Origin of the sequence: Enterobacter sp. CGMCC 5087, assembly GCF_003144775.1 — a bacterium.
GTDB lineage: Bacteria > Pseudomonadota > Gammaproteobacteria > Enterobacterales > Enterobacteriaceae > Enterobacter > Enterobacter cloacae_M.
Genome location: NZ_QFXN01000014.1, coordinates 1 through 57,069, shown reverse-complemented (window position 1 = coordinate 57,069; position 57,069 = coordinate 1). Strand labels below are relative to the sequence as shown.

General features: G+C 54.7%; 55 protein-coding genes and 1 other annotated feature (1 of these 56 only partly in view). Of the genes, 25 read left to right on the top strand and 30 right to left on the bottom strand.

The annotated features are described in order from the left end of the window. The 12 genes from DEO48_RS00430 to pspA form a co-directional block, all read right to left on the bottom strand. Positions 1-1,936, bottom strand: the 5' portion of a protein-coding gene (locus DEO48_RS00430) for a glycoside hydrolase family 65 protein (RefSeq protein ID WP_109843975.1). 344 nt of this gene lie to the left of the window's left edge; 1,936 of the gene's 2,280 nt are visible here — the first part of the coding sequence; it begins with the start codon at positions 1,934-1,936; the stop codon falls past the left edge of the window. Then, entirely contained in the window at positions 1,930-2,988 is a 1,059-nt protein-coding gene (locus tag DEO48_RS00425) for a Gfo/Idh/MocA family protein (RefSeq protein WP_109844031.1), read from the bottom strand. The genes DEO48_RS00430 and DEO48_RS00425 overlap by 7 nt, the downstream gene beginning before the upstream one ends. A gap of 11 nt (positions 2,989-2,999) precedes the next feature. After that, positions 3,000-3,788, bottom strand: a complete 789-nt coding sequence (locus tag DEO48_RS00420; protein ID WP_109843974.1) for a sugar phosphate isomerase/epimerase — start codon at positions 3,786-3,788, stop codon at positions 3,000-3,002. 17 nt (positions 3,789-3,805) lie between these two features. Further along, complete coding sequence (locus tag DEO48_RS00415) at positions 3,806-4,858, bottom strand: zinc-binding alcohol dehydrogenase (protein WP_109843973.1); 1,053 nt, start codon at positions 4,856-4,858, stop codon at positions 3,806-3,808. A 28-nt stretch (positions 4,859-4,886) separates the two neighbouring features. Beyond that, complete coding sequence (locus DEO48_RS00410; RefSeq protein WP_023335920.1) at positions 4,887-5,729, bottom strand: carbohydrate ABC transporter permease; 843 nt, start codon at positions 5,727-5,729, stop codon at positions 4,887-4,889. Continuing rightward, on the bottom strand, positions 5,716-6,597 hold the full coding sequence (locus DEO48_RS00405) for a carbohydrate ABC transporter permease (RefSeq protein WP_023312040.1): 882 nt from the start codon (positions 6,595-6,597) through the stop codon (positions 5,716-5,718). The genes DEO48_RS00410 and DEO48_RS00405 overlap by 14 nt, the downstream gene beginning before the upstream one ends. 22 nt (positions 6,598-6,619) lie before the next feature. Further along, complete coding sequence (locus tag DEO48_RS00400) at positions 6,620-7,912, bottom strand: ABC transporter substrate-binding protein (RefSeq protein WP_109843972.1); 1,293 nt, start codon at positions 7,910-7,912, stop codon at positions 6,620-6,622. Positions 7,913-7,926: 14 nt separating this feature from the next. Further along, a complete protein-coding gene (locus tag DEO48_RS00395) occupies positions 7,927-9,624 on the bottom strand; it encodes an alpha-amylase family glycosyl hydrolase (RefSeq protein WP_109843971.1) in 1,698 nt (565 codons plus the stop codon). A 197-nt stretch (positions 9,625-9,821) separates the two neighbouring features. Beyond that, positions 9,822-10,046, bottom strand: a complete 225-nt coding sequence (gene pspD, locus DEO48_RS00390; RefSeq protein WP_023312043.1) for a phage shock protein PspD — start codon at positions 10,044-10,046, stop codon at positions 9,822-9,824. 12 nt (positions 10,047-10,058) lie between these two features. Next, positions 10,059-10,418: an envelope stress response membrane protein PspC gene (gene pspC, locus DEO48_RS00385; protein ID WP_023312044.1), complete on the bottom strand. Its 360-nt coding sequence runs from the start codon at positions 10,416-10,418 to the stop codon at positions 10,059-10,061. Then, the gene (gene pspB, locus DEO48_RS00380; protein WP_023312045.1) at positions 10,418-10,642 is read right to left on the bottom strand and encodes an envelope stress response membrane protein PspB; all 225 of its coding nucleotides are present in this window, start codon (positions 10,640-10,642) and stop codon (positions 10,418-10,420) included. The genes pspC and pspB overlap by 1 nt, the downstream gene beginning before the upstream one ends. 49 nt (positions 10,643-10,691) lie before the next feature. After that, entirely contained in the window at positions 10,692-11,360 is a 669-nt protein-coding gene (pspA, locus tag DEO48_RS00375) for a phage shock protein PspA (protein ID WP_029740507.1), read from the bottom strand. A gap of 166 nt (positions 11,361-11,526) precedes the next feature. Between pspA and pspF the strand changes: the two genes are divergently transcribed. From pspF to DEO48_RS00340, 7 genes are all read left to right on the top strand, one after another. Further along, positions 11,527-12,504, top strand: a complete 978-nt coding sequence (gene pspF, locus DEO48_RS00370; RefSeq protein WP_109843970.1) for a phage shock protein operon transcriptional activator — start codon at positions 11,527-11,529, stop codon at positions 12,502-12,504. A gap of 88 nt (positions 12,505-12,592) precedes the next feature. After that, a complete protein-coding gene (sapA, locus tag DEO48_RS00365; RefSeq protein WP_109843969.1) occupies positions 12,593-14,233 on the top strand; it encodes an ABC transporter substrate-binding protein SapA in 1,641 nt (546 codons plus the stop codon). Continuing rightward, on the top strand, positions 14,230-15,195 hold the full coding sequence (sapB, locus tag DEO48_RS00360; protein WP_023312049.1) for a putrescine export ABC transporter permease SapB: 966 nt from the start codon (positions 14,230-14,232) through the stop codon (positions 15,193-15,195). Before sapA ends, sapB begins: the two co-directional genes overlap by 4 nt. After that, positions 15,182-16,072 (top strand): putrescine export ABC transporter permease SapC, encoded by an 891-nt coding sequence (sapC, locus tag DEO48_RS00355; RefSeq protein ID WP_032656751.1) that lies wholly within the window; start codon positions 15,182-15,184, stop codon positions 16,070-16,072. Before sapB ends, sapC begins: the two co-directional genes overlap by 14 nt. After that, positions 16,072-17,064, top strand: coding sequence for a putrescine export ABC transporter ATP-binding protein SapD (gene sapD / locus DEO48_RS00350; RefSeq protein ID WP_008501228.1), 993 nt, complete (start codon positions 16,072-16,074; stop codon positions 17,062-17,064). The genes sapC and sapD overlap by 1 nt, the downstream gene beginning before the upstream one ends. A gap of 1 nt (position 17,065) precedes the next feature. Continuing rightward, on the top strand, positions 17,066-17,872 hold the full coding sequence (sapF, locus tag DEO48_RS00345) for a putrescine export ABC transporter ATP-binding protein SapF (RefSeq protein WP_008501227.1): 807 nt from the start codon (positions 17,066-17,068) through the stop codon (positions 17,870-17,872). Positions 17,873-18,033: 161 nt separating this feature from the next. Then, positions 18,034-18,975 (top strand): ATP-grasp fold amidoligase family protein, encoded by a 942-nt coding sequence (locus tag DEO48_RS00340; RefSeq protein WP_109843968.1) that lies wholly within the window; start codon positions 18,034-18,036, stop codon positions 18,973-18,975. Here the strand turns inward: DEO48_RS00340 and DEO48_RS00335 are convergent. Beyond that, complete coding sequence (locus DEO48_RS00335) at positions 18,956-20,020, bottom strand: ATP-binding protein (RefSeq protein ID WP_109843967.1); 1,065 nt, start codon at positions 20,018-20,020, stop codon at positions 18,956-18,958. The two genes, DEO48_RS00340 and DEO48_RS00335, sit on opposite strands and share 20 nt — an antisense overlap. Further along, the gene (locus DEO48_RS00330; RefSeq protein ID WP_023312054.1) at positions 20,017-20,721 is read right to left on the bottom strand and encodes a response regulator; all 705 of its coding nucleotides are present in this window, start codon (positions 20,719-20,721) and stop codon (positions 20,017-20,019) included. The genes DEO48_RS00335 and DEO48_RS00330 overlap by 4 nt, the downstream gene beginning before the upstream one ends. Positions 20,722-20,992: 271 nt before the next feature. Between DEO48_RS00330 and DEO48_RS00325 the strand changes: the two genes are divergently transcribed. The 7 genes from DEO48_RS00325 to pdeR all read left to right on the top strand — a co-directional run bounded on the left by DEO48_RS00325 (position 20,993) and on the right by pdeR (position 32,050). Next, positions 20,993-21,379 (top strand): transporter, encoded by a 387-nt coding sequence (locus tag DEO48_RS00325; protein ID WP_181366948.1) that lies wholly within the window; start codon positions 20,993-20,995, stop codon positions 21,377-21,379. A 123-nt stretch (positions 21,380-21,502) separates the two neighbouring features. Beyond that, entirely contained in the window at positions 21,503-22,414 is a 912-nt protein-coding gene (locus DEO48_RS00320) for an ABC transporter six-transmembrane domain-containing protein (protein WP_181366947.1), read from the top strand. 4 nt (positions 22,415-22,418) lie between these two features. After that, entirely contained in the window at positions 22,419-25,514 is a 3,096-nt protein-coding gene (locus DEO48_RS00315; protein WP_109843966.1) for a multidrug efflux RND transporter permease subunit, read from the top strand. 270 nt (positions 25,515-25,784) lie between these two features. Beyond that, a complete protein-coding gene (gene fabI, locus DEO48_RS00310; protein WP_109843965.1) occupies positions 25,785-26,573 on the top strand; it encodes an enoyl-ACP reductase FabI in 789 nt (262 codons plus the stop codon). Between the two features lie 152 nt (positions 26,574-26,725). Then, positions 26,726-27,712, top strand: coding sequence for a CMD domain-containing protein (locus tag DEO48_RS00305; protein ID WP_109843964.1), 987 nt, complete (start codon positions 26,726-26,728; stop codon positions 27,710-27,712). 88 nt (positions 27,713-27,800) lie between these two features. After that, entirely contained in the window at positions 27,801-29,735 is a 1,935-nt protein-coding gene (locus tag DEO48_RS00300) for an exoribonuclease II (protein WP_109843963.1), read from the top strand. A 323-nt stretch (positions 29,736-30,058) separates the two neighbouring features. After that, complete coding sequence (pdeR, locus tag DEO48_RS00295) at positions 30,059-32,050, top strand: cyclic di-GMP phosphodiesterase (protein WP_029740520.1); 1,992 nt, start codon at positions 30,059-30,061, stop codon at positions 32,048-32,050. On the opposite strand, the gene DEO48_RS00290 is transcribed toward pdeR, so the two are convergent. Next, on the bottom strand, positions 32,047-32,916 hold the full coding sequence (locus DEO48_RS00290) for a crotonase/enoyl-CoA hydratase family protein (protein WP_058841294.1): 870 nt from the start codon (positions 32,914-32,916) through the stop codon (positions 32,047-32,049). The two genes, pdeR and DEO48_RS00290, sit on opposite strands and share 4 nt — an antisense overlap. 193 nt (positions 32,917-33,109) lie before the next feature. Between DEO48_RS00290 and DEO48_RS00285 the strand changes: the two genes are divergently transcribed. The 3 genes from DEO48_RS00285 (at position 33,110) to osmB (ending at position 34,570) form a co-directional block, all read left to right on the top strand. Further along, positions 33,110-33,292, top strand: coding sequence for a hypothetical protein (locus DEO48_RS00285; protein ID WP_029740522.1), 183 nt, complete (start codon positions 33,110-33,112; stop codon positions 33,290-33,292). A 43-nt stretch (positions 33,293-33,335) separates the two neighbouring features. Beyond that, positions 33,336-34,088: a DNA-binding transcriptional regulator YciT gene (locus DEO48_RS00280; protein WP_023312063.1), complete on the top strand. Its 753-nt coding sequence runs from the start codon at positions 33,336-33,338 to the stop codon at positions 34,086-34,088. Positions 34,089-34,351: 263 nt separating this feature from the next. After that, a complete protein-coding gene (gene osmB / locus DEO48_RS00275) occupies positions 34,352-34,570 on the top strand; it encodes an osmotically-inducible lipoprotein OsmB (protein ID WP_008501216.1) in 219 nt (72 codons plus the stop codon). A gap of 105 nt (positions 34,571-34,675) precedes the next feature. Here osmB and yciH read toward each other — a convergent pair whose 3' ends face one another. From yciH to pgpB, 5 genes are all read right to left on the bottom strand, one after another. Next, positions 34,676-35,002, bottom strand: a complete 327-nt coding sequence (gene yciH, locus DEO48_RS00270; protein ID WP_023312064.1) for a stress response translation initiation inhibitor YciH — start codon at positions 35,000-35,002, stop codon at positions 34,676-34,678. Next, the gene (gene pyrF / locus DEO48_RS00265) at positions 35,002-35,739 is read right to left on the bottom strand and encodes an orotidine-5'-phosphate decarboxylase (protein ID WP_023312065.1); all 738 of its coding nucleotides are present in this window, start codon (positions 35,737-35,739) and stop codon (positions 35,002-35,004) included. The genes yciH and pyrF overlap by 1 nt, the downstream gene beginning before the upstream one ends. Before the next feature lie 185 nt (positions 35,740-35,924). Continuing rightward, complete coding sequence (gene lapB, locus DEO48_RS00260; protein ID WP_023312066.1) at positions 35,925-37,094, bottom strand: lipopolysaccharide assembly protein LapB; 1,170 nt, start codon at positions 37,092-37,094, stop codon at positions 35,925-35,927. Between the two features lie 6 nt (positions 37,095-37,100). Next, positions 37,101-37,409 (bottom strand): LapA family protein, encoded by a 309-nt coding sequence (locus DEO48_RS00255; protein ID WP_023312067.1) that lies wholly within the window; start codon positions 37,407-37,409, stop codon positions 37,101-37,103. Between the two features lie 148 nt (positions 37,410-37,557). Continuing rightward, positions 37,558-38,325: a phosphatidylglycerophosphatase B gene (gene pgpB / locus DEO48_RS00245; RefSeq protein WP_109844028.1), complete on the bottom strand. Its 768-nt coding sequence runs from the start codon at positions 38,323-38,325 to the stop codon at positions 37,558-37,560. Positions 38,326-38,522: 197 nt separating this feature from the next. Between pgpB and ribA the strand changes: the two genes are divergently transcribed. After that, positions 38,523-39,113, top strand: coding sequence for a GTP cyclohydrolase II (gene ribA, locus DEO48_RS00240; RefSeq protein ID WP_008501210.1), 591 nt, complete (start codon positions 38,523-38,525; stop codon positions 39,111-39,113). 37 nt (positions 39,114-39,150) lie between these two features. Here ribA and acnA read toward each other — a convergent pair whose 3' ends face one another. The 6 genes from acnA to topA form a co-directional block, all read right to left on the bottom strand. Continuing rightward, positions 39,151-41,826 (bottom strand): aconitate hydratase AcnA, encoded by a 2,676-nt coding sequence (gene acnA / locus DEO48_RS00235; protein ID WP_048979148.1) that lies wholly within the window; start codon positions 41,824-41,826, stop codon positions 39,151-39,153. A gap of 161 nt (positions 41,827-41,987) precedes the next feature. Then, positions 41,988-42,086, bottom strand: coding sequence for a small membrane protein YmiC (gene ymiC / locus DEO48_RS27035; RefSeq protein WP_032623144.1), 99 nt, complete (start codon positions 42,084-42,086; stop codon positions 41,988-41,990). Positions 42,087-42,224: 138 nt separating this feature from the next. Then, positions 42,225-42,395: a hypothetical protein gene (locus DEO48_RS26680; RefSeq protein ID WP_032656727.1), complete on the bottom strand. Its 171-nt coding sequence runs from the start codon at positions 42,393-42,395 to the stop codon at positions 42,225-42,227. Between the two features lie 2 nt (positions 42,396-42,397). Beyond that, positions 42,398-42,538 (bottom strand): YmiA family putative membrane protein, encoded by a 141-nt coding sequence (locus tag DEO48_RS00230; protein ID WP_213327741.1) that lies wholly within the window; start codon positions 42,536-42,538, stop codon positions 42,398-42,400. A 338-nt stretch (positions 42,539-42,876) separates the two neighbouring features. Further along, positions 42,877-43,851 carry an HTH-type transcriptional regulator CysB gene (gene cysB, locus DEO48_RS00225; protein WP_109843961.1) on the bottom strand — a complete coding sequence of 325 codons (975 nt, stop codon included), beginning with the start codon at positions 43,849-43,851 and terminating at the stop codon, positions 42,877-42,879. Between the two features lie 187 nt (positions 43,852-44,038). Continuing rightward, positions 44,039-46,636, bottom strand: a complete 2,598-nt coding sequence (topA, locus tag DEO48_RS00220) for a type I DNA topoisomerase (RefSeq protein WP_109843960.1) — start codon at positions 46,634-46,636, stop codon at positions 44,039-44,041. Between the two features lie 399 nt (positions 46,637-47,035). Between topA and DEO48_RS00215 the strand changes: the two genes are divergently transcribed. Then, positions 47,036-47,287, top strand: coding sequence for a YciN family protein (locus DEO48_RS00215; RefSeq protein WP_023312072.1), 252 nt, complete (start codon positions 47,036-47,038; stop codon positions 47,285-47,287). 34 nt (positions 47,288-47,321) lie between these two features. Here DEO48_RS00215 and sohB read toward each other — a convergent pair whose 3' ends face one another. After that, a complete protein-coding gene (gene sohB, locus DEO48_RS00210) occupies positions 47,322-48,368 on the bottom strand; it encodes a protease SohB (protein ID WP_109843959.1) in 1,047 nt (348 codons plus the stop codon). 251 nt (positions 48,369-48,619) lie between these two features. Between sohB and DEO48_RS00205 the strand changes: the two genes are divergently transcribed. Together DEO48_RS00205 and cobO are read left to right on the top strand one after the other, a co-directional pair. Next, positions 48,620-49,381 carry a YciK family oxidoreductase gene (locus DEO48_RS00205; RefSeq protein WP_109843958.1) on the top strand — a complete coding sequence of 254 codons (762 nt, stop codon included), beginning with the start codon at positions 48,620-48,622 and terminating at the stop codon, positions 49,379-49,381. After that, positions 49,378-49,968 (top strand): cob(I)yrinic acid a,c-diamide adenosyltransferase, encoded by a 591-nt coding sequence (gene cobO, locus DEO48_RS00200; protein WP_023312075.1) that lies wholly within the window; start codon positions 49,378-49,380, stop codon positions 49,966-49,968. Before DEO48_RS00205 ends, cobO begins: the two co-directional genes overlap by 4 nt. A 35-nt stretch (positions 49,969-50,003) precedes the next feature. Here cobO and rluB read toward each other — a convergent pair whose 3' ends face one another. From rluB to rnm, 3 genes are all read right to left on the bottom strand, one after another. Continuing rightward, a complete protein-coding gene (gene rluB / locus DEO48_RS00195; RefSeq protein ID WP_023312076.1) occupies positions 50,004-50,879 on the bottom strand; it encodes a 23S rRNA pseudouridine(2605) synthase RluB in 876 nt (291 codons plus the stop codon). A 96-nt stretch (positions 50,880-50,975) separates the two neighbouring features. Beyond that, entirely contained in the window at positions 50,976-51,596 is a 621-nt protein-coding gene (locus DEO48_RS00190) for an L-threonylcarbamoyladenylate synthase (RefSeq protein WP_003856793.1), read from the bottom strand. Beyond that, positions 51,593-52,474, bottom strand: coding sequence for an RNase AM (gene rnm / locus DEO48_RS00185; protein ID WP_109843957.1), 882 nt, complete (start codon positions 52,472-52,474; stop codon positions 51,593-51,595). The genes DEO48_RS00190 and rnm overlap by 4 nt, the downstream gene beginning before the upstream one ends. A 139-nt stretch (positions 52,475-52,613) precedes the next feature. Between rnm and trpL the strand changes: the two genes are divergently transcribed. The 4 genes from trpL to trpCF form a co-directional block, all read left to right on the top strand. Next, positions 52,614-52,658 (top strand): trp operon leader peptide, encoded by a 45-nt coding sequence (trpL, locus tag DEO48_RS00180; protein WP_071524153.1) that lies wholly within the window; start codon positions 52,614-52,616, stop codon positions 52,656-52,658. After that, positions 52,635-52,728 (top strand) — a sequence feature (Trp leader region). It overlaps the preceding gene by 24 nt. Positions 52,729-52,751: 23 nt before the next feature. Further along, positions 52,752-54,314: an anthranilate synthase component 1 gene (locus DEO48_RS00175; protein ID WP_109843956.1), complete on the top strand. Its 1,563-nt coding sequence runs from the start codon at positions 52,752-52,754 to the stop codon at positions 54,312-54,314. Then, on the top strand, positions 54,314-55,909 hold the full coding sequence (gene trpD, locus DEO48_RS00170) for a bifunctional anthranilate synthase glutamate amidotransferase component TrpG/anthranilate phosphoribosyltransferase TrpD (RefSeq protein WP_023312079.1): 1,596 nt from the start codon (positions 54,314-54,316) through the stop codon (positions 55,907-55,909). The genes DEO48_RS00175 and trpD overlap by 1 nt, the downstream gene beginning before the upstream one ends. A 3-nt stretch (positions 55,910-55,912) precedes the next feature. Then, a partial coding sequence (trpCF, locus tag DEO48_RS00165; protein WP_109843955.1) for a bifunctional indole-3-glycerol-phosphate synthase TrpC/phosphoribosylanthranilate isomerase TrpF occupies positions 55,913-57,069 on the top strand: 1,157 nt, incomplete at its 3' end.

Sequence of the window (57,069 nt, the reverse complement as noted above, 5' to 3'; positions counted from 1 at the left end):
CGTCCCCAAGATCAATGGCGACGCCATCGCGCCAGAAGGCGTAGGCACCCTCGACGTCACCACAGCGGGCAGTCACAATGCCGTGAATGGCCTTGCTCAGCGAAGAATCATGGATCGTGCGGGGCTCGTAGAACGCCAGATTGGCGGCGCACTGCTGCGGGGTAAACCGCTCCGGCAACAGGTAGGTAAGCATCACCACATCGGCCTGCTTAAGGATCTGCATCTCGTTGACTTCCGCGCGTGAATAATCGAGCAGAATGGTCTGCTTACCCGCTTTGGCTTTGTAGCGGCTCAGATCGATGGCAGGTTTTGCCATAAAGGTATCATCCTGCGGGATCACACCGTCTGAATTGGCCTCCGGCAGCCATAAGCGCGTCAGGAACCGTGTCGCTTTCTGCGTAAAACCTTCATCCTCGCGCCCAAACATCGTCATAAACTGACGAGCGCAGGCGACGTTGTGCCAGGCCAGATAGTTGGTATAAGCGTTGTTGTTCACATGCTCGGTGTATTCGTCAGGTCCGATAACGTCATGGATTTCGAGACGACCATTAATTTCCGTCGCGCGGCCCATCCAGAACGCAGCGGTTTCCATCAAGAGCGTCAGACCTTCATTCCGCATAAAGGTCTCATCGTGCGTCGCCTGCCAGTAAGCGACGACGGCCCAGGCGATGTCCGCCACGATGTGATGTTCCGCCAGCGCGGAGGCCACCTTCTGACGTGTGCCGGTTCGGATGTTGATAGCCGCGAACTCCGGCGTCTCTTCCAGCCCGCTGCCGGCGCTTTCCCATGGGAACAACGCGCCGGGCCAGCCGTTGCGACGGGCTTTTTCCCGCGCACCGGCCAGGTTGAGCCAACGATAGCGCAGCAGGCTACGGGCGGTCTGGGGACGCGTGAAGAGATGGAAAGGCAGCAGGAAAATTTCGGTATCCCAGAAGACGTGGCCTTTATACCCCTCGCCCGTCAGCCCTTTGGCGGCGATACTGCTTCGCTCATCATGGGCTGGCGTCATGGCCGTCAAATGCCAGACAGCGTAATCCAGCGCCATCTGATCCTGATGTTCCGTAGAGTCCACCTCCACCCGAGCGTCGCGCCAGACCTCTTGCCAGGCACACGCCGAACTCTCAAGCAAGGCGTCGTAGCCTCTTGCCGCACAGACTTTGAGATCGGCCAGCGCGTTGCGGGCGAAAGACGCCTGCGACAGTGCCTTATCACTGCGATGTGCCACCCAGACGATTTTTTCAAGCGTGACAGTGTCACCCTTCGCAATCGTCAGCGAATGATGAGCGCTGAGACGACGATTTTTGGCGGTGAAACAGCTGTCGCTCTTCGCTGAGAGTTGACAATACGCTGAAACAACAATCTCAGACGCGCGGTCCTGCGTTTCATACACGCCCTGCATGTATTCCTGATCGAACACTCTGACCGACACTTCATCCAGATGCTGTCTGCCGCTGTTCGTTTGCGTTGCGTCAATGCCGGTTTGCAGCACGGCGTGCGCGACGGCATCGAGCGGCGTGATGGAAAGCTGCATAGCCACTAAGGGCAACTGGTCCAGCGACACAAAACGACGGCTCTCCAGACGATAGCGTTTCCCGTCAGGCAAGCGCCAGACGACGCTGCGACGAAGTTCGCCATTGGCAAACGCCAGCTCGCGCTGCCACTCGAGGACTTCGCCTGACAGGAGCGTGAAATTGACGCCATCCAGCTCAACATCAATACCGATGATATCCGGCAGATTGACCAGCTCAGTGGTCTCGTTGCGACCAGCACGATGATAGAGACCCGCAAGATACATGCCTCTGGTTTGCTGGGTGTAATCTTCTTCGTGCGCAGCGCGGATACCCATGTAGCCATTACCGCAGGCCATGATGGAGGCGTATTTATTCAGGCTGTGTGGACAAAAGCCCGGGTCGGTTAATACAGACACGTTTAGCATAACGTCACGCTTTCCCCTGTTTCTGCAGATTCATACAGCGCGGCGACGAGCTGCTGTATAACCAGCCCCTGCTCCGCATCAGCGATCATGACGGGTTCTCCCTGCACATGCCGCACGAAGGCATCCATACTGCGCAGGTGGCGTTGGTCGTCAGCCTCTTCGCGCTGGGTAAGAGTTTGTAAAACACCAGCTTCGTCGTTGTAGATGTGCGCCGGGAACAGCGTGGCACCCGCCTTTTCACCACAGAATGCGACGTTCATGATCGATTGCTCGCGGATATTAAGCGCAAACGACGTGTCCAGACGCAGAATGCCGCCGTTGCAAAATTCAATCGTGCCAAACAGAGCATCTTCCACGGTAAACTGCGTGGGATCCCACGCGCCAAACTGACCGCTGCTTTTACGGTTGCCCAGCCTCTGATAGCTATGCGCGGTCACCCGTTTTACCGCCGGGAACCCCAGAACATACATTGCTGCATCAAGCATATGGATGCCGATATCAATCAGCGGACCACCGCCCTGTAGCGATTTATTGGTAAAAACGCCCCACCCTGGCACACCGCAGCGACGCAGCGCCTGCGCTATCGTGAAGTAAATTTCTCCGAGCGTTCCGTTCATTACCGCATCGCGCAGCAGCTGAGTATCCAGGGCAAAACGATGGTGAAAATCATACGCCAGCACTTTTCCCGCCTTGCGCGCAGCCAGGCGCATCCGATCGGCCTCCTGCGGCGTCATAGCAGGCGGTTTTTCACACATCACATGGCAGCCTGCTTCCAGCGCAGCCATGACGTGCTCGAAATGAAACCGGTTAGGCGAACAGACGCTCACCGCATCCGGCTTAACCGCCTCGAGCATGTCTCGCGCATCCTGCCATACCGAGGAAATACCATGACGTTCCGCAAACGCCCGAGCCTGTTCAGGGTGGCTGTCCATAACAGCCACCATCTGAACATCACTGCGCGTGGCGTAATACGAGGCGTGCACTTTATCCGCGACCTGCCCGGCGCCAATGATGGCGACGCGCAGAGGCGAAGGTGTAGAAGCACTCATCACGCTCGTCATCCTTAGCATTTACGCAGATAAGTGAGCGAATCCCGGTATGCCTGAGCCGGATCATCGGCGCGAACACGGCACTCATATACCACGTAACCCTGGTAGTTATCCGCACGCAGCTGATCGAACAGGCTGGCAAAATCGAGGCTGCCGCTGCCCGGCTGGTAGCGGTGATTATCGGCGATGTGCACATGGCCAAGCAGATCGCGGTTCCGATGCAGCGCATCCGTCAGCGAGTCTTCTTCGATGTTCATATGATAGAAATCGCCGATGATCTGCACGTGCTTCAGACCGTTCTCTTCGATATAGCGACGCGCGTCAGCCAGGGTGTTGATCATGTGATCCTGATAGCGGTTCAGCGGCTCCAGGTAGACGGTTGTTCCGATGCGCGCCGCCACCTCATCCAGCCAGCGCAGGGAGGCGCTTACGGCTTTGCGGTCACCGTCCAGGCTGCGTGGAGAGGTCATTGGCGGTAGACGGAAGGTAAACATCCCCCAGGCAGCAGGCACGATAATGCCCTTTCCGCCAACTTCCGCCAGCGCTTCCAGAATGCGTTCGATCTGCTGTAACCCGTTCAGACGGCGCTCTTCGATGAAGTCGCCGATCCAGCCATCGTATCCACCGCAGGCCGTCGTCACTGGCAGACCAGTGGCTTTGATGGCCGCTTTCACCTCGGCGAGGTTTTCCACCAGCAGCTTGCCGTCAATTTCGTAGCCATCAAACCCCATCGCTTTGATGTACTCGAATTTCTCCATGATATTGACCGGGAAAAAAGCCTGGTTCTGTGTTGCGATTTTCATGATTTGCTCTCCTTAGCTTAAAAAGTGACGCCCATTTTGATGCTCAGTTCCGGATGCTGGTCCACATATTTCATGTAGCTTTCAGCGCTGGTGGCGAAGGTCACGACCGGGTCGATCAGATCTTCACAATTGAGATAACCGTTCATCAGCAGTTCCCAGCAGGTCTCTTCGATACGCTTACGGCTCCAGCGCGGGTAGTCCGGGTTGGGTTCGCTGCAGGCGCGGGAGAAGACAATCTTCGCGTTATTGAAATGCGCTTCGCGGCCGAGGTTAAAGCCCTCCGCGAACGGTTTTGCGAAAGCTACATAGGAGATGGTGCCGCCGTAGGCAAGTCCGCGCAGCGCGGACTGCAGCGCATCTGCAAAGCCGCTGGTTTCGATGATCGCGTCCGCGCCCTGCTTCCCGGTCAGCTTTTTGATTTCCAGGCCGACATCGGTGCCGATTGGGTTCAGGCAGTGGTCCGCGCCGTGACGACGGGCGATCTCGCAGCGGTGTACGATTGGATCAACGCCGATAACCACTGACGCACCGGCTTTTTTAGCCAGCTGAATCGCAATCTGCCCGATTGCTCCCAAACCGACCACGACCACAAAGTCGCCCACGCGGACGTTGGCATCACGCACGCCGCTCATGGCGAACTGCGCCGGATCGTAGCAGACGGCGTTCTTCCACGACGCACCCTGCGGCATTTTGCGCAGCTTGTAGTTGTTCACCGCGTTAACGATCACCGTTTCCTGCAGCGGGCCGTAGCAGCAGACGCTGTCGCCGATCTGATATTCAGTGACGTCATCACCGCATTCGATAATCTCGCCAACAATCATATTGCCCAGCTGGAACTTACCGAATTCGATCCCGCGGGCCGCCCCTTCTTCACGCGGCGTGAACATCTGCCACTCCGCGTTGAACTCTTCATCAATAAACGGGCTGGCGGCGCGGAAATCCACGACTTCAGTGCCGTGCTTCGGCGCGCCAAAGCGTGCACGAATTTTCACTTCATGTGCTCCCACAGCACGATCTTCATATTCCACCAGCGCCGCCACGCGTGGCGCTGTCGCTACTAATTTTTTCATGACTGACTCCTTGTTAAAATTGGCCGCCTCAGCCCTTCACGCCACCGGCGGTCAAACCACTTTTAATAAAACGTTCAGACAGGGCGTACATGATGACCACCGGAAGCGCCGTCACCAGCGATGCCGCCATCATGCGACCCCAGATATAATCTGGCGTGCTAAAGAGCGTGTTCAGCCCGACCGGCAAGGTGAAATTGCTGGCGCTGGACAGGAAAATGGACGCAAACAGATAGTCGTTCCACGCCACCATGAAGCAGTAGACAAACACCGATACGAGCCCGGAAATCGCCAGCGGCACGGTGATGCGGAAGATGATTTGCAGGCGGTTAAGGCCGTCCATCATCGCGGCTTCTTCGATTTCGTCCGGGATGGTGTCGAAATAGCTGCGCAGCATGAACACCGCTGTCGGTAACGTTTGGGTCACCATGGTGATAATCAGCGCCAGCTCGGTGTCGTAGATCCCAAGGGCAGTGATGATTTTGAACAGCGGCACCACCAGCAATATTCCGGAGAACATGTAGACGGTGTAAAAACTCGCGTTGATCGTCGTGCGGCCCTTAAAACGCAGTTTGGACAAGGCGTAAGCCCCCAGCGTGCCGAGAAACACGGCAATCACCGAGGAGGTCAGCGACACCACCATGCTGTTTTTGAAATAGTCCACGAACGGGAAAATCAGCGGATTAAAGATGTCGACGTAATGCTGCAGCGTCCACGCCTGAGGCAAAATGGTCGGGTTAAGCGATATCGCCTCTTTCGCGCTCTTGAATGACGTCATCAGCATCACGAAGAACGGGAACAGCGTGATGACCAGGAATACCGCCAGACCGAGATAAAAACCAATACGGCTCAGTACGCGTTTATTTGTTGCCATTGAGGTTTACCCTTTTTCTGGTCAGCAGAATCACCGCGAAGATGATCACAAACAGCACGACGGAGATCGCCGCAGCCTTACCCAAATCGTTGAAAGCGAATGCCGTTTTGTAGAGGTAGACGCCCAAAATATCGACCTTAGTCGTCAACAGATAGACATCCGCAAACATGTAGAACATCCAGATAGTGCGGAGCGTCACTACCGTTGCCAGCACCGGCATAATCGCGGGCAGCGTAACGATTCGAAAACGCTGCCAGGCATTCGCGCCGTCCATTTCCGCCGCTTCATACAGCGACTTATCAATGGTCTGCAAAATCGCGAGGAACGAAATGAACGCGTACGGGAAGTAGCGCCAGATGGCGAACAACACCACCAGCACAAAGCTGCTGCCAGGATTGTCGAACCACAGGGGGGCCTGGTCATACAGATGCAGCAGGTCAACGCCCAGATAGTTCACAATGCCGTAGCCGTTGTTGAACATGTATTTCCATGCAAACACCAGCGAAATGGACGGGGTGACGTAGGACAAAATCACCAGTGAACGTGCCGTTTTCCGCAGACGGAATTCACGGTTAAAGAAGATCGCAACCGCCAGACCCAACCCCGTGCTGCCGATCACCACCAGCGCGGTGTACCAGAACGTCATCCACAGCGAGTGCCAGAATGCTGCATCACTGAGAATGCGAATGTAATTATCCAGCCCGACAAACACAGCGCTAATGCGCGGGTTAAGCGGCAGACGTAAGAAACTGATTTCAATATTGGAAATCATTGGCCAGGCCACCAGGCCCCCCAGCAAAATCAGGCTGGGGGCCAACAGCAGCATGGCGAAAGGCATATCTGAACGACCAGAAAACAACGTCTTCATAATTTCCTTCCGCAGAGCGCTCCTATCGTTGTGAAATCAGATCGGTCAGACGCTTCTGGCTGTTACTAAGCGTGTTGCTGAGATCTTTTTTCCCCACCGTGACGTTATGCACCATGGAACTGATGATGCCGGACCCGGTAACATCGCCCATGCGTGTGAAGTTTTTGTCCCCCACCGCGCCAAACACCTGCACATTCGGGAACTGCGCAATCAGTTCGTAAGGCAGTTGTCCAAACGCTTTAATCACATCGTTGTTTTTCCAGGTATCGGTGCCCACCACCAGCTTGTTCACCGGCAGTGCCGCGCCGGGCGACATCATGACCCAGTCGGTTGCGTTTTGAGCCTGCTCCATCCAGGTCACAAATTTCTCAGCCGCCTGAGTCTCATCTTCAGTTTGACCGGTGGTAATCGTCAGCGACGTGACCATGCCGTAAACAGCAGAAGAGGTTTCTGTTGGGACGACGAAGCCCAGATTGGCAGGTTTTCCGTCCTGGAATACCGCCGGAAGGATGTAGGTGGAGTACACCGCCATCGGCGCAGAACCGTTCATGAAGGCATCTTTGATCTCCATGACGTCGTTTGAACCCGGCATGGTGGTCGCGGCCAGATCTTTATAAAACGCCAGGGCTTTTGCCATTTCAGGGGTATCGATGTCGACATTCCCTTTGGCATCAAAAACGTTCGCGCCGCCGGAAAGCGCAAACTGGGAGAATGCCTGCTCTGTCATCACGCTTTCGGCGGTGGGCAGCGCAATGCCGTAATGTTTTTTGGCCGGGTCGTTGAGCCTCTGGCTGGCTTTCAGCAGCTGTTCCCAGTTATGCGGCTCCTGGATACCCGCCGCAGCAAGCGCATCTTTGTGATACCAGACGCCGGATAGCCAGGCGCTGACAGGCACCCCCGTCCAGGCAGAACCGTCTTCCGTACGAACAACACGCAAAATGCCGTCATAGAAGGTGTCCTCGCCTACCGCTTTAATGGCTTCGCCGATAGCTTTGCGATCCAGGAGCTGTTCCTTGTCCATGACTTTCGCGTAGTCATGGCTGACTTCAATCACCTCTGGCAGCGCGCCCGTTCTGGCGAGCGTAATGACCTTGGTGTTGTTGGCATCCTCTTCGACCGGCACCTGTTTCACCGTGATGCCGGGGTTCTCTTTCTCGAACTTTTCGATCAGCTTAGTGATAACCGCCTGACGCTCCTGCTCGACTGACGAGTGCATAAACTCAATAGTGACAGCAGACTTTTTGTCGTCCTTGCAGCCTGATAACAAGGCGCACGAAACCAGTGCTGAAATCAGCACAATTCTTGGCATTTTCATTTTTAAGGTCCTTTTTAGTTTTCTTTAATCCACAACACCTGCCATGGAAGTAGGGTCAGCTTTTTGTCTGTAATATCGTTTCCGGTGATCAAGTCCTTTCCGGATTGAATATCGGATTCCACCGTTTGAATGCCGTCACTGAAATTAAACAGCGCCGTTACTTTCTCACCACAACCCGCCACGCGAACGATTTTTAAAACATGTTCACCTGACGCGCTAAAATAAGCCTCACTGTCAGGGTGGAATGCTTTCTCCGCCCGACGCAGCGCGATTAACTGGCTTAACGAGCAATAGACCTGAGAGCGCAGGCTATTTTTATCTTCAAGCTCGCCATCAATTTGTCCTGCGATATATTTCTCACGATTAATCGCACGGTTATATCCCAGGCGCTCAACACCTGCATAATCATTACGGGAACCGAGAATGCTCTGGATATAAACCGCAGGCACGCCGGGGAAGCTTAAAAGGACGGCATGCGCCAGAATAAAACGGGCAATCCGTTGGCTGTCAGGACTGTTACGCGTACTTAATGCATCCAGATAGGTCACATTAATTTCATAAGGACTGCGTGTTCCATCCGGGTTATTTTTCCAGTTAACCAACGCCCCTTCAGCCTGAAGTTTTTCCACAAGCGAGAGGATTTCCGACTCGGGTAAAATTCCGCGTAACGGATTCAGACCAATCCCGTCATGCGAGGCCAGGAAGTTAAACCAGGTGGTTTTGGTGGAAGGCAACGTCAGCGACGCCGCCCACTGGCTCAGCGTCCGGACGTTCTGACAATGCACCGCATGCAGCACCAGCGGGGGCAAAGAGAACTGATAAACCATCTGCGCTTCATTTTCACCGTTACCAAAGTAAGCAACGTTATCTTTATGCGGAACGTTCGTCTCGGTGATAATCACCGTTCCCGGGGCGACAGCCTCGGTAATGGCGCGGAAAAGCTGGATGAGCTGATGGGTTTGCTCAAGGTGGATGCAGTTTGTTCCGGGTAGTTTCCACATGAAGCCTACAGCATCCAGACGAATATATCGCGCCCCTTCAATAAGATAATGCAGCAGCACGTCGACCATCGCAATCAGCACATGCGGAGAGGCGAAATTGAGATCAACCTGGTCCTCGCTGAAGGTGGTCCACAGGTGTCGCACGCTGCCGTCATGCAGCGTGAAAGGCGTAAGAAGCGGTAAAGCACGCGGACGCGTCACCGCGGATAAATCTGTTTCAGGATCGACAGAAATAAAGAAATCGCTATACCCAGGAATTTGCTTCAGGTAATTAGCGAACCATTTACTTTTGGCCGATATATGGTTGCATACGAAATCGAACATTAAACTGGCTGACTGTTTTAATTCGGCAACGTCTCGCCACGTTCCGGTTTCCGGTGCAACCTCATGATAATCAATAACAGAAAACCCGTCGTCCGAAGACCATGGATAAAAAGGCAAGAGATGGACATGAGAAAAAGAATGAGAAAGCCACCTTTTATAAAAACGTGTAAAAACAGGCAGCGCCTTCTCCCCTTTCGCTGAAAACTGATCGGCATAGGTGATCAGGACAACGTCTTTTTCATCCCAACCCGTTTTACGTTTTTCCGTAATAACAGAAGCGGCCTTTTCAATATTTTCCAGCAGCACATTAAGATGGGCTTCAGAAAACGTTTCCCCGTAAACAAAATTAATGATCTCTTTAATTTTTGTATCCATTTCATTTTCCATGGTAGCGGTCCCACGGAGTGGCAATCTACTCCCATGAAAAATATCTGTCAACGGACCAGGGAGGAGAAAAAGGTGATTGCAAAGCAGCTCAGCGCAATATTGTGAGCTGCCGCAAAGAAAGAACGGGGAAAAGAGGAAACGCGGTTAACCGTCGCCAGTCCCTCCCCTGTCAGGGTAAGGGCTAACGCCTGTGGGAATTATTGGGATAAGTAGCGGCGAGAAAGCCGTTTTGCCACCTTTTGCAACAGCGGTTCGAGCGCCACGGCCAGCACCATTCTTACCGGCTTGCGGGCAACGGATTTTATTGCCCAGCCCGCGACACCTGCCGGGCCGAACCGTAACGCGGTCAGCAGGACCAGTTTACCTGCGATTTTCAGGCCGGGTTTTACCTTCTGACCGGCCTGTTGCCAGTGTTGTTTCATCTCATCTCTCTCTTAAAGCTGACGAAAGCGACTTCTCAGCGTAAAGGTATCCGACGTGACATAGCGTTCCATTTCCCGTAGCCGCTTCTCACCGGCGGCGAGTTGCTCATCAACGGCATTGAGAAGATCGCTGCTGGTCGGGGCTCCCTCCGCAGCCAGCTCTCCTTCCGGCATCGGGTCAAGAACAAACGACAGGACGATGTATGCCACCAGGGTAATAAACGCCAGGCCGAAGAAGATCGATAGCACCGCGACCACGCGGACAAGTTTAACCGGGACATCAAGATAGTGAGCCAGCCCGGCGCAAACGCCGCGCACCATGCCCTGCTGTGGAATTCGCCACAGCTTTTTGTTCAGATTCAGTCCAGACATTAACGGTCCCTCCAGTTTGGATGCTCAGCATCCAGGATGGCTTCCAGCGCCTGAATGCGTTCGCGCATTTTGTTCGCTTCGTCGGAGAGCTGCACCAGACGCTGTTGTTCACTCTGGGAGAGTTCGCCCCGAGAAGAACGGTTGCTGTAGTGCAGCCATAGCCAAATTGGCAAAACGAACAGCACGAAAATTGTCAGGGGAATGGCCAGAAAAAGCGCGCTCATGTGTACTCCTTGTCTTATGATGCGGCACGCTCAGGTGCCGCAGGAATTATTATTGGTTGTCTTGCTTCATTTTGGCTTTCAGTGCAGCCAGCTGCTCGCTGATTTCATCATCAGCCTTCAGATCGGCGAACTGTTGATCCAGCGACTTCTGCTTGCCGATGCCGTGGCTTTCGGCTTCCGCTTCCATGTGGTCGATACGACGTTCAAACGATTCAAAACGCGCCATCGCTTCATCGAGCTTACCGCTGTCCAGCTGACGACGCACGTCGCGGGAGGAGCTTGCCGCCTGGTGACGCAGGGTCAGCGCCTGCTGACGCGCGCGGGTTTCGCTCAGTTTGTTTTCAAGCTCACCAATCTCTTTCTTCATACGGGTGAGCGTGTCGTCCACCAGCGTCACTTCATGCTCGAGCGTCGCGACCATATCGGCCAGCTTCTGTTTTTCGATCAGCGCCGCACGGGCCAGATCTTCTTTATCTTTGCGCAGCGCAAGTTCCGCTTTTTCCTGCCATTCGTTCAGCTGAGCGGTAGCTTGTTCAATGCGACGCGTAAGCTGTTTTTTCTCCGCCAGCGCGCGGGCGGAGGTAGAACGCACTTCAACCAGCGTGTCTTCCATCTCCTGAATCATCAGGCGTACCAGCTTCTGCGGATCTTCTGCTTTCTCAAGCAGCGAGTTGATGTTGGCGTTCACGATGTCGGCAAAACGAGAAAAAATACCCATAATCAAATCCTCATAGTTCTGTTATCGGGCTATGCCCTGCTGTGCAGATAATACAAACATCATGCCAACTTTTTATCTTATTGATTTTACTAACACTGATTGATTTTTATGCAGCAACGGACTATTCTTCACTGGTGAATATCGCTAAGGAGTGGTTAATTTCATCATGCCCGGATACAAAGACAATTTACTCGGCGAAGCAAACAGCTTTCTCGAAGTGCTGGAACAGGTCTCTCGCCTGGCGCCGCTCAACAAACCGGTGCTGATCGTCGGTGAACGTGGAACGGGGAAAGAGCTGATAGCCAACCGTCTGCACTATTTATCCGGGCGCTGGGATGGTCCCTTTATTTCCCTTAACTGCGCGGCGCTGAATGAAAACCTGCTCGACACCGAGCTCTTCGGCCATGAAGCAGGGGCGTTTACCGGTGCCCAGAAACGCCATCCCGGACGCTTTGAGCGCGCCGACGGCGGTACGCTTTTTCTGGATGAGCTGGCCACCGCGCCCATGCTGGTGCAGGAAAAACTGCTGCGCGTGATTGAGTACGGCGAGCTGGAGCGCGTCGGCGGCAGCCAGCCGCTGCAGGTTAACGTACGCCTGGTGTGCGCCACGAACGCCAACCTGCCGGAGATGGTGGCGGAGGAGAAATTCCGTGCCGACCTGCTTGACCGCCTGGCCTTTGACGTCGTTCAACTTCCTCCGCTGCGCGAGCGCAGAAGCGACATCATGCTGCTGGCAGACCAGTTTGCGATTCAGATGTGCCGCGAGCTCGGACTGCCGCTGTTCCCCGGCTTCAGCGATTATGCACAAGAAACACTGCTGGCTTACCACTGGCCGGGAAATATCCGCGAACTGAAAAACGTCGTGGAGCGCTCCGTCTATCGTCACGGCAGCAGCGAGACGGAGCTGGACAATATTATTATCGATCCTTTTCAGCGCAGCGCGCCGCCGCTATCCGCACCAACGTCTTCAGACGATGTCCCTACTCTCCCCCTTGATTTACGCCAGTTCCAGAACGACCAGGAGAAACAGCTGCTGGAGCAAAGCCTGAAGACGGCGAAATATAACCAGAAACGGGCGGCTGAACTGCTGGGTCTGACCTACCATCAGTTAAGGGCATTGCTCAAAAAGCATCAAATGCGCTGACAATATCAGCACTTACCTGCAGACATTTTTACGAAGCATGCGTAAGTGCGATACACTTTGCAGATCAAACCTAAAAACCTTAAAAATTATGCGTCTGGTTTTATCGTCCTTTTTTGCACTCGGTCTGTTTAGCAGCCTGGCCTTTGCCGCGCCCGGGCTAACGCCGCAGCCTGACATTCGTGACAGCGGCTTCGTCTATTGCGTAAGCGGCCAGGTGGACACCTTCAACCCGCAAAAAGCGGGCAGCGGCCTGATCGTGGATACCCTGGCCGCGCAGCTTTACGACCGTCTGCTTGATGTTGATCCTTACACCTACCGTCTTGTGCCTGAGCTTGCGGAAAGCTGGGAAGTGCTGGACAACGGCGCAACCTACCGTTTTCATCTGCGCGATGACGTCGCATTTCAGCGCACACCGTGGTTTACCCCCACGCGCAAGCTGAACGCGGATGACGTGGTCTTTACCTTCCAGCGCATTTTTAACCGTAACCATCCGTGGCACAACGTTAACGGCGGTAACTTCCCCTATTTTGACAGCCTGCAGTTTGCCGACACCGTCAAAAGCGTGCGTAAGCTGGATAACCGGACGGTCGAATTTACGCTGACGCGCCCGGATGCCTCCTTCCTCTGGCACCTGGCGACCCACTATGCGTCGGTCATGTCCGCTGAATATGCGGCGAACCTGACGAAAAAAGATCGTCAGGAGTTGCTCGATCGTCAGCCAGTCGGCACCGGTCCGTTCCAGCTGGCCGAATACCGCGCCGGGCAGTATATTCGCCTGCAGCGCCATGAGCATTTCTGGCGCGGCACCCCGCTGATGCCGCAGGTGGTGGTCGATCTCGGTTCAGGCGGGACAGGACGTCTGTCAAAACTGCTCACCGGGGAGTGCGACGTACTCGCCTGGCCCGCGGCCAGCCAGCTCACCATTTTGCGTGACGATCCGCGCCTGCGCCTGACGTTACGTCCCGGCATGAATATCGCTTATCTGGCCTTTAACACCGATAAGCCGCCGTTGAATAACCCTGCCGTACGTCACGCTCTGGCGCTGGCGATTAACAACCAGCGTTTAATGCAGTCGATCTACTACGGCACGGCAGAAACCGCCGCCTCAATTTTACCGCGCGCCTCGTGGGCCTATGATGGTGAAGCTAAAATTACGGAATACAATCCGGCCAAAGCACGTGAACAGCTGAAGGCGCTGGGGGCGGAAAACCTCACGCTGCAGCTTTGGGTGCCCACCAGCTCCCAGGCGTGGAACCCGAGTCCGCTCAAGACCGCCGAACTGCTGCAGGCAGATATGGCGCAGGTGGGCGTCAAAGTGATCATCGTACCGGTTGAGGGCCGTTTCCAGGAGGCGCGCCTGATGGACATGAATCATGATTTAACCCTGACCGGCTGGGCGACCGACAGTAACGATCCGGACAGTTTCTTCCGGCCGCTGCTGAGCTGTGCGGCGATAAACTCGCAGACCAACTACGCCCACTGGTGTAACCGGGAGTTTGACGCCGTGCTGCAAAAAGCGCTGGCTTCCCAGCAGCTGGCCTCACGCATCGACGCCTATGATGAAGCGCAGAAGCTCCTTGCCCAGGAGCTGCCGGTGCTGCCGCTGGCCTCTTCCCTGCGCCTTCAGGCCTATCGTTATGATATTAAAGGTCTGGTGCTGAGTCCGTTCGGCAACGCCTCGTTTGCCGGCGTGTCGCGTGAAAAAGAACAAGAGGTGAAAAAACCATGATTATTTTTACCTTACGTCGGCTCCTTTTGCTGCTGGTGACGCTCTTTTTCCTGAACTTTGTCGGCTTCAGCCTGAGCTATTTCACGCCCCACGCCCCGCTCCAGGGGTCGTCGCTGTGGGATGCCTGGCTGTTCTGGTTTAACGGGCTGCTGCACTGGGATTTCGGCGTGTCCAGCATTAACGGGCAGCTGATTTCCCAGCAGCTGAAAGAGGTTTTCCCGGCCACGATGGAGCTGTGCATTCTGGCTTTCGGCTTTGCCCTGATGGTCGGCATCCCTGTGGGTATGCTGGCCGGGATCTATCGCAACAAATGGCAGGATAAGTTTATCAGCGCCCTCGCCCTGTTCGGCTTCTCCATCCCGGTATTCTGGCTGGCGCTGCTGCTGACGCTGTTCTTCTCGTTGACGATGGGTTGGCTGCCGGTTTCGGGTCGTTTTGACCTACTCTATACGGTTAAAACGGTGACGGGGTTTGCCATCATTGACGCGTGGCTGTCCGATTCGGTGTGGCGCCATGAGATGATCGTCAGCGCCGTGCGCCATATGGTATTGCCGGTGCTGACGCTGGCGGTTGCGCCAACAACCGAAGTGATCCGCCTGATGCGCCTGAGCACTATCGAGGTGTTTGACCAGAACTACGTAAAAGCCGCCGCCACGCGCGGGTTGTCCCGCCTGACCATACTGCGCCGCAACGTCCTGCACAACGCGCTGCCGCCGGTAATTCCGCGTCTGGGATTACAGTTTTCCACCATGCTGACGCTGGCCATGATCACCGAGATGGTCTTTAGCTGGCCGGGCCTGGGGCGATGGCTGATTAACGCTATCCGCCAGCAGGACTACGCCGCTATTTCTGCCGGCGTGATGGTGATTGGTTCGCTGGTGATTATTGTTAACGTGTTGTCCGATATTCTGGGTGCCATGGCTAACCCATTGAAGCATAAGGAATGGTATGCCTTACGATAGCGTATACAGTGAAAAGCGCACGCCCGGCGTGCTGCGTACCGTGTGGCGTAAGTTCTATGGTGACACCACGGCGATGATCGGCCTTTACGGCTGTGCCGGCCTGGTGTTGCTTTGCGTCTTTGGCTCGTGGTTTGCGCCGTACGGCATCGACCAGCAGTTCCTTGGCTATCAGCTGCTGCCACCGTCCTGGTCGCGCTACGGCGAAGTCTCTTTCTTCCTGGGAACGGACGACCTGGGACGTGACGTGTTGAGCCGCCTGCTGAGCGGTGCAGCCCCGACGGTGGGCGGCGCATTTGTGGTGACGCTCGCGGCTACGATCTGTGGGCTGGCGCTCGGTATTTTTGCGGGTTCCACCCATGGCCTGCGTTCGGCGGTCCTTAACCACATTCTGGATACGCTGCTGTCGATTCCGTCCCTGCTGCTGGCGATCATTGTTGTTGCCTTTGCCGGTCCGCATCTGTCGCACGCCATGTTCGCCGTCTGGCTGGCTATCCTGCCCCGCATCGTGCGCTCGGTTTACAGCATGGTGCATGATGAACTCGAAAAAGAGTACGTCGTTGCCGCGCGTCTGGACGGCGCGACGACCTTCAACATTCTGTGGTTTGCCGTGCTGCCCAACATCGCCGCCGGGCTGGTCACAGAGATCACCCGCGCCCTGTCGATGGCGATCCTGGACATCGCGGCGCTCGGCTTCCTCGATCTCGGTGCACAGCTGCCGTCGCCCGAATGGGGTGCGATGCTCGGCGACGCGCTGGAGTTAATCTACGTGGCACCGTGGACGGTCATGCTGCCGGGTGCGGCCATTATGGTGAGCGTGCTGCTTATCAACCTGCTGGGCGACGGTATTCGCCGTGCAATTAACGCGGGGGTGCAATAATGCCGCTTCTTGATATTCGCAACCTCACCATCGAATTCAAAACCGGTGAAGGCTGGGTTAAAGCCGTCGATCGCATCAGTATCACCCTCGCGGAGGGTGAAATTCGCGGGCTGGTGGGGGAATCCGGCTCGGGAAAAAGCCTGATTGCCAAAGCTATATGCGGCGTGGCGAAAGACAACTGGCGCGTGACGGCAGACCGTATGCGTTTTGACGATATCGATCTGCTGCGCCTCTCCCCCCGCGAGCGGCGTAAGCTGGTCGGGCATAACGTCTCGATGATTTTCCAGGAGCCGCAGTCCTGTCTCGACCCGTCCGAACGCGTGGGCAAACAGTTAATGCAGAACATCCCCGGCTGGACCTATAAAGGCCGCTGGTGGCAGCGCGTTGGCTGGCGCAAGCGTCGTGCCATTGAGCTTTTACACCGCGTCGGGATCAAAGATCACAAAGATGCGATGCGCAGCTTCCCGTACGAGCTGACCGACGGTGAATGTCAGAAAGTGATGATTGCCATCGCGCTGGCTAATCAGCCGCGTTTGCTGATTGCGGATGAACCGACGAACGCGATGGAACCCACCACGCAGGCGCAAATCTTCCGCCTGCTGTCGCGTCTCAACCAGAACAACAACACCACCATTTTGCTGATCAGCCATGACCTGCAAATGCTCAGCAAATGGGCGGATAAAATTGACGTGATGTACTGCGGACAAACGGTCGAAACCGCGCCTAGTGAAGACCTGATCACCGCGCCGCACCACCCGTATACGCAGGCGCTAATCCGCGCGATTCCCGATTTTGGCAGCGCCATGCCGCATAAGAGCCGCCTGAATACCCTGCCCGGGGCGATTCCGCTGCTGGAATCGTTGCCGATAGGCTGTCGTCTGGGGCCGCGTTGCCCGTATGCTCAGCGTAAATGTATCGAGACGCCACGCCTGACCGGGGCCAAAAATCATCTTTACGCCTGTCATTTCCCGCTGAACATGGAGAGAGAGTGAAATGGTCGAAACCTTGCTTGAAGTCCGCAACCTGAGTAAGACCTTTCGCTACCGCACGGGGCTGTTTCATCGTCAAACTGTCGACGCGGTAAAACCGCTCAGCTTTACCCTGCGTGAAAAACAGACCCTGGCGATCATCGGCGAGAACGGTTCCGGGAAATCAACCCTGGCGAAAATGCTTGCCGGCATGGTTGAACCCACGGCAGGCGAAGTATTGATTGACGATCATCCTCTGACGTTCGGGGATTACTCTTTCCGCAGCCAGCGCATTCGTATGATCTTCCAGGATCCGTCGACCTCGCTCAACCCACGCCAGCGCATTTCGCAGATCCTCGATTTTCCGCTGCGTCTGAACACCGACCTGGAGCCCGAGGCGCGCCGCAAGCGTATCTTCGAAACCCTGCGCATGGTTGGGCTATTACCGGACCACGAAAGCTACTACCCACACATGCTGGCCCCCGGCCAGAAACAGCGTCTGGGTCTGGCGCGTGCGTTGATTTTGCGCCCGAAAGTGATTATTGCTGACGAAGCGCTTGCCTCGCTGGATATGTCGATGCGTTCGCAGCTGATTAACCTGATGCTGGAGCTGCAGGAAAAACAGGGCATCTCGTATATCTACGTCACCCAGCATCTGGGGATGATGAAACACATCAGCGATCAGGTGATGGTTATGCACCAGGGTGAAGTGGTCGAGCGCGGCAGCACGGCGGATGTGATGGCCTCCCCGCTTCACGAGCTGACAAAACGGCTGATAGCCGGTCATTTTGGTGAAGCACTGACAGCCGATGCGTGGAGAAAGGACCGCTAAGCGCGACGCTCCACAAAAACTGCCCCATTAAATTAAGGATTAAATAGCCTGCGTGCGCTATTTAATCCTTTAATTTTTCGTCTCCATCCCTGCTCCATATTTTAAGCAATATCAATCAACAGTTCTTCTCCAGAATATCCGGACATTACGGAGGAGAAGAAATGAACACCGCCACTTACGTTTTAAAATACACAGAGTATCTCATCAGAAAATGCCTCTCATTTTTAATGACGGACCTGCACTTTCATACCGTGAGGCTTAAGAAAGCAACCGGGGAAACTCCTGACATTAACTCGCCCACGACGTTGAGTGAAAAAATATGTCATCGTCTGGTCTATGACCATAATAACTTCTACACGATGCTTGCGGATAAACTCGCCGTTCGGGCATACGTTTCCTCCAGAACAACGCGCGTGAAAACGGTGCCATTAATTGGCGTTTATACCCGGCCGTCGCAGATTGATTTTTCAATTCTTCCTGACAAATTCGTCCTTAAGTGCAACCATGACAGCGGCAGCACAATAATATGTACAAACAAAGCGCAATTTAATGAAAAAGAAGCGTGTAAAAAGCTGAGCCTCGCGTTAAAGAAAAATCTTTACTACACCACGCGCGAATGGCAGTACAAAAACATTACGCCGAGCATACTTTGCGAGCCGTTTGTCGATCTCTTCGACGATGCTGACAGAAACACAACGCCCGAAATGCTGAGGATCCACTGTTTTCATGGCGTTGCCCACTATGTAGAAGCAGATTTTACGGATGATAACGGCAAAGGGTTTATCAACGTTTATGACAGGCAGTGGAACTTACAACCCTTCCGGATGGAATATCCGAATACTTCAGCAACGCCTGGCGAACCGCTCTTGTTCCGTCAGGCACTGTTGGCCTCCCAGGAGCTGGCGGATGGAATTGACTACTGCCGCGTTGACCTTATGCTAAAAAAAGATGAAATCTATTTCAGCGAAATAACCTTAAGCCCGAGACGCGGTAAACTGACGATTACCCCGCAGCAATGGGATGCTAAGTTAGGAAAAATATGGCATTTATCGCCGGCAGGCAGATTTGACCTGCCGCTGAAGCTCACGAGTCGGGCCAGGTGAGCTTAAATATCGAGTGGTTTTGCGTCGATAAGGTATAGGTAACATCGCCACCATGAGCCAGCATGATGGCTTTTACCACCGACAAGCCCAAGCCACAGCCTTCCGGGTTCACATGTCTGGCGCCATTATCGCGCTGAAACGGCTGAAATAAGAAATCATGAAACTCCCTGGGGATGCCCGGTCCCCCGTCCTGAATAAGGATATAATTGCCTTTATCAGAAACGCCATTTTTCACGATGAGCGTGCGCGAGGTTGAATAGTGTAAGGCATTATCAAATAAAACGGTCAGACACTGATTGATGCGTAATGGATCGAATACGCACTGCTGCTCCCTCAGGTCTGTATTGACGGTAAATGCCTTACGGCTGAACTCGGGCATGAACGTATCGAGTGCGTTCTGTATTGTCCCTTTTAGATCCGTGCTTGACTGGCATAACGTGTATCCCGCCCCGCCATCCGAACTGACAACCCGGAGATCTTCAATCAGGCGGGTTAACCCTTCCGTCTGTTTGAGAAGATTATTAAACAGCACCGGGTCCGGGGTAAAAACGCCGTCAACCAACCCCTGAAGCCGTCCGCGTAAGATCGTGACCGGGGTTCTCAGCTCATGCGCGATAGCGGCATTCCAGGATTTCCTCTGAATATCCAGCGTCTGTAATTTTTCCGCCATTTCATTGAAATCCGTCACCAGGTGATTGATCTCACCCAGCCGGGAACTGGCGCAAAATGCCCTGGCGTCCAGATCGCCCTGAGAAATCTTTTTCAGGCTGGACGCTACCGCGTTTAGCGGGGTGAGTATCCGCGATGAAAGTTTGACCGTGAAAAAGAGGGCAATAATCATACTGATCGTAGTCGCGGTCCCAATCCATGCCCAGTCCCACATCGTCATCTGCTCGTCATCGCCCGCTGCAGGGCCGCCCGGGAGGTGATCCAGAATAAAGGAGTAAAAAAACCAGGAGCCGAGTATGGCGATGGCAATGATCGTAAACGTCAGCAACAGCATATACGTTAAGATCTGACGACTCAGGACAGACTCTTTGTTCATTTCTTTTCCCCAAGCCGGTAGCCCATGCCTCTGATGCTCTCGGGAACACCGTAAAGGCCGGCCAGCTCCAGTTTTTTACGCAACTTGCTCATGTGGCTATCGACCGTTCTGTCGAGTGTATCCCCTTCCGGCAGACACGCGTTGAGTAGCTCTTCGCGTGAGCAGACCTTTCGCGGATATCTCACCAGGTATGTGAGCAATTTAAATTCGGTCGTCGTTAATACCGGGGAGACAACCTCTGCCCCCACGGTGACTTCCACGTAGAAGTCATCCGGGTAGACCGTAATAAATGGCGTTCTGAGCGGCTGGGAACCCGCCTGCTGAAGCGCGGGTTTTGTCCTGCGCAGCACCGCCTCAACCCGGGCGACGACTTCAGAAGGGTTGAAGGGTTTGATCACGTAATCATCCGCGCCCAGCCTCAGCCCCATGAGCTTATCGACATCCTGATCGAGAGCGGAAACCATAATGACGGGGACAGCGCTTTCCTGACGAAGCGTGGTAAGTACGCTCCAGCCGTCACATACGGGCAGGTGAATGTCCAGCAATATGAGATCCGGTTTATTGAGGCGATTGAGCGTTATGGCCTGCTCGCCCTGCCTGGCTCTGAGCGTTTTCATTCCCGAACGCTCTAAGTAGCTCATCAGTATATCGGCGATTTCGTCTTCATCTTCAACAATAAGGATCAGCGTATTTTTGTGCATTTTATCTCCGTGGGTGAAATCCCTTTGAGCACGCTATCAGATATCTTTAGCACAATAAGACACAGCCTCCGCGAAAAAGTGCCGTGGTCACGAAAATTTCCCGGTTGATTTAAATGCCCGGTTATTTCTCCACACAGCCTACACACTCAGTCAATAAAGACTCGACAATGTCCGCGCATAATCGCTATTGAGGCATAGTCCTTTGTGCATTGCGCGTTGCAAATTACCACTGTTTCTTAAAGATTTTATGAAGTTGGCTGAAATAATGAACATGGAACTTTCTAAATATTTCTCTCCTAAAAAACTGGGTATATATTCCCTGTTCCTGCTGCTGTCGTGGGGATTACTTTATACCTGGCTGGTACTGGTGCACCGAATGGATGAAAAAGTCGCCTCGACGCTGCTCTCTTCACCCATTATCTATGGCTGCATCGCATTATCGGTGGTCTCTCTGATGATCCAAAATAAAGCCGGCGCGTTGACTGAGCTACTCGTCGTCGCCTTCTGGCTGATGATGATTTTTGTCTATCTCATTATTACGTTCACCGTACTGTTAAACGCGATGCCCGATATCGAGGATCTGGTCTTTTACTACGAGTGTTATTTGATCATTTTTTTTGGCGGAACACCGCTTTACCTCATTATGAGAATGATTTGAGCCGCTGCTCCACACGTCCTCCATAAACCGCCCATGTCCGCTAAACAGGCGCGCGGTAGAGTCTCTACCTCACTCTTTCACACAAAAATAACTCACTGAAAAGTCTGACATGACTTACCCATAATGATGAACCGTAATAATAATTTTCGTTCTTCTGAACCTGCCGGAGTGATGCACTCGCTAAAAAAACTCGCGATACGGCACCGGAAAAAACTGGTTGTCACTTTTTTCCTGGTGGTGGCCGAAAACGTGACGTTTTTACTTTATCCCGTTCTGGCTGGCATCGCGATAAATGCCATCCTCGCCGGTGAAACGCTTAACGCCGCGCTGTATGGCCTGATGGTGCTTTGCATGTGGTTCATCGGTGCGGCCAGACGAAGCGTAGACACGCGCACGTTTGCACGCATTTATGCCGGACTCGCGGTTTCCGTCGTCCTGGCACAGCGCAAATACCAGCTTAACCATTCGGCGATCGCCGCCAGGGTAACGCTCTCGCGCGAATATGTGGATTTCTTTGAAATGCACCTTCCCCTGCTTATTACCTCGCTGAGCTCACTTTTTGGTGCCGCAATCATGTTGCTGTTTATTGAATTTTGGGCCGGCGTCATGTGCTTTGCGATTGTATTTATCCTGCTCGGATTTGTCTCAGGATATGCCCGTAAAAATGAATGGCTGTTCATGCGCCTGAATAATCGGCTGGAAAAAGAAGTGGATTATGTCCATAAGGCGGGCACAGCCACGCTTCACCGACATTACTCCACGCTGGCGCGTTTACGTATCGCATTATCTGACCGCGAAGCGTGGGGTTATTTGTGGGTTGGCGTGCTCGTTGCCGCGCTTTTTACGCTGACCATCGTCTGGATGACGCGCTCAACCGGCATCACCGCCGGACATATTTACTCCGTGATGACCTACATGTGGATGTTCGCGACGAGCCTCGATGACGCGCCGCAGCTTCTTGAGAAATTTTCGCAGCTCAGGGATATCGGCAAGCGCGTATCCACTGATGATGAAATTCACGTAACAGGACGTTAATTTAATGCCGCATTTTTTTATTGAACGCCCCGTTTTCGCTTGGGTAGTAGCGCTTTTTATCGTTCTGGCAGGACTCCTGTCAATTCCCCGTTTGCCGGTTGCGCAGTATCCGGCAGTGGCGCCGCCTGCAATCATTATTTCCGTCAGTTATCCGGGGGCCAGTCCCGATATCATGAACACGTCGGTGGTATCGTTAATCGAGCGCGAAATCTCTGGCGTAGATAATTTGCTCTACTTTGAATCATCCAGTGACACAACCGGTTCGGCATCGATTACCGTCACGTTTAAACCGGGCACGGACATCAAGCTGGCGCAGATGGATCTGCAGAATCAGATTAAGATCGTCGAGCCTCGTCTACCTCAGGCGGTAAGGCAAAACGGGATTAACGTCGAGGCCGCTAACTCTGGCTTTTTAATGATGGTGGGGCTTAAGTCCGCGACGGGTCAATTTGAGGAAGCCGATTTAAGCGACTATTTTGCCAGAAACGTCAGTGACGAGCTTCGTCGCGTGCCCGGCGTAGGGAAAGTTCAGCTGTTTGGCGGCGAAAAAGCGCTGCGCATCTGGTTGGATCCCATGAAGCTCCACGGCTACGGGCTTTCGGTAAGCGATGTTCTTACCGCCGTTGGCCAGCAAAATGCCCTCGTTTCGCCCGGCAAAACGGGAGATGAGCCCGCCTCTGCAGGACAAGGGGTGGCGTATCCCATCACCGTGAAGGGACAGCTCTCCTCGGTAGAGGCGTTCAGGAATATCACCCTGAAATCTGACGCATCCGGCGCCCGCCTGAGGCTGTCCGATATTGCGCGGATTGAATCTGGTCTGCAAAGCTACGCTTTTGGTATCCGTGAAAATGGCGTGCCCGCAACGGCGGCAGCAATCCAGCTCTCGCCTGGTGCGAATGCGATGAGTACGGCTTCCGGCGTACGGGCGCGCATCGACGAACTTTCCCGGGTGTTACCCGAAGGAATGGCGTTTACGATCCCCTTCGATACCGCGCCGTTTGTGAAACTTTCTATCATGAAGGTTGTTCAGACATTTGTAGAAGCGATGGTCCTCGTCTTCCTGGTTATGCTGCTGTTTCTGCACAAGATACGCTGTACGCTTATCCCGGCGATTGTTGCTCCCGTCGCCCTTCTTGGCACCTTCACGGTGATGCTATTGAGCGGCTACTCCATCAATATTCTGACGATGTTCGGCATGGTGCTGGCGATAGGGATTATCGTTGATGATGCCATTGTGGTCGTGGAGAACGTTGAACGACTGATGGAGGAAAAAAGCCTGTCCCCGCGTGACGCCACGCGGCAAGCCATGCAGGAAATCACCCCGGCGATTATTGGCATCACGCTGGTGCTGACCGCCGTCTTTATTCCCATGGGGTTTGCGGAAGGATCCGTCGGGATTATCTACCGACAATTTTGTATTTCCATGGCGGTTTCCATACTGCTGTCCGCGTTTCTTGCCCTGACGCTGACGCCTGCCCTGTGCGCAACGTTACTCAAGCCGCATAAGGCAGGAAAGAGCGGAGGCGGAAGGTTCGCGGTCGGGTTTAACGCGCGCTTCCGTTCGCTCACCGCCTGTTACGAAGCCGGGCTGGGTGCCGTTCTGAAGCGAACCGGGCGTATGCTGCTCCTGTACGCTGCGCTTTGTGCTGCGCTGTTTTTGGGATTGTCTTCGCTACCGTCGTCTTTTCTGCCGGATGAAGATCAGGGCTACTTTATGTCCTCAATCCAGTTGCCTTCAGATGCCACGATGCAGCGTACCCTCAACGTGGTTAAAAAATTTGAAGAGGAAATTGCGACCCGGCCGGATATTGAAAGCAACATTATGATCCTGGGCTTTGGATTTTCAGGTTCAGGGCCAAACTCGGCTATGGCCTTCACCACGCTGAAGGACTGGAAAGATCGGCAGGGCTCGACGGCCCAGGGGGAAGCCGACCAAATACAGGCCAGCATGGCTAACGTCTCCGATGCCGTCACGATGAGCCTGCTCCCGCCGGCCATTTCGGATATGGGCACCTCGTCGGGCTTCACATGGTACGTGCAGGACAGAGCGGGACTGGGCTACGAGGCGTTAAAGCGCGCTGCCGACACGCTGGTCCTGCAGGCCAATCAGCGCCCTGAACTGAGTGACGTGTATATAGACGGTCTGCCGGAAGGAACAAGCCTTGCGCTCCAGGTGGACAGAGAAAAGGCGGAAGCGATGGGCGTCTCATTTGATGAAATCAACCAGACGCTCTCCGTCACCCTGGGCTCAAATTACGTCAATGACTATACGAATAACGGCCGCGTTCAGCAGGTGATTATTCAGGCCGATGCGCCCTACCGAATGCAGCCTGAGCAGATACTGACATTATCAGTGAAAAACCGGATGGGGCAGATGGTGCCGGTATCAACGTTTGCCACGCTTTCCTGGCACGTTGCGCCGCAGCAGTTGACGCGTTATCAGGGATATTCGGCTATTCGCATTACCGGAAGTGCGGCGCCGGGAGAGTCCAGCGGCACCGCAATGAAGGTTATGGAGAGTTTGTCCAGAGATTTACCTCAGGGCATGGCGGGCGAGTGGGCCGGGAGCTCATTGCAGGAGAGAAAATCAGAATCTCAGCTTCCGGGCCTTATCGTCCTGTCGATACTGGTCGTGTTTATGGTGCTGGCCGCCCTGTATGAGAGCTGGTCTATTCCTTTTGCGGTCATGCTGGTCGTTCCGCTGGGCCTTATCGGCGCGGTGATCGCGGTGTCGGTTGCCGGCATGACGAATGACGTTTTCTTCAAGGTCGGCCTGATTACGCTTATCGGCCTGTCGGCCAAAAACGCCATTCTGATTGTTGAATTTGCCAGGCAGCTCCATCGCCAGGGGCAGCCCCTGCTGGCGGCAACCATTCATGCCGCCGGCCAGCGCCTGCGCCCTATTCTGATGACGTCGTTAGCCTTCACCTTAGGGGTTGTTCCGTTGATGCTGGCCAGTGGTGCGAGCGACAGTACGCAGCATGCCATCGGTACCGGCGTATTTGGCGGGATGATTAGCGGTACGCTTCTCGCCATTTTCTTCGTACCGGTTTTCTTTATCGTCATCGCGCGCTTCATCGACAACCTCAGGAAAGCGTGAATACCCTTACGGGATCGCGCTTCCTCGCTGGTTGGATGAGGCGAAGCTGTTGCCGAGTGATATACTGGACGAATGCTGAAATTTTGAGCCCCCGCGAGTCCGCGGCGCATTCTTCGGAGCAGGCGTCTTCGGAGAAGAGCGAGAAATATCGTGACACAAGGGGCTGTGAGTGGGCTATAATTTCGAGCTAATTTCGAATGATTTTGAAATACTGCCTGTAACGCTATGAATTACAAGGCAAAATTAGCAATGAATATAAGGATTAAAGCTATGGGTTTTCTTTCCGGTAAGCGCATTCTGGTGACTGGCGTTGCCAGCAAACTGTCCATCGCATACGGCATCGCACAGGCAATGCATCGCGAAGGCGCTGAGCTGGCGTTCACCTACCAGAACGACAAGCTGAAAGGCCGTGTTGAAGAGTTTGCCGCGCAGCTGGGTTCCAGCATCGTTCTGGAATGTGACGTTGCACAAGACGAAAGCATCGACGGCATGTTTGCTGAACTGGCAAAAGCATGGCCGAAATTCGACGGTTTCGTTCACTCCATTGGCTTCGCTCCTGGCGACCAGCTGGACGGCGACTACGTGAACGCGGTTACCCGTGATGGCTTCAAAATCGCTCACGACATCAGCTCCTACAGCTTCGTTGCGATGGCGAAATCCTGCCGCACGATGCTGAACCCGGGCGCAGCCCTGCTGACTCTGTCCTACCTGGGCGCTGAGCGTGCTATCCCTAACTACAACGTTATGGGCCTGGCGAAAGCCTCTCTGGAAGCCAACGTACGCTACATGGCGAACGCAATGGGTCCTGAAGGCGTGCGCGTTAACGCCATCTCTGCAGGTCCTATCCGCACCCTGGCAGCTTCCGGTATTAAAGATTTCCGTAAAATGCTGGCACACTGCGAAGCGGTTACCCCGATTCGTCGTACCGTTACCATTGAAGATGTGGGTAACTCTGCAGCATTCCTGTGCTCTGACCTTTCCGCTGGTATCTCCGGCGAAGTAGTTCACGTTGACGGCGGCTTCAACATCGCTGCTATGAACGAGCTGGAAATTAAATAAGCTGTGACTCTCTTCCCGCACGGGAAGAGAGTTTCCCCCCGCACCGCCCCTTCGTTATTCCGTTCTGCTATTTGTTATCACCTAACAATATTTTTCCCTTTATCTGCCTTACGCCAGGATATTGATCGCCATTTTGAGATCAAGGAACGCACATGGAACAACGCCGTTTTTCCGGCAAAGGCCACTGGTATCACGAGACCCAGTCGAACCACGCGCAGACAGATGTTCTGCCTCTGGTGCCCGAAGCCGCTAACGTTGACGATCGTTTTTTGCTCGATTTAGCCCTGCCTGATGAGATTGTCGCCGCCTGTTCTGGCTGGCTTACCCCTGCCAGAGCCTTGTGCCACCAGCTGTTTCCGCTCTCAATTCCCGTGAACCGCCTGCATACGCTCAGCGCCTACGATCGGCTCAGCACCGCGCTAACGGTCGCACAGGCCTGTGGCGTTCAGCGGCTCTGTAATCATTACGCCGCCCTCCTCGCCCCGCTTCCCGGCCCGGACTCCTCGCGTGAAAGCAACCGACGTCTGGCGCAAATTACACAGTATGCCCGCCAGCTCGCCAGCTCCCCTGATGTCATCGATGATAAAGCGCAGAACCAGCTTGATGAGGTTGGCCTGTCAATATATGACATTGTGGTGATTAACCAGATTATCGGGTTTATCGGTTTTCAGGCGCGCGTGGTCGCGGTTTTTCAGGCGCTGCTGGGACACCCCGTTCGCTGGTTGCCAGGCCATCATATTCAGCCGCACACGCTCCCCGCGCGCCACGCCGCCTGGGTGCCCCTGTTGCCCGTCGTCGAACTGCGCTATGCGAGTGCACATCAGCTTGAGTCGCTGTCTCGCTGGCAGGCAGAATCCGCACTGGAGGCGCTGACGCCGGTCCTTTGCCACGAGCCGTCGCTGCTCGACCTGACCGGAGAGATCCTGTTAAACACCCGCGAAGCGATCCCGCTGACGTCCCCCGCACTTTCGGCGGCGGTCGAACTGCTGACGCGCTCTCCGGACCGCTTCAGCGCCGCGCAGTTTACCCCTCTCACGGATCAAGGACTCCCCGGCGAACATGCCATCATGCTGCTTACCCGGAGCGCGTTTGATGGCTGGCTCAATCGTTTGAAAGTCGCGTTTGGTAAAGAGGAATAACCATACTAATTACCCAAAGAGCGCTTGCTGAGACAGTGAGAATCGCGTAAAACTGTCAGCCGCTCAATGGCTACGAAAATAGAACATTATGTTTCAGGACAACCCGCTGCTAGCGCAGCTTAAACAGCAACTGCATTCCCAGACGCCGCGTGCAGAAGGGGTCGTAAAAGCCACGGAAAAAGGCTTTGGCTTCCTTGAGGTTGACGCGCAGAAAAGCTACTTCATTCCGCCTCCGCAGATGAAGAAAGTGATGCATGGCGATCGCGTCATGGCCGTCATTCATACCGAGAAGGACCGCGAGTCTGCCGAGCCGGAAGAACTGATCGAACCGTTCCTGACCCGTTTTGTGGGTAAGGTGCAGAGAAAAGACGATCGTCTTGCTATCGTGCCGGATCATCCCCTGCTGAAAGATGCCATTCCCTGCCGCGCCGCCCGTGGCGTTGAGCATGATTTTAAAGAAGGTGACTGGGCCGTAGCAGAAATGCGTCGTCATCCCCTGAAAGGCGATCGCGGTTTTTATGCTGAGCTGACCCAGTTCATCACCTTTGGCGCCGACCATTTCGTGCCATGGTGGGTCACGCTGGCACGCCATAATCTTGAAAAAGAAGCGCCGAACGGCGTAGCGACCGAGATGCAGGACGAAGGTCTGACGCGCCGCGATCTCACCGCACTGGAGTTTGTCACCATCGACAGCGCCAGCACGGAAGATATGGATGACGCGCTGTACGCTGAAGAAGGCGCCGATGGCAAACTCCATCTGACCGTCGCCATTGCCGATCCAACCGCCTGGATTGCCGAAGGCAGCAAGCTGGATGACGCCGCGAAAATCCGTGCGTTCACTAACTACCTGCCGGGCTTCAACATTCCGATGCTGCCGCGCGAATTGTCAGACGATCTCTGCTCGCTGCGTCCAAATGAAGTGCGCCCGGTCCTTGCCTGCCGCATGACTATCGCCGCAGATGGCGCGATTGAAGACGATATCGAGTTCTTTGCCGCCACCATCGAATCGAAAGCCAAGCTGGCCTACGATAACGTCTCCGACTGGCTTGAAAATACCGGTAGCTGGAAACCTGAATCAGACGCCATTGCCGCGCAAATCCGTCTGCTGCATCGCATCTGCCTCAACCGCGGCGAGTGGCGTAAAACCCATGCGCTGGTGTTCAAAGACCGCCCGGACTATCGCTTTGTTCTGGGCGAGAAAGGCGAAGTGCTGGACATCGTGGCCGAACCGCGACGCATTGCGAACCGCATCGTTGAAGAGGCGATGATTTCCGCCAACATCTGCGCCGCACGCGTGCTGCGCGACAAGCTGGGCTTTGGCATTTACAACGTCCACACCGGTTTTGATCCGGCGAATACCGAAGCGCTGGCGGCCCTGCTGAAGACTCACGATGTGCACGTTGATCCGGAAGAAGTGCTGACGCTGCCGGGCTTCTGCAAGCTTCGCCGCGAACTGGACGCGCAGCCGTCGGGTTTCCTGGACAGCCGCATTCGTCGCTTCCAGTCCTTCGCTGAAATCAGCACCGAACCTGGCCCGCACTTTGGTCTTGGCCTCGAAGCTTACGCCACCTGGACATCGCCGATCCGTAAGTATGGCGATATGGTCAACCACCGTCTGCTGAAAGCGATTATCAAAGGTGAAACCATTGCCCGTCCTCAGGAGGACACCACGCTGCAGATGGCCGATCGTCGCCGCCTGAACCGCATGGCGGAACGTGACGTTGGAGACTGGCTGTACGCACGCTTCCTGCAGGATAAAGCCGGTACGGATACCCGTTTCGCCGCAGAGATCATTGATATCAGCCGCGGAGGTATGCGCGTCCGCCTGGTCGATAACGGTGCTGTCGCGTTTATTCCTGCGCCGTTCCTGCACGCGGTTCGTGACGAAATGGTCTGTAGCCAGGAAAACGGTACCGTGCAAATTAAAGGTGAAACAGTTTACAAAGTCACCGACGTGATTGACGTCACTATCGCCGAAGTTCGCATGGAAACCCGCAGTATTATCGCGCGCCCTATCGCCTGATAACCGGTTCAATTGTCGGCTATTTCCTTTCCGGAAGGGCCGACAATTTTTCTTTTTATCCCCGCCACAAAATCATTATTTTTCCTTACTATTTTCAGTATCCCTTCGCCCAAAACCGCCATAATTATCTACAGTAAAAGAGTGTTGTTATATTCGGTTACGTGAATTTCTATACGCTCAGTATCCTTTTTCACCTGGCTCGTTTTATTATAAGAAAGCAGGGAAAAACAATAGGTTCACTTCGGTTTTGCCGCTGTTTCTCAACGGAAAAGTCGACAGCAAATGAATAATTTGTGCGCTAATGAACAGCTGCGGGAGAAAACATGATGGACGATCTGGAGCAGAATTTGCTGTTTCGCTACATGGGGACTCACAGCCCGTGGTGGCGCCTGTCAGCTGACAGCAACGCTCTGCACCTTTCCACCAGCGAAAATGCCGATGTCACTCAGGTCGTGGCGCTGGACGATGAACAGGCCGATCTCATCCGTCATTTAACCGTTATAACCTCCAGCATTTCCATGTCGCTCTCCCTGTACGGGGAAGATGTCCCGGTTCATCTTGTGGGCCGTAAAATTACCCGCAACGAGTGGGCAGGCACCGCTTCCGCCTGGAATGATACGCCCTCCGTGGCGCGCGATCTGGCTCAGGGGCTCTCTTTTGCGGAACAGGTTGTCTCCGAGGCCAACTCCGTCATTGTTATCCTCGATCAGCACGGCAATATTCAGCGTTTTAACCGGCTTAGCGAAGAGTACACCGGCCTGAAAGAGCAAGAAGTCATTGGTCAGAACGTATTTAAGCTGTTTATGAGCCGCAGCGAAGCGGCAGCCTCAAAGCGCAATATTACCGGTTTTTTTCGCAACGGCAGCTCCTACGAAGTCGAACGCTGGATCAAAACGCGTAAAGGGCAGCGGCTGTTTCTGTTCAGAAACAAATTCGTGCACAGCGGCAGCGGTAAAAATGAAATTTTCCTCATCTGTTCCGGGACAGATATTACCGAGGAGCGCCGCGCTCAGGAGCGGCTGCGCGTGCTGGCCAATACCGATACCATCACCGGCCTGCCAAACCGCAATGCGATCCACGATCTGATTTCTGACGCCATCGACAACCGCGGCGACACGCAGGTGGGCGTGGTGTATCTCGATCTGGATAACTTTAAAAAGGTCAACGACGCTTACGGGCATATGTTTGGCGATCAGCTGTTGCAGGCTGTCGCCCTCGCCATTTTGAGCTGTCTGGATGAAGAACAGGTGCTGGCGCGTCTTGGCGGCGATGAGTTTATCGTCATGGCCACCAATACCTCTCAGGGCTCTCTGGAGGCGATGGCGTCGCGCATTTTAACCCGTCTGCGCCAGCCGTTCCGAATCGGTCTGATTGAGATTTATACCGGCTGCTCTCTGGGTATCGCCCTCGCCCCACAGCACGGGAACGACCGGGAAAGCGTTATTCGCAACGCCGATACTGCCATGTACACCGCCAAAGAGAACGGCCGGGGCAAGTTCTGCGTCTTCTCACCCGAGATGAACCAGCGCGTGTTTGAGTATCTCTGGCTAGATACCAACCTGCGCAAGGCCCTGGATAACGATCAGCTTCTGATCCACTATCAGCCGAAAATAACCTGGCGCGGAGAAGTCAGAAGCCTTGAAGCGCTGGTCCGCTGGCAATCACCAGAACGCGGCCTGATCCCGCCGCTGGAGTTTATCTCTTATGCCGAGGAGTCGGGGTTGATTGTGCCGCTGGGCCGCTGGGTGATGCTCGATGTGGTTCGCCAGGTGGCAAAATGGCGCGATAAGGGAATAAACCTGCGCGTGGCGGTGAACGTCTCTGCTCGCCAGCTGGCCGACCAGACCATCTTCAGCGACTTAAAGCAGGCGCTGAAGGATCTGAATTTTGAATACTGCCCGGTCGACGTCGAGTTGACCGAAAGCTGTCTTATCGAAAATGAAGAGCTGGCGCTGTCCGTGATCCAGCAGTTCAGCCGACTCGGGGCGCAAATTCATCTGGATGATTTTGGTACCGGCTATTCTTCCCTTTCTCAGCTGGCCCGCTTCCCTATCGACGCCATTAAGCTCGATCAATCTTTCGTCAGGGATATTCATAAGCAGTCTATTTCCCAGTCACTGGTGCGCGCTATCGTCGCGGTGGCGCAGGCGTTAAATCTGCAGGTGATTGCCGAGGGTGTGGAAAATGCAAAAGAAGACGCCTTTCTGACCAAGAACGGCGTCAACGAACGGCAGGGTTTTCTGTTTGCTAAGCCGATGCCCGCTGCCGCATTCGAGCGATGGCTAAAACGATATCAAGCGCGAAATCAACGTTAACTGGCTTTACGCAGGCCCGCCGCGTGATGGCGGTTTTGCAGCGTGACCAGACGCTCCATGTAGGCAATATCTTTCGGCTCCAGGCAGAAAGCGGCATCAACCCAATCTTCCGTGATGTCCATCAGTTCACTGCGAGGCAATTGCAGAACGCGCGTACGGGCGCGCAGCATCGCCCTGACGCCATTCAGTTTTGGCCGCAGCGTATCGATGAAGGTTCGGGTGGAGACATAGCTTTGTCCGGGTTCAAACAGGACATCCACCAGCCCATGCTGTTCGTACCATTCAGCCGTATGGGATTCCCCTTTGTAGATAAGCTCTTCCGCCAGCTTCATGCCTGAACGGCGTGCAACCAGGGAATATCCTCCCATACCGGGAAACAGGTTGAAGGCAATCTCCGGGAAACCTAAACGGGCATCGCGCTGAGCCAGGACGAAATGGTGCGCCAGAGCGGCCTCAAACCCGCCCCCTAACGCACTGCCTTCGACCATTGCCAGAGTGATGGCTCCCGTATCAAACCCCCGCGAGGCCGCATGGACGCAATCAACGCAGGCGCGAGCGTACGCCCGTAACGCTTCCCGACGTCCGTTCTGAATGCACTCGACGAAGAACTGTAAATCACCGCCCGTATTGTACATCTCGGGAACCAGCGATCCGGTTACCCAAAAATCAACCGCAAACCCGGACTGGCGAACCAGCCATGAAAAGTTCATGATCTCCTCTATTAACGCATGGTTAAAGCAAGGACGTGGCTGAGCCCGCAGCATCATCCAGACCGTGTGACGCTCCGCCTCGTAATACCCTGACAGCTGCGTGAACCGTTCAGTATCGGTAAACAGTGTGCAGGTAGGCTGATTGATAACTGTCATAGTCTAATTCCTCTTATAAAAAAGCGCCTTGCGCGCAGTTTTAGACTAATCCACTCATTAAGCCTGCTGCATGAGGGGGAATAAATTTATCACTTACGTTTATGTAATTTAGTTATTGCATTTTTTCCCTTCTCTTTTGATCCTATTTTCTGCATCATTGAAAATATTAACTTTTCGCGCCTGGGGTGAGATTATGTCGACTATTGACGCACAAGCTGTAGCACAACGAATTGATACCGTGCTGGATATCCTGGTGGCGGGCGATTATCACTCTGCTATCCGTAATCTCGAGATCCTGAAGTCTGAACTTCTTGCTCAGAATGGTGCCGACAATGCGCCAGAAAACGGACAGCCAAAAGCGCCGTGGGAAGTTTAATCCCATCGTCTCCGACCTCGTTTCGCTTTATTAAATGGATGCTATGAATTCCCGACAACAACTCATTTTGCAGATGGTCATCGATCAGGGACGCGTAAGCGTAGTCGATCTCGCTAAAACCACTGGCGTTTCTGAAGTCACCATCCGTCAGGATCTTAATCTGCTGGAAAAACAGAGCTACCTGCGTCGCGCGCACGGATATGCTGTCCCGCTGGACAGTGATGACGTTGAGACGCGCATGATGAATAACTACGCGCTCAAACGTGAACTGGCGGAATTTGCCGCGTCTCTGGTGAACAACGGCGAGACCGTCTTTATTGAAAACGGCAGCAGTAATGCCCTGCTGGCGCGCACGCTTGCCGATCAAAAAGACGTTACCATCATCACCGTCAGCAGCTATATCGCGCATTTGCTCAAAGAGACGCGCTGCGAGGTGATCCTGCTGGGCGGTATTTACCAGAAAAAAAGTGAAAGCATGGTTGGCCCGCTGACCCGACAGTATGTTCAGCAGGTTCATTTCAGCAAGGCCTTTATCGGGATTGACGGCTGGCAGCCTGAGACAGGTTTTACCGGCCGGGATATGATGCGCTCTGACGTCGTGAATGCCGTGCTGGAAAAAGAGTGTGAAGCCATTGTATTGACCGACAGCTCTAAATTTGGCGCCGTTCACCCTTATACGATGGGCCCGGTTTCACGCTTTAGCCGCGTGATTACCGATGAACGGTTGAGCGACGCGCACCGTAATAAACTGGAAGATGACGGGCTGATCGTCAATATTATTAAAACGACCGCCTGAGTTCCCTCCGCGCCCGAATTTCGGGCGCATACGCCCTTCTTTCTCTGAGATGATTCCTGGTACTTCTTTAAGAGTTTTTACCTGTTTAACCTGCATTAAAGTCGTAAAATTAATGTTAGCGATATAACAGGAAGTGACTATCACCTGCGTGATTACGTAACGCCTGCGCGACCAGCTTTCACGGAGAACAGAATTAAGTATTCGATTCGTCTATACTTAACGTGTACATCTTTCCGTGAATCGATAATTCAGGAGAAAGTATTATGACCTTAACCAGCAAAAAATTAGCCGCCGCTGTTCTGGCAATCACTGTAGCAATGTCCCTGAGCGCGTGCTCTAACTGGTCTAAACGTGACCGTAACACCGCTATTGGTGCCGGTGCCGGTGCTCTCGGTGGTGCAGTATTAACGGATGGTAGTACGCTGGGTACATTAGGTGGCGCTGCTGTCGGTGGTATTATCGGTCACCAGGTTGGCAAATAATTATTATCTAAGCCTTCCCCGGTATTGCGATATTTGAACGTATTTCAGGTCTGACATACGCACGTATATAACACGAGCCACGGCATTTGCCGTGGCTCATTTATTTTAACCGCCTGCCAGTTTGACTTTCATCCCTTTGGCTTCCAGCAGAGATTTTATTAAATCGCGCTTATCTCCCTGGATTTCAATAATGCCGTCTTTCACGGCGCCGCCGCAGCCACATTTCTTTTTCAACTCGGCCGCCAGCTTTGCCAGTTCAGCATCATCCAGGTCAATGCCGGAGATAAGGCAAACCCCTTTCCCTTTTCGTCCACTGGTCTGGCGCTGGATCCGAACGATGCCGTCCCCCTTAGGACGTTCCACTTTCGCTTTCGGCTCGTCTATACGCCCGCTGTCGGTTGAATAGACCAGACGGCTGTTGGAATCGGTCATTAGGCCCCCTTTTTCAGCGATGCGTTAATAGCCTTAAGCGTCTCTGCCGGGTTGGCAGACTGCGTTACCGGACGCCCGATGACCATGTAGTCAACGCCAGCAGCCAGCGCCTGCTCAGGCGTCATAATGCGGCGCTGATCGCCCACTTCGCTGCCTGCAGGACGAATACCCGGCGTAACCAGTTTAAAATCCTGGCCCAGCGCTGATTTGAAACGTACCGCTTCCTGCGCGGAGCAGACGACGCCATCCAGGCCGCAATGCTGCGTCAGACGCGCGAGACGTTCGGCATGCTCGGCGGGTGACAACGTCACGCCCAGGTCGCGCAGATCGTTTTCGTCCATACTTGTCAGAACGGTGACCGCAATCAGCAACGGTGAATCTTTACCGAACGGCAGGAGCGCCTCACGGGCGGCCGTCATCATTCTTGCCCCACCCGATGCATGGACGTTGACCATCCATACGCCCAGCTCTGCGGCTGCGGCAACGGCGTGCGCCGTGGTATTCGGGATATCATGGAATTTCAGGTCGAGGAAAACGTCAAAGCCGCGCTGCTGCAGATCGCGAACGATTTGCGGTCCAAACAGCGTGAACATCTCTTTGCCAACTTTCAGACGGCAGTCGCGAGGGTCGATGCCGTCGACAAACGCCAGTGCAGCGTCACGCTTATTGTAATCAAGCGCAACAACAACAGGAGAATCCGTAATTACGCGGGAAGTGGAGGATGTAACAGACGTCATGACCAGCCCTTTTCGTCTATGGGCGCGCAGCGGCGCGGAACAGATAAACGGCCAGCATTCTACCTGCCGACGCCGCAAATTGACAGGATCCATTTACGCGCCTGCCTGGCCGGCAAACCGCACGGAGTTCAGGACAGGGGAAAAACCATTAGTATGTTGTAACTAAAATACGGCCTTTTAAAAAATTATTGCCCGTCCAGGCCGCGGATTGGCTTGATGGTGGACCAGGCGCGGCAGGAAGGACAGTGCCAGTAGAGCGTATACGCGGTAAAACCACACTTCTGGCAACGATAACGCGGCTTGCTGCGCACCTGTTCGCCAACCATGTCGCGCAGCACCATCAGGCTCTCTTTGGCGCGCCCTTCTTCAGCGTCGTTCAGGTGGTAATCCATCAGCTTATGGAACACCCGCATGGTCGGATGGCGCTGTAGCTGACGCGTAATATAAACCTGCGCGGTGTCGCTTCCCTCATACTGCTCAACGACGTCTGAAAGCATCAGTTCAGCGGTGGCACCGGTATTTTCTTCCACGCAGCGACGCAGGAAAGCTACCCACTCTTCCTGCTTGTCGAGCTGTTGATAGCAGGTTTGCAGCATTTCCAGCGTTTCACTGACCAGCTCTTTGTCCTGGTCGATAACCCGCAGCAGGCTTTCAACGGCTTTGGCGTAGTCGCCACTCGCCATAAAGACGCGCCCCATCATGATGGAGATTCGCGCGCTGTTGCGGTCCGCGGCGGCGCCTTTCTTCAGCAGCGCCATGGCTTTATCCATGTCGTCGTTGCCCATCTGCTGAAGCGCAAGCTCACAGTAGAAATGGGCGATCTCAACGCGCTGCTTATCTTTACCCAGCTTCACCAGACGTTCAGCGGTATCAATGGCTTTCTGCCAGTCGCTGGTGGCCTGATAAATCTGCAGGAGCTGCTGCAGCGCGCCGATGCGGAAATCTGTTTCGTCCACCAGCTGCGCGAACATATCTTCTGCGCGATCGTACAACCCTGCGGCCATGTAATCCCGCCCCAGCTGTTGTACCGCAAGGAGACGTTGATCGTAGGTCAGCGAGGCGCTTTCCATCAGGGTCTGGTGAATACGAATGGCGCGATCGACCTCGCCGCGCGAGCGGAACAGGTTGCCCAGGGTGAGATGCGCTTCAACCGTCCCCGTATCCTCTTTCAGCATATCGAGGAACAGGTCTACCGCTTTGTCCTGCTGATTGCTCAGAAGGAAGTTCACCCCCGCAACGTAGTCGCGGGAGAGCCGGTTGGCCTCATCCTGTTTTGTTTGTTGCGCACTTCTGCGGCCCATATACCAGCCATAGGCTGCGGCTACAGGCAAAAGCAGAAACAACAACTCCAGCATAGTCGATTATTCCTTCACGACCGGCACACCAGAGCTTTCCGGAATGTCAGACGCAGGGGCAATGTTATTTTCGAGTCGCTTAATTTTACGTTCAGCGCGCGCAAGAGAGACACGGACTTTAAGCCAGAACAGACCGCAAACCAGCCAGCCAATGGCAAAACCGGCAGCGAATAATACCGCCAGCAGGCTCGAGACGCGATACTCACCCTGAGCCAGCAGATAGTTAAACGTCACCTGCTGATCGTTTTGTGCACCCAACGTGACTGAAATGACAAAAATCGCCAATACCAGTAAGAAAATGAGTAAATATTTCACATTACTTCCCGTTATGTGGTTCAAGCGAATAAAGTGTGTTCAATTCACCGCAATCAGCTTTATAAACTACCATTTTAGCGACGAGCGCGAAACGGAAAAAGTGACGCGCAGGTCATGGATCTATGGGCAAAATGCGGAATATCAACCGTCAGGCGTCCGTCTGGTCCCTTTCGGCTATTTCTTCTTTCTCTTCTGCCGGTGGCGTTAGCGGGCCGCAGAATCGTTCAGTGAGCCAGGTCGCCATCATAATCAGCAGCCATGAGATGAGCGTGGCGACGACCAGGTCGCGCGGCCAGTGCATCCCCAGCAGCAGGCGGCTGCCCATGACTCCCGTCGCCCAGACCAGTAAAATCACGATAGTGATCGTTCGGCGCCTTGGCCAAAGCAGCCCAACCCCCAGTAACGCCCAGCTGGCCGCAAACATGGTGTGACCGGAAGGAAACGCGAACCCGGTCTCTTTTTGCCAGTGTTTACGCAAGAATTTCGGGATATCCTGCTGTTCCGAAAGCTGTTCTTTCACCAGCGCGCCACGATCTTTTCGCTTTAAATTGTAGAACTCATCCACCGGAACATGATGCGTTTTTTCCAGCCAGACGACAAAAGGACGCGGTTCCTGAACGCGATCTTTAACCCAGGACTTCACGCCCTGACCGACAAGGATAGCGCCCCCAAGGATCGCAAAGAGCATCAGCGCCGCGCGCAAACGAAAGCGCAGGCACCACAGAAACCAGACGCAGAGGAGTACGTGGGTAATTATCCCCCACGGCTGGGTGACCGTTTCCGTTATCCAGTATAACGTTTTCAGCCACGCGGCATTATGCCCGGGCTGCCACATCCAGCCTGAAAGCCATACGGCCAAAGGCATAATCAGTAAAATGGCCGCACCTGCTGCCGTACGTCTGGCGATTGAAAGCATGTCTTCTCCTTTTTCGCTAAGCGTCACAATCATAACTGAAATTAATCATCCTGGTGGATATGTCGGATCGTGCGTTTAACGTTCATATAGCATGGTGCCCATTAGGCGAACCTGCTGAGCTTGTGGCAAAATGAACTGATACAGAAAGCAAAACAGGGCAAAGGCACGAAACGTGTCAGCCTACTCTGGAGAATCACATGCAGCTTAAACGTGTGGCAGAAGCCAAACTGCCAACCCCATGGGGCGATTTCCTGATGGTGGGTTTTGAAGAACTGGCAACCGGACAGGATCATGTCGCGCTGGTTTATGGTGACATTTCAGGGCAGACGCCGGTTCTGTCCCGCGTCCATTCAGAGTGTCTTACCGGCGACGCGCTGTTCAGCCTGCGCTGTGATTGTGGTTTCCAGCTGGAAGCCGCCCTATCTCATATTGCAGAAGAAGGCCGCGGTGTGCTGCTTTATCACCGTCAGGAAGGTCGTAATATTGGTCTGCTGAATAAAATCCGCGCCTACGCGCTTCAGGACCAGGGCTACGATACGGTTGAAGCAAACCATCAGCTTGGCTTTGCCGCTGACGAACGCGACTTCACCTTATGCGCCGATATGTTCAAGCTGCTGGGCGTGGACGAAGTTCGCCTGCTGACCAATAACCCGAAAAAAGTGGAGATCCTGACCGAAGCGGGGATCAACATCGTCGAGCGCGTACCGCTGATTGTCGGCCGTAACCCGAAGAACGCCCACTACCTGGATACCAAAGCCGCCAAAATGGGCCATCTGCTGAAAGAGTGATGCTAAAAAGCCCGGCACGGGTGCCGGGCTCGTTTCATCAATCCAGCATCTTACGAATCACATAATGTAAAATGCCGTCGTTCTGGTAATAGGTCAGCTCGGTTGCCGTATCAATACGGCACCGGCAGTCCAGCACCTCGATTTTCCCGTCTGCCCGCGTTAACTTCACCGGCACCGTTTTTCCCGGCTGCAGGTTTTGCAGACCGCTAATCTCAATCTGCTCTTCCCCGGTCAGTCCCAGCGTTTTACGCGTCACGCCCTGCGGAAACTCGAGCGGTAGGATCCCCATACCAATCAGATTCGAGCGGTGAATACGTTCGAACGATTCGGCGATGACCACGCGAACGCCAAGCAGACGCGGACCTTTCGCCGCCCAGTCGCGGCTGGAGCCGGAACCGTACTCTTTCCCGGCGATCACCGCCAGCGGCGTACCTTCCTGTTGATATTTGACCGCCGCATCATAAATCGAAACCACTTCCGTCCCCGGCAGATGGCGCGTCATGCCCCCTTCCACGCCCGGTACCATTTCGTTACGAATGCGTATGTTGGCAAAGGTCCCGCGCATCATGACCTCGTGGTTGCCGCGACGCGAGCCGTAGGAGTTAAAATCGCGGCGTTCGACGCCCCGGCTCTGCAGATAACGACCTGCCGGGCTATCGGCTTTGATACTCCCCGCCGGGGAGATATGGTCGGTTGTGACGGAATCCCCCAGCATCGCCAGTATGCGCGCGCCGTGGATATCCTTAAGCGGTGCCGGCTCGGCCAGCATCTCGTCAAAGAACGGCGACAGACGAATATAGGTCGAGTCATCCTGCCAGTCGTAGGTATCTGAGCCCACGACGTTGATGGTTTTCCATTCCGGCGTGCCTTCAAAGACCTCCGCATACTCTTTGCGGAACATCTCGGTTGAGACCTTTTCAACGGCCAGCGCGATTTCACGCGAAGATGGCCAGATATCTTTCAGGTAGACAGGATCATTCTTGCGATCGTGCCCAATCGGATCGGTCGCCAGGTTGATATTCATGTTCCCTGCAAGGGCATAAGCGACCACCAGCGGCGGCGAGGCAAGCCAGTTGGTTTTCACCAGCGGATGAATACGCCCTTCAAAGTTTCGGTTACCGGACAGGACCGCGCCTACCGTCAGGTCACCCTGCTTGATCGCCGTTTCAATCGGTTCAGGCAGTGGACCGGAGTTACCAATGCAGGTCGTACAGCCGTAGCCCACGAGGTTAAAGCCCAGCTCGTCAAGGTACGGCGTCAGTTTGGCCTGCGCCAGATAATCCGATACCACTTTGGAACCCGGTGCCAGCGAGGCCTTGACCCATGGCTGAGGTTTTAGCCCAAGCTCTACCGCCTTTTTAGCCAGCAGACCGGCCGCCATTAAGACGCTAGGGTTCGAGGTGTTAGTGCAGGAAGTAATGGCCGCAATAACAACCGCGCCATCCGGGAGCTGATACTGATGTCCGTTCAGAACATAGTCGACTGGACGGTGATCTTTCTGCGCCACGTTCACTTCCAGCGCATTGCTGGCGGCAAAGGCTTTTGGCACGTCACTCAGCGCGACCCGATCCTGTGGACGTTTCGGCCCGGCGAGGCTCGCCTCGACGCTTCCCATATCGAGTTCAAGCGTGCTGGTGAAGACCGGTTCATCGCCCGGGTTTCGCCACATGCCCTGCGCTTTGGTATAGGCCTCCACCAGCGCGACCTGCTCTTCGCTGCGCCCGCTAAGGCGCATGTATTCCAGCGTGACGTCATCGATGGGGAAAAAGCCGCAGGTTGCACCGTATTCCGGCGCCATATTGGCAATGGTGGCACGGTCGGCAAGCGGCAGCGAATCCAGACCATCACCGTAGAATTCTACAAACTTGCCCACCACACCATGCTTACGCAGCATCTGGGTGACGGTGAGCACCAGATCGGTGGCGGTAATGCCTTCAGACAGCTTGCCGGTGAGCTTGAAGCCCACCACGTCAGGGATAAGCATGGACACCGGCTGGCCGAGCATGGCCGCTTCCGCTTCGATACCCCCGACGCCCCAGCCCAGCACGCCCAGACCGTTGATCATGGTGGTATGGGAGTCCGTGCCCACAAGCGTGTCCGGATAAGCGACCCACTCTTTATCCTGCAATTCACTCCAGACGGCTTTACCCAGATATTCAAGGTTCACCTGGTGACAAATACCGGTACCCGGCGGGACCACGCTAAACCGGCTGAACGCCTGCTGCCCCCACTTAAGAAACACGTAGCGCTCGTGGTTGCGTTCCATCTCCAGACGCACGTTCTCGCCAAAGGCGTCGTCATCACCAAAGCGGTCAACGGTTACGGAGTGGTCAATCACGAGGTCAACGGGGGAAAGCGGATTCACTTTTGCCGTATCTCCGCCGAGACGCTTAACGGCCTCGCGCATCGCGGCTAAATCAACGACGGCCGGGACACCGGTAAAGTCCTGCATCAGCACCCTGGCCGGGCGGTAGGCGATTTCTCTGTCGGCATGGGCATTTTCCAGCCACCCTGCCAGCGCCTGGATATCATCGAGGGTGACAGAGTCACCGTCCTGCCAGCGCAACAGATTTTCCAGTAAAACTTTCAATGACTTGGGTAAACGCGAAATGTCCCCAAGCGTTCTGGCAGCCAGCGGCAGGCTGTAGTAATGCCAGGTTTTATTTTCTGCCTGTAACGTGTCCTTACTGGCTTCGCGTAGGGTTAACGACATAAGCTCCTCCTTAATCACAGAGATGCCCCGACAATCATCAGGGCCGTAATTAAAGATAACACAAAGATGTCGTAACGTTTTGATAACAACCCAAATTGATAAATTTAGGATTGGTCCAGAAAGGAAAAACAAAAAACCCCGCCGTAGCGAGGTTTTACAATTTAGTGGAGGGCCAACCAGATGAGCTGACTCCAGAACAGAATCGACACGGTAAAAACGCCGATCCATGACCAGTATTTGTGAGACGTCATGTTATTCATCATAGGGACACCAGGCATTATTTATTAAAAGTTCCGAGGTAAGTCCTCAGTGCTATATTGCTGATGTGTATTTATTAAAGAGTACGAAAGTGCAGAGTCGATATTCAGACTATTTGCATCATTACGCAATTAACTAAATTATTGTTTTTTGGGTTCGTCTTCTGCGAACACATCAATAAACGCTTGCTGCTGCGGCGTCAGTTTCCAGGACGCGGGTACAACAGTTGCAGGTGCTTTACGCCCTCTGTGGCCGTTGTCACGATGCTGACACATCTGTTTAACCGTTTCTGTACGTACCGTCACTGCCATATTTAACCCCAATATTTCCAGGCCAGGAGAGCAACCACCACCCAAAACAGGGTAGAGACGAGAAAGACCGCCAGCCAGGCTTTACGCTTGAGCGCAGGATCCCTTTGCGGTTCTTCACTTCCTGAAGGCATTGCTAACCTCATACAATCGACATCGCTTATCATTTAGGACCAAACAATTGGTACAATTAATCATCTGTTGAGATAAATCCTAAAGAAACTTTAGCCGAAAAGCCAGTGAATTTACGCACCGGAAGGTATGAAATATCCAATCTTTTGACCAGAAATAAATAATTGAAAAGAAAAATTTGCGAAGGCGTAAATTAGTTTCTACTTTTGTCGCCAATTCACGACATTATAACCTTACGGATTAAATGGATAATGACATTATATGACAGGGGATGCGTAGATGATGATAATTCTAATTTAGCTTTGAGGCGTTATTTCGGTATCTTTCCCTAAGGGAAAGATACCGGGTGTGATTATTTTTCGGGGAGTTTGATGTCTTTAAACATCTCTTCAATATCTTCATTTGAGCGTAATGCAACGGCGGTATCAACCACGTCACGCGTTAAATGAGGGGCAAAGCGCTGAATAAAATCATACATATAGCTGCGCAGGAAGGTGCTGCGACGGAAGCCAATCTTTGTGGTGCTATGACTGAAAACATCATGCGCATCAAGACGCATCAGGTCAGGGTCTGACACCGGATCCACCGCCATGCTGGCAATAACGCCCACCCCCAGACCAAGCCGCACATAGGTTTTGATTACGTCGGCGTCCGTCGCGGTAAAGACAATGCGCGGCGTTAACCCTGCCCGGTTAAAGGCCGTATCAAGCTCGGACCGTCCGGTAAAGCCAAACGTATACGTTACCAACGGATATTGCGCCAGCTCTTCGATAGTGACCGACCCTTTACCCGCCAGGGGGTGATCGGGGGTCACCACGATAGAACGATTCCAGTGATAGCAAGGAAGCATCACCAGATCGTCATACAGGTGAAGCGCTTCGGTGGCGATAGCAAAGTCTGCATTACCCTTGGAGACGGCTTCAGCAATTTGCGTTGGCGAGCCCTGGTGCATATGCAAAGAGACGCGAGGATAACGCTCGATAAAGCCTTTGATAACGCCGGGTAGCGCATAGCGCGCCTGGGTATGCGTCGTGGCAATATACAGCGAACCTTTATCCGGCCAGGTGTGTTCACCCGCCACAGACTTAATCGCATCGACTTTGGAGAGGACTTCCCGCGCAATGCGGATGATTTCCTGCCCTGCGGGCGTCACCTGAGTGAGATGCTTACCGCTGCGGGCAAATATCTGGATACCTAACTCGTCCTCAAGCATACGAACTTGTTTGCTGATGCCCGGTTGCGAGGTATACAACCCCTCGGCGGTAGAAGAGACGTTAAGGTTATGATTCACCACCTCAACGATATAACGAAGCTGCTGTAATTTCATGCCAGACCATCCGATTTAGCGCATGCGGTCAATCGCTTAAGACGATTTAATAATAAGAAACAGGTTAACTATAACCACTATATCATTTATAGCCTGACTGTATAGTACGGAACAAAAAATAATAACAAGGTAATAAAAAAGGGCCGGAAATCCGGCCCTTTTACAGGTAAGTTACGGTAAGGGAAGATTATTTCTTGCCTTCAACCCATTTGCCATCGACAAAGAAGGCTGACCATCCGGTCGCTTTACCCTCTTTCTCTGCCGCAACATACTGCTGCTTAGTTTTACGGCTAAACCGTACCACGGTTTTGTTACCTTCCGGATCCTGCTGTGGCGCATCGGCCAGATAACGCAGTTTCTCAGGCAGACGATCGCGGAAGCGATGCAGCTCTTCCACCAGCGGCGCGCGCGTTTCACGCGATTTCGGGAAGGTGTTGGCGGCCAGGAAGACACCTGCGGCACCATCACGCAGCACGAAGTACGCGTCTGATTTCTCGCACGGCAGTTCTGGCAGCGGAACCGGATCTTCCTTAGGAGGAGCCACTTCTCCGTTACGCAGAATTTTGCGCGTGTTTTTACACTCGTCGTTGGTACAGGCCATGTACTTACCGAAACGCCCCATTTTCAGGTGCATTTCAGAACCACACTTCTCGCATTCCACAATCGGGCCGTCATAGCCTTTAATGCGGAACTCGCCCTCTTCGATCTCATACCCGTCACACGTTGGGTTATTACCGCAAACGTGCAGCTTACGTTTTGGATCGATCAGGTAGCTGTCCATTGCCGTGCCGCATTTCTTGCAGCGGCGTTTGGCACGCAGAGCGTTAGTTTCCGCATCGTCACCTTCCAGCACGTTGAGAACTTCGTTCTCAGGCACCAGGTTGATGGTGGTTTTGCAGCGCTCTTTCGGTGACAGCGCATAGCCGGAGCAGCCAAGGAATACGCCCGTGGTTGCGGTACGGATCCCCATCTTGCGGCCGCAGGTTGGACAGTCGATGCTGGTCAGAACCATCTGGTTAGGCAGCATGCCGCCTTCTTCAGGGTCTTTCTCCGCTTTTTCAAGCTGGTCGGTAAAGTCGCTGAAGAAGCTGTCGAGTACCTTTTTCCATTCCGCCTGATGGCTGGCAACCTGGTCGAGGCTGTCTTCCATTTGCGCGGTGAAATCGTAGTTCATCAACTCGCGGAAGTTTGCTTCCAGACGGTCAGTGACGATCTCACCCATTTTTTCCGCATAGAAACGGCGGTTTTCAACGCGCACGTAGCCGCGGTCCTGAATGGTCGAGATGATGGACGCGTAGGTCGATGGACGACCAATACCGCGTTTTTCCAGCTCTTTCACCAGGGACGCTTCACTGAAGCGCGCAGGCGGCTTGGTGAAGTGCTGTGCCGGAACCAGATCGACAAGCGACAACTCGTCACCTTTGTTCACCGCCGGCAGCGTCCGGTCTTCATCACCTTTACGCAGCGCAGGCATCACTTTCGTCCAGCCGTCGAAGCGCAGAATACGACCGCGCGCCTTCAGGCGGAAATCACCCGCGCCGACGGTCAGCGTGGTGGAGTCGTACTGCGCCGGGGTCATCTGGCACGCCACGAACTGGCGCCAGATCAGCTGATACAGTTTCTGCGCGTCGGCTTCCATGTCTTTCAGCGATTCCGCTAACACCGAGACGTCAGAAGGACGAATCGCTTCGTGAGCTTCCTGAGAGTTCTCTTTGCTGGCGAACTGGTTAGCGCTTTCCGGCAGGTATTTCTTACCGAAATTGTCGCTGATGTAGCCGCGGACCATGTTGACCGCATCCTGGCTCAGGTTGGTTGAGTCGGTACGCATGTAGGTGATGTAGCCCGCTTCATACAGGCGCTGCGCCATCATCATGGTCTTCTTCACGCCATAACCCAGACGCGTGCTTGCAGCCTGTTGCAGCGTAGAGGTAATAAACGGAGCACCCGGCTTGCTGCTGGTCGGTTTGTCTTCACGTTCCAGCACCTGATAGCGTGCTTTTTCCAGCAGCGCTACGGCGGCCATGGTCTGGTCGCGGTTTTCCGGACGGAAAGGTTTATCTTTGTGATGGCTCACCTGCAGCGGCAGAGCGTCACCGCCCGGCGTGGTCACATTGGCATCGACTTCCCAGAACTCTTCCGGCACGAAGGCTTTAATTTCGCGCTCACGCTCAACGACCAGACGCACGGCGACGGACTGCACGCGACCTGCGGACAGGCCACGGGCAATCTTCTTCCACAGCAGTGGAGAGACCATGTAGCCCACAACGCGGTCCATAAAGCGACGTGCCTGCTGTGCGTTCACGCGGTCAATATTCAGCTCGCCCGGCTTCTCAAACGCCTGACGAATCGCATTCTTCGTAATTTCGTTAAACACTACACGGCTGTAGCGTTTGTCATCACCACCGATCACTTCCCGCAGGTGCCACGCAATGGCTTCCCCTTCGCGGTCAAGGTCGGTTGCGAGATAGATGTGGTCTGCTTTTTCAGCAAGCTGCTTCAGTTCGTTAACGACTTTTTCTTTACCGGGCAGCACTTCATATTGTGCATCCCAGTTATGCCATGGGTTAACACCCATGCGGTTGACAAGCGCGCTACGTTCATCCTTTTTAGGCTTTTTAGCCCCTTTGGTGGAGGTAGAGTCTGCGCTCTTTTTGCTGGCTGAGCCACTGGTCGGCAAATCGCGGATATGACCCACGCTGGACTTAACCACGTAGTCATTACCCAGATACTTATTGATCGTTTTGGCTTTTGCCGGGGACTCAACGATGACGAGAGCTTTACCCATATTCACCTTTACCTAATTTAATTCTTCCAGGAATACGCCGCACGTTGATTTCCCTTCCGCTGACGACGAGCCAATGATATTGCGACTGCGTCAGGAGATATCAACCCCTTTGTCTTACCGGACGTTAATGAGAAGACGCCCAGGTGATTGAGTTTTCGGGTATTTTTCTCACATCTCGTGTAATTCGTGACGAATTTCCGGTTGAATGTCAAGCAATTCTGTTGCCAGAATGACGAAAGCGCACACTCTACCTGATAAAATTCGTTACGCAACTTTATTAGCATGCAAAAGCAGATCCCGCCAGCCAGGCCCCTGCACCTTATCCCCTCACATTACAGGGAAAATTTGCCCCCAATGCGCCCTCGGCGTAGACTATTGTCACTGTTTAAGGAGTGGATTATGCAGAATACGACCCAACCTATTGACCGAGCCTCTCTGCTTATCGAAGCAAACAAGCTTATCCGTGACCATGAAGATACGCTGGCGGGCATTGAAGCCACCGGCGTAGAGCAGCGTAATGGCGTGCTGATTTTCAGCGGCGAATACTTCCTTGACGAACAGGGTTTACCGACCCCGAAAAGCACCGCCGTGTTTAACATGTTCAAATACCTGGCGCATACGCTTTCAGAGAAATATCACCTGGTCGATTAACGCAAAGCGCGAGGCATATGCCTCGCGTTTTTGTTTACAGCAGCGGTTTTTGTCCGCGCTGTAGCCAGCGCAGCAGCAGGCGGTCCGCGCTTTCTGCGGCACTGTTGGTAAAGCGGTCAAGGAGTCGCTTACGCTGGGTAAAGCGCACGCCCACCAGTTCCCGACCTTCCATCAGATTGAGCAGCAGATCGTCGCTGGTTCCAACTTCATCCACCAGCCCTTTCTCCTGCGCCTGGACGCCGTACCAGTGCTCGCCCGTCGCGACCTGTTCAATATCGAGCGTTGGGCGCATACGGTGTACAAAATCTTTAAAGAGATGATGCGTTTCGTTGAGATCTTCGCGGAATTTTTGACGCCCTTCTTCCGTGTTTTCCCCCAGCAGCGTCAGGGTACGTTTGTACTGACCCGCCGTGTGAAGTTCGATATCAATCTCTTTATTTTTCAGGAAGCGGTTAAAGTTCGGAATTTGCGCGACCACGCCGATCGAGCCAATAATGGAGAACGGCGCGGCAACAATTTTGTCCGCCACGCAGGCCATCATGTAGCCACCGCTCGCCGCCACTTTATCCACGGCCACGGTCAGCGGGATCTGTTTTTCACGCAGGCGCTGCAGCTGTGAGGCGGCCAGTCCGTATCCGTGAACCACCCCGCCCGGGCTTTCAAGACGCACGACAACCTGATCCTGCGGTGTCGCCACGGCCAGAACGGCAGTCACTTCTTCCCGCAGAGAAGACACTTCATGCGCATCCATACTGCCTTTAAAATCGAGCACATAGACGCGCGGCGTGGCCTTATCCTGCGGCGCATTGAGCTTTGCTTTTGCCTTTGCCGCTTTGGCTTCCTGTTTATGCTTTTTCTTCTGCGCTTTCAGCCAGAGTTTCTGTTGATGACTATCAAGCAGCGCCAGAGACATCTCTTCCTGCATCTCTTTATACTGCTCGCTCAGGCGGGTGATGCGTAACTCCCCACGCTGACGCTTGCGCTGCGTCAGGTTGGCAATCAGAACGGCTACCACCGCAATGGCAATCACCACCGTCGCGATTTTGGCCAAAAACAACCCATATTGAGAAAGTAATTCCACGCGTTCCACCTTGATTTAACCACGAATCTTTCACGGCAGTGTACAACAGCCCTGCCCATGCGTCTCGCTCGCGACATTACCTCTGCGAGGCGCCTTCAGGAATCCCCGGACCGGAGATTAAATATTTGCAAAATGTTAATTTTACAGTAATGCGTCCTGTAGACTGATTGAATTATCAGGCGAATTCGGGCATAAAGCCGAAAAGTCATTATAAAGGCACCATTGCGTCACCGGTCGCCTGAGGAGTCACCGTGCATTATCAACCGCAAAAAAATCTGCTGCACAACCGGATTATTCTTGTCACCGGTGCCAGCGACGGGATTGGCCGCGAGGCGGCCCTGACATACGCCGAATATGGCGCGAACGTCATTCTGATCGGCCGCAGCGAAGAAAAACTGAAAAACGTCGCTCAGGAGATTGAGTCGGTATCTGGTACGCCAGCCCCGTGGTATACGCTTGATTTACTGACCTGCACGCCCGCGGTGTGCCAGGAATTAGCCCAGCGCATCAGCGCTCACTATCCGAGACTCGACGGCGTGCTGCATAACGCCGGTTTGTTAGGTGAAGTGCGTCCGATGGATGAACAGGATCCTGATATCTGGCAGCAGGTGATGCAGGTCAACGTCAACGGCACGTTTTTCCTCACACAGGCATTGCTTCCTTTATTACTCAAATCCGAGTCCGGGTCCCTGGTCTTTACCTCGTCCAGCGTTGGCCGTGAAGGACGCGCAAACTGGGGAGCCTATGCCGTATCAAAATTCGCGACCGAAGGCATGATGCAGGTGCTGGCGGAGGAGTACCAGAGCCGCCATCTGCGCGTAAACTGCATTAACCCGGGCGGTACGCGCACCAAAATGCGCGCCAGCGCGTTCCCGAGCGAAGATCCGCAGAAGCTGAAAACCCCGGCAGATATTATGCCGCTCTATCTCTGGCTGATGGGCGACGACAGCCGCCGCAAAACCGGGATGACCTTTGACGCCCAGCCGGGACGTAAACCAGGAATTTCGCAATGAGTGAAGAACGTCATCAGCAGCGCCAGCAGCGCCTGAAAGAACAGGTCGATGCGCGCGTCGCGGCAGCCCAGGACGAACGTGGGATCGTCATCGTTTTTACCGGCAACGGAAAAGGGAAAACCACCGCCGCATTCGGCACGGCGACACGCGCCGTCGGACACGGGCAAAAAGTAGGCGTGATCCAGTTTATCAAAGGCGAATGGCCCAACGGTGAGCGGAATTTGCTTGAGCCTCACGGCGTTGAGTTTCAGGTGATGGCGACCGGTTTTACGTGGGATACCCAGAACCGGGAAACGGATACTGCAGCCTGTCTCGCCGTCTGGGAGCATGCAAAGAGAATGCTGGCCGATCCCTCGCTGAATATGGTTCTGCTGGATGAGATCACCTATATGGTCGCCTACGACTACCTGCCGCTGGAAGCCGTGCTGGATGCTCTGAAGAATCGTCCTGTACACCAGACGGTCATCGTCACGGGGCGCGGGTGTCATCGGGATATTCTGGAGATGGCCGATACCGTCAGCGAGCTGCGTCCGGTCAAACATGCGTTTGATGCAGGCATCAAAGCGCAAATTGGAATTGATTACTAAAGAAAAAAGCCCGGTGCGTTCACCGGGCTTTTATATTAACCGTTGTTGTTACGGCTGCCGGAGCGGCGACTGCTGCTCACCTGGCTGTGTCGTTTCACCGCGCGACGGATCTGATTCGCCTTCATGCGACGACGATCTTTTTCCACCGCCACTTTTGAGGTGGTTTCCGGCGTCAGGCCAACCAGCTCGCGCAGGTAGTTGGTTTGGGTCAGATCCAGTTCGGTATAACCCCCGCGCGGCAAACCTTTCGGCAGCAGAATGTCGCCGTAACGGACGCGGATCAGACGGCTCACCTGGACGCCTACCGCTTCCCAGAGACGACGCACCTCGCGGTTACGGCCTTCGGTCAGGGTCACGTTGTACCACTGGTTAATGCCTTCCCCACCGGTAAATTTGATGGTTTTGAACGCCGCAGGACCGTCTTCAAGCTGAACGCCACGCGACAGATCGCGCAGTTTATTTTCGTCAACCTGGCCAAATACGCGCACCGCGTATTCACGTTCCACTTCACGGCTTGGGTGCATCAGACGGTTTGCCAGTTCACCATCGGTGGTAAACAGCAGCAGACCGCAGGTGTTTACGTCCAGACGACCGACGGCAATCCAGCGAGCGCCGCGCAGTTTAGGCAGACGGTCAAATACCGTCGGACGACCTTCCGGGTCGTTGCGGGTGCACAGCTCGCCTTCCGGCTTATAGTAAGCCAGCACGCGGCAGATCTGTTCTGCGGACTCTTTCACGGAGATGAGGTGACCGTCGATGCGGATCTTCAGCCCCGGTACGATTTCAACGCGGTCACCCAGCGTGGCGATTTTACCGTCCACACTCACGCGGCCCGCTTCAATAATGGCTTCGATTTCACGGCGTGAGCCGTGGCCGGCGCGCGCCAGCACTTTCTGTAACTTCTCGCTCATTGAGCTTCCTCAGGTGTCGCCTTCACAGGCGTCGAATCAGGTCAAAAGAGGGCTGAGCCCTGCTTTGATGGCCGCGTAGTATATCTGCTTATACCTTTACAAGAAAGGCTTTACATCACCCACGCCTTCACGAATCACTTCCGGTGCATCTTCGGTTAAGTCGACCACGGTGGTCGGCTGCTGGCCGAGATAGCCGCCGTGAATAATCAGCTCGACCACCTTCTCCAGACGATCTTTGATCTCTTCCGGATCGGACTCGGTAAACTCACTTCCGGGCAGCATCAGCGAGGTAGAAAGCATCGGTTCGCCGAGAGTTTCCAGCAGCGCCTGCGCAATCGGGTTCGACGGCACGCGCATACCGATGGTTTTGCGTTTCTCCTGCAGCAGACGACGCGGTACTTCCTTCGTGCCCTTCAGGATGAAGGTATAGTTACCCGGCGTGTTGTTCTTAATCAGGCGAAACGCCACGTTATCAACATACGCATAGGTCGACAGCTCAGAGAGATCGCGGCACATCAGGGTAAAGTTATGGCCGTCCGGCAGCTGGCGAATACGGCAAATGCGCTCCATTGCCCCTTTATCTTCAATTTTACAGCCCAGCGCATAGCCTGAATCGGTCGGGTAGACAATCACGCCGCCTTTGCGGACGATCTCCACGGCCTGGTTGATCAGACGTGGCTGCGGGTTATCCGGATGGATATAGAAAAACTGACTCATACTTCCCTCTCTTCAATTTGCTGCGGCTGTTCCCAGAGCTGCCAGACCGGCTCAACGCCAGCGGGCAACCAGAGCTTGCGCCCCAGTTCGATCCACGCGCAGGGCTGATGGAAATCAGAGCCCTGTGACCCAAACAGGCCGAACTGGCGGGCATAGGTCGCGAGCTGCGCGCGCTCGTTGGGCGCCTGCTGACACTGGGCGACTTCCATCGCCTCGCCACCGCATTCGGCAAAGTGTGCCAGCAGCCTTTTCAGCCATTTAGCAGAAAGATTATACCGCCCAGGATGGGCCAGCACGGCCTTACCGCCAGAATGATGAATCACATCAATAGCTTGTTTTATTGTACACCACTGTGGCGGAACGTATCCGGTTTTACCGCGTGCCAGATACTTTTTAAAGACGTCCGCCATGTTCGTCGCTTTGCCCGCCTCGACCAGAAAACGGGCGAAATGACCGCGGGTGACCGCCCCGCCGTTCGCCATCTTTTGCGCGCCTTCCAGCGCGCCCGGAATATGCGCCTTTTCCAGACGCTCGCCGATCATCTCTGCGCGCTGATTGCGGCGCGTTTTTTGTTCTTGCAAAAATGCCGTAAGTGCCGGATGGTCTATATCGATGTTCAGGCCAACAATATGAATCTCATGGTTTTCCCAGACGGTCGAGATCTCGACGCCGGACACCAGATTCAGCGCCAGCCCGCTGCGGGCAATCTCTGCGCGCGCCGCCGGAATGGCATCAGTGGTATCGTGATCGGTTATCGCCAGCGTGCCGACGCGCATTTCAACGGCGCGATGAACCAGGGCTTCGGGTGTCAGCAGGCCGTCAGAGGCCTGAGTATGGCTGTGTAAATCATAAATAATGGCGTAGGTGGTATCGCTCAAAGCACTTCCCATAACAGGTTGGAGACATCCGAAAACACCATGATACCGACTTAACGCGAAATTCTGAAATCAAGGGTTGACAACTTGCCATCGAACTAGTTAACTAGTACGCAAGTTCACACGAGAAAGGTATCTGAAAATGACAGCACATTTCGCTCTTCACGGCTGGTGGCGCACTTCCTGATCTTCGGGCAGTGTCACGCGTCTGCGAAATGCAAACAGATACCCGCCCGCTACCCAGCGGGCTTTTTTTTGAACAAAATATGAGAACAACAACATGCAAACAGCCAAACCTCATCTCGAACTGCTGACCTGCGAGGCGGCCTATCGCCACAACCCGACCGCGCTGTTTCATCAGGTGTGCGGGGCACGTCCGGCAACGCTGCTGCTGGAATCTGCGGATATCGACAGCAAGGACGATCTCAAGAGCCTGCTGCTGGTCGACAGCGCGCTGCGCATTACCGCTTTAGGTGACACTGTCACCATCAAGGCATTGTCTGACAATGGCGCATCGCTGCTGCCGCTGCTGGATGCCGCCCTGCCGTCGGGCATTGAAAATGAACGTCATCCAGAAATGCGCATTCTGCATTTCCCCCCGGTGAGCCAGCTGCTGGACGAAGACGCGCGCCTCTGCTCCCTGTCCGTTTTCGATGCCTTCCGCCTGCTGCAGAATCTGGTCACCGTGCCGGAAGACGAGCGTGAGGCGATGTTCTTCGGCGGGCTGTTTGCTTACGACCTGGTTGCCGGTTTTGAAGATTTGCCGGAAACCGAGCAGGGCAATCGCTGCCCGGATTATTGCTTCTATCTGGCTGAAACGCTGCTGGTGATCGACCACCAGAAGCAATACACCCGCATCCAGGCAAGCCTGTTCACGCCGTCTGCCGCTGAGAAAAACCGTCTCGAGCACCGCATCGCTCAGCTGCAGCAGCAGATGACGGAAGCACCACCCACGCTGCCGGTGCAACGTGTAGAGAAAATGACCTGCGACGTTAACCAGACTGACGATCAGTACGGCGCCGTGGTTCGCCAGATGCAAAAAGCGATTCGCGCCGGGGAAATTTTCCAGGTCGTGCCGTCCCGTCGCTTCTCGCTGCCCTGCCCGTCGCCGCTCGCAGCCTACGACGTGCTGAAAAAGAGTAACCCAAGCCCGTACATGTTCTTCATGCAGGACAACGAATTCACGCTGTTCGGCGCCTCGCCGGAAAGCTCGCTGAAATACGACGCCACCAGCCGTCAGATTGAGATCTACCCGATTGCCGGTACCCGTCCACGCGGGCGTCGCGCCGATGGCTCGCTGGACCGGGATCTGGACAGCCGCATCGAACTGGAGATGCGCACCGACCACAAAGAACTCTCCGAGCACCTGATGCTGGTTGACCTGGCGCGTAACGATCTGGCACGCATTTGTACTCCCGGCAGCCGCTACGTGGCGGACCTGACCAAAGTCGACCGCTATTCGTTCGTGATGCACCTGGTCTCCCGCGTGGTCGGCGAGCTGCGCCACGATCTCGACGTGCTGCACGCCTACCGCGCCTGTATGAACATGGGCACCCTCAGCGGCGCGCCGAAAGTACGCGCCATGCAGCTGATTGCCGCCGCCGAAGGACGCCGTCGCGGCAGCTACGGCGGCGCGGTGGGCTACTTCACCGCCCACGGCGATCTCGACACCTGCATCGTAATCCGCTCCGCCTACGTTGAAGACGGTATTGCCACCGTTCAGGCGGGTGCCGGGATTGTTCTTGATTCTGTTCCGCAGTCTGAAGCTGACGAAACGCGCAGTAAAGCCCGTGCGGTCCTTCGCGCCATTGCTACCGCACACCATGCACAGGAGATTTTCTGATGGCTGACATTCTGCTGCTCGATAATATCGACTCCTTCACCTATAACCTGGCAGATCAGCTGCGTGCGAATGGCCACAACGTCGTTATCTACCGCAACCACGTTCCGGCGCAGACCCTGATTGACCGTCTGGCCACCATGCAAAACCCGGTGCTGATGCTCTCCCCGGGGCCAGGCGCGCCGAGCGAAGCCGGCTGTATGCCGGAGCTGCTGACCCGCATGCGCGGGAAACTGCCGATTGTCGGCATCTGCCTCGGCCATCAGGCGATTGTTGAAGCCTATGGCGGCTACGTTGGCCAGGCGGGTGAGATCCTGCACGGTAAAGCGTCCAGCATTGAACATGACGGTCAGGCGATGTTTGCCGGGCTACCGAACCCGCTCCCGGTCGCGCGCTATCACTCGCTGGTTGGCAGCAATATTCCCGCCGGGCTGACGATCAACGCCTCGTTTGAAGGTATGGTGATGGCGGTGCGCCACGATGCGGACCGCGTCTGCGGCCTGCAGTTCCACCCGGAATCAATCCTGACCTCCCACGGCGCCCGCCTGCTGGAGCAGACTCTCGACTGGGCGTTACAGAAGCTGGAGCAGACCAACACCCTGCAGCCGATTCTGGAAAAACTGTACCAGGCGCAGACCCTGAGCCAGCAGGAGAGCCATCAGCTCTTCTCCGCCGTGGTTCGCGGTGAGCTCAAGCCAGAACAGCTGGCAGCCGCGCTGGTGAGCATGAAGGTGCGCGGCGAAAGCCCGCAGGAGATTGCCGGTGCCGCTACGGCCCTGCTGGAAAATGCCGCCCCGTTCCCGCGCCCGGACTATCAGTTTGCGGATATCGTCGGTACCGGCGGTGACGGCAGTAACAGCATCAATATCTCCACCGCCAGCGCCTTCGTGGCGGCGGCGTGCGGTTTGAAGGTCGCAAAGCACGGTAACCGCAGCGTTTCCAGCCGGTCAGGTTCTTCCGATCTGCTCGCCGCATTCGGTATTAACCTCGATATGAACGCTGAGCGTTCCCGCGAAGCGCTGGATGACCTGGGCGTCTGCTTCCTGTTTGCGCCAAAGTATCACACCGGTTTCCGCCACGCGATGCCGGTTCGTCAGCAGCTTAAAACCCGCACGCTGTTTAACGTGCTCGGCCCGCTGATCAACCCGGCCCACCCACCGCTGGCGCTGATTGGCGTTTACAGCCCGGAACTGGTTCTGCCGATTGCCGAGACGCTGCGCGTGCTGGGTTATCAGCGTGCCGCCGTGGTGCACAGCGGCGGTATGGATGAGGTTTCTCTTCATGCGCCAACGCTGGTGGCCGAACTGCGCGACGGTGAAATCCTCAGCTATCAGCTGGAGGCTGCCGACTTCGGCCTTGCGCCATACCATCAGGAGGCGCTGGCAGGCGGTACGCCGGAAGAAAACCGTGACATTCTGACGCGCTTATTACAAGGTAAAGGAGAGGTCGCCCATGAGGCCGCCGTTGCTGCCAACGTCGCCATGCTGATGCGTTTGCACGGTGAGGAAGACCTGAAGGCCAACGTTCAAAAAGTTCTGGATGTACTGCGCTCCGGTGCAGCTTACGATCGCGTTACCGCACTTGCGGCAAGAGGGTAAAGAATGCAGACCGTTTTAGCGAAAATCGTTGCCGATAAGGCCATCTGGGTGGAAGCCCGCAAGCAACAGCAGCCGCTTGCCAGTTTCCAGAATGACGTCGTCCCGAGCAGCCGTCGTTTCTATGACGCCCTGCGGGGTACGCGCACCGCGTTTATTCTTGAGTGCAAAAAAGCGTCCCCCTCCAAAGGCGTTATTCGTGACGATTTCGACCCGGCGCGTATTGCCGGCATTTATAAGCATCATGCTTCAGCCATCTCCGTGCTGACGGATGAGAAATATTTTCAGGGCAGCTTCGATTTTCTGCCCATCGTCAGCGGCATCGCGCCGCAGCCGATCCTGTGCAAAGACTTTATTATCGACCCGTATCAGATCTGGCTGGCGCGTTTTTACCAGGCCGACGCCTGCCTGCTGATGCTCTCGGTGCTCGACGATGAGCAGTATCGCCAGCTTTCCGCCGTGGCGCACAGCCTGAATATGGGCGTGCTGACCGAAGTGAGCAACGAAGAGGAGCTGGAGCGCGCGATTGCGCTGGAAGCCAAAGTGGTCGGCATTAACAACCGCGATCTGCGCGACCTGTCCATTGACCTTAACCGTACGCGTCAGCTGGCGCCGCGTCTGGGGTCTGGCGTCACGGTGATCAGCGAATCCGGCATTAACAGCTACGCCCAGGTGCGCGAGCTGAGCCACTTCGCCAACGGTTTCCTGATTGGCTCCGCCATGATGGAGCATGACGATCTCAATGCGGCTGTGCGTCGCGTGCTGCTGGGTGAAAACAAAGTCTGCGGCCTAACCCGCGAACAGGATGCTCAGGCCGCGTATGAAGCCGGGGCGATTTACGGCGGGCTGATCTTTGTGGACTCATCTCCTCGCGCGGTCAGCGAAGAGCGGGCGCGTAAGGTCATCGCAGCGGCTCCGCTCAGCTACGTGGGCGTTTTCCGCAACGCAGATATTGCAGACGTTGCGGCCAAAGCCGACGCGTTATCCCTGAGCGCGGTGCAGCTCCACGGCGATGAAGACCAGAGCTACATCGATGCCCTGCGCGCCGCGCTGGCACCACAGGTGCAGATCTGGAAAGCGCAAAGCGTTGGCGGTACGTTGCCCTCGCGTAACCTGAACCATGTGGACAGATACGTCCTCGATAACGGCCAGGGCGGTACCGG

What these genes read in the sequence shown, in the direction of transcription:
- DEO48_RS00420 (WP_109843974.1), bottom strand. Translation starts at nt 3,788, where the DNA reads ATGAAAATCGCAACACAGAACCAGGCTTTTTTCCCGGTCAATATCATG.
- DEO48_RS00415 (WP_109843973.1), bottom strand. Translation starts at nt 4,858, where the DNA reads ATGAAAAAATTAGTAGCGACAGCGCCACGCGTGGCGGCGCTGGTGGAA.
- DEO48_RS00410 (WP_023335920.1), bottom strand. Translation starts at nt 5,729, where the DNA reads ATGGCAACAAATAAACGCGTACTGAGCCGTATTGGTTTTTATCTCGGT.
- DEO48_RS00405 (WP_023312040.1), bottom strand. Translation starts at nt 6,597, where the DNA reads ATGAAGACGTTGTTTTCTGGTCGTTCAGATATGCCTTTCGCCATGCTG.
- DEO48_RS00400 (WP_109843972.1), bottom strand. Translation starts at nt 7,912, where the DNA reads ATGAAAATGCCAAGAATTGTGCTGATTTCAGCACTGGTTTCGTGCGCC.
- DEO48_RS00395 (WP_109843971.1), bottom strand. Translation starts at nt 9,624, where the DNA reads ATGGAAAATGAAATGGATACAAAAATTAAAGAGATCATTAATTTTGTT.
- pspD (WP_023312043.1), bottom strand. Translation starts at nt 10,046, where the DNA reads ATGAAACAACACTGGCAACAGGCCGGTCAGAAGGTAAAACCCGGCCTG.
- pspC (WP_023312044.1), bottom strand. Translation starts at nt 10,418, where the DNA reads ATGTCTGGACTGAATCTGAACAAAAAGCTGTGGCGAATTCCACAGCAG.
- pspB (WP_023312045.1), bottom strand. Translation starts at nt 10,642, where the DNA reads ATGAGCGCGCTTTTTCTGGCCATTCCCCTGACAATTTTCGTGCTGTTC.
- pspA (WP_029740507.1), bottom strand. Translation starts at nt 11,360, where the DNA reads ATGGGTATTTTTTCTCGTTTTGCCGACATCGTGAACGCCAACATCAAC.
- pspF (WP_109843970.1), top strand. Translation starts at nt 11,527, where the DNA reads ATGCCCGGATACAAAGACAATTTACTCGGCGAAGCAAACAGCTTTCTC.
- sapA (WP_109843969.1), top strand. Translation starts at nt 12,593, where the DNA reads ATGCGTCTGGTTTTATCGTCCTTTTTTGCACTCGGTCTGTTTAGCAGC.
- sapB (WP_023312049.1), top strand. Translation starts at nt 14,230, where the DNA reads ATGATTATTTTTACCTTACGTCGGCTCCTTTTGCTGCTGGTGACGCTC.
- sapC (WP_032656751.1), top strand. Translation starts at nt 15,182, where the DNA reads ATGCCTTACGATAGCGTATACAGTGAAAAGCGCACGCCCGGCGTGCTG.
- sapD (WP_008501228.1), top strand. Translation starts at nt 16,072, where the DNA reads ATGCCGCTTCTTGATATTCGCAACCTCACCATCGAATTCAAAACCGGT.
- sapF (WP_008501227.1), top strand. Translation starts at nt 17,066, where the DNA reads ATGGTCGAAACCTTGCTTGAAGTCCGCAACCTGAGTAAGACCTTTCGC.
- DEO48_RS00340 (WP_109843968.1), top strand. Translation starts at nt 18,034, where the DNA reads ATGAACACCGCCACTTACGTTTTAAAATACACAGAGTATCTCATCAGA.
- DEO48_RS00335 (WP_109843967.1), bottom strand. Translation starts at nt 20,020, where the DNA reads ATGAACAAAGAGTCTGTCCTGAGTCGTCAGATCTTAACGTATATGCTG.
- DEO48_RS00330 (WP_023312054.1), bottom strand. Translation starts at nt 20,721, where the DNA reads ATGCACAAAAATACGCTGATCCTTATTGTTGAAGATGAAGACGAAATC.
- DEO48_RS00325 (WP_181366948.1), top strand. Translation starts at nt 20,993, where the DNA reads ATGGAACTTTCTAAATATTTCTCTCCTAAAAAACTGGGTATATATTCC.
- DEO48_RS00320 (WP_181366947.1), top strand. Translation starts at nt 21,503, where the DNA reads ATGATGAACCGTAATAATAATTTTCGTTCTTCTGAACCTGCCGGAGTG.
- DEO48_RS00315 (WP_109843966.1), top strand. Translation starts at nt 22,419, where the DNA reads ATGCCGCATTTTTTTATTGAACGCCCCGTTTTCGCTTGGGTAGTAGCG.
- fabI (WP_109843965.1), top strand. Translation starts at nt 25,785, where the DNA reads ATGGGTTTTCTTTCCGGTAAGCGCATTCTGGTGACTGGCGTTGCCAGC.
- DEO48_RS00305 (WP_109843964.1), top strand. Translation starts at nt 26,726, where the DNA reads ATGGAACAACGCCGTTTTTCCGGCAAAGGCCACTGGTATCACGAGACC.
- DEO48_RS00300 (WP_109843963.1), top strand. Translation starts at nt 27,801, where the DNA reads ATGTTTCAGGACAACCCGCTGCTAGCGCAGCTTAAACAGCAACTGCAT.
- pdeR (WP_029740520.1), top strand. Translation starts at nt 30,059, where the DNA reads ATGATGGACGATCTGGAGCAGAATTTGCTGTTTCGCTACATGGGGACT.
- DEO48_RS00290 (WP_058841294.1), bottom strand. Translation starts at nt 32,916, where the DNA reads ATGACAGTTATCAATCAGCCTACCTGCACACTGTTTACCGATACTGAA.
- DEO48_RS00285 (WP_029740522.1), top strand. Translation starts at nt 33,110, where the DNA reads ATGTCGACTATTGACGCACAAGCTGTAGCACAACGAATTGATACCGTG.
- DEO48_RS00280 (WP_023312063.1), top strand. Translation starts at nt 33,336, where the DNA reads ATGAATTCCCGACAACAACTCATTTTGCAGATGGTCATCGATCAGGGA.
- osmB (WP_008501216.1), top strand. Translation starts at nt 34,352, where the DNA reads ATGACCTTAACCAGCAAAAAATTAGCCGCCGCTGTTCTGGCAATCACT.
- yciH (WP_023312064.1), bottom strand. Translation starts at nt 35,002, where the DNA reads ATGACCGATTCCAACAGCCGTCTGGTCTATTCAACCGACAGCGGGCGT.
- pyrF (WP_023312065.1), bottom strand. Translation starts at nt 35,739, where the DNA reads ATGACGTCTGTTACATCCTCCACTTCCCGCGTAATTACGGATTCTCCT.
- lapB (WP_023312066.1), bottom strand. Translation starts at nt 37,094, where the DNA reads ATGCTGGAGTTGTTGTTTCTGCTTTTGCCTGTAGCCGCAGCCTATGGC.
- pgpB (WP_109844028.1), bottom strand. Translation starts at nt 38,325, where the DNA reads ATGCTTTCAATCGCCAGACGTACGGCAGCAGGTGCGGCCATTTTACTG.
- ribA (WP_008501210.1), top strand. Translation starts at nt 38,523, where the DNA reads ATGCAGCTTAAACGTGTGGCAGAAGCCAAACTGCCAACCCCATGGGGC.
- acnA (WP_048979148.1), bottom strand. Translation starts at nt 41,826, where the DNA reads ATGTCGTTAACCCTACGCGAAGCCAGTAAGGACACGTTACAGGCAGAA.
- ymiC (WP_032623144.1), bottom strand. Translation starts at nt 42,086, where the DNA reads ATGAATAACATGACGTCTCACAAATACTGGTCATGGATCGGCGTTTTT.
- DEO48_RS26680 (WP_032656727.1), bottom strand. Translation starts at nt 42,395, where the DNA reads ATGGCAGTGACGGTACGTACAGAAACGGTTAAACAGATGTGTCAGCAT.
- DEO48_RS00230 (WP_213327741.1), bottom strand. Translation starts at nt 42,538, where the DNA reads ATGAGGTTAGCAATGCCTTCAGGAAGTGAAGAACCGCAAAGGGATCCT.
- cysB (WP_109843961.1), bottom strand. Translation starts at nt 43,851, where the DNA reads ATGAAATTACAGCAGCTTCGTTATATCGTTGAGGTGGTGAATCATAAC.
- topA (WP_109843960.1), bottom strand. Translation starts at nt 46,636, where the DNA reads ATGGGTAAAGCTCTCGTCATCGTTGAGTCCCCGGCAAAAGCCAAAACG.
- DEO48_RS00215 (WP_023312072.1), top strand. Translation starts at nt 47,036, where the DNA reads ATGCAGAATACGACCCAACCTATTGACCGAGCCTCTCTGCTTATCGAA.
- cobO (WP_023312075.1), top strand. Translation starts at nt 49,378, where the DNA reads ATGAGTGAAGAACGTCATCAGCAGCGCCAGCAGCGCCTGAAAGAACAG.
- rluB (WP_023312076.1), bottom strand. Translation starts at nt 50,879, where the DNA reads ATGAGCGAGAAGTTACAGAAAGTGCTGGCGCGCGCCGGCCACGGCTCA.
- DEO48_RS00190 (WP_003856793.1), bottom strand. Translation starts at nt 51,596, where the DNA reads ATGAGTCAGTTTTTCTATATCCATCCGGATAACCCGCAGCCACGTCTG.
- DEO48_RS00175 (WP_109843956.1), top strand. Translation starts at nt 52,752, where the DNA reads ATGCAAACAGCCAAACCTCATCTCGAACTGCTGACCTGCGAGGCGGCC.
- trpD (WP_023312079.1), top strand. Translation starts at nt 54,314, where the DNA reads ATGGCTGACATTCTGCTGCTCGATAATATCGACTCCTTCACCTATAAC.